Below are 57671 nucleotides of genomic sequence, written 5' to 3'. Positions count from 1 at the left end.
CCAGTCACTTACTGAGAGTTCAATCTTATCACCGAGCCCCGGAGTTTCTTGGTGTGAGAGCACGCGAACACCCAATACGTTGAGGTTAGCATCCATCCCCACGACTAGTTTTATATTGCCGCTATAACCATCAGGAGCGGTGGCCTCTATGGCGACTGCGTTTAGTTCATTGTTTAACGTTCCACGGTAAATTACCGTTTCGGTAGTTGCCAAGAGCGAGTCAGTTACTGATACGCAATCTAAGTAAAGTTCGTTGTCGTAGTGTGATGTCGGTACAACTTCTGTCAGGATACTGAGTAATTTCTTTTGTTCTTGTTGTGCAATACGAGACTCGGTGCCCAAGAAAGTGATACTGATCAGCAGAGTGGTCACTACTGCGAAAGCGGCCAACATGCCACCGTTTTTCATCAGTGTTTGTTTCATGACTCCGCCTTACTCTCTGGTTTAGTACCACGACCGTAGGTTCTAGGGCGAGTGTAGTAATCAATTAGCGGTACGGCCATATTCATGATTATGACGGCAAAAGCAACAGCATCTGGATAGCTTCCAAAGGTACGAATAATCACAATCCAGAACCCAATGGCAGCACCAAAAACTACACGCCCTTTTGGCGTAGTTGATGCCGATACCGGATCGGTAGCAATAAAGAAGGCGCCAAAAATCAGCGCACCGTTGAGTAAGTGGAACATTGGTGATGCATAGTAGTCGGCATCACTCATATGGAGAATAGATGCAAAAATCACCACAGAAAGCATCATACTCGCGGGAATATGCCATTGAATAACTCGTGTTTTAATAAGCACAAGGCCACCCAATAAGTAAGCGAGACTTATCCAACTCCATCCTGCGCCGGCTGATGCGAATAGGCCACCGTTAAGTATGGGGTATTCTAGTGTCTCGCTGTAAGTCACTCCTTGCGTTAAATTGGTTTTGAGCGTGTCTAGTGGCGTTGCGGTTGTTACACCATCAGCAATAGTTTGAAGTTGAGTAACATCGTATCCACTGGTGGTGAACCCGGTGAATATAATCGATATGGCGTCGAAAAATGACATTGGAAGTGTTGATATGCCGGTGGGCGGTAACCATGAGGTCATCGCCACGGGAAACGATATCAAAAGCACCACATAGCCAATCATAGCGGGATTGAAAAGGTTAAACCCTAGTCCGCCATAAAGCTGTTTGGCAACGACTACCGCAAAAAAGATACCTATTACCGTCATCCACCAAGGTAATGTTGGAGGAAGGCTAACGGCTAGGAGTAACGCGGTGAGTACGGCAGAGTAGTCGGTTAAGGTTCTCTCGATTGGCTTTTTGCGCATCCAGAGTACTACTCCTTCAAATACAAGGGCGGCTATCACGGCGATAAGTGCTTGGATGATAATGCCCCAGCCAAAGAAATAACACTGGGCTGCTACACCTGGTAGCATAGCGTAAATAACAAGTCTCATGACTTGCGGGGTATCTCGTTGAACCCGCTGGTGAGGTGAACTAGACAAGGTTAACTTCATTCTTGACTCTCTTTGTCTGCTGCAGCTTTTTTGGCTTTCGCTTTTGCTACAGCAGCGGCTATTCTGCGCTTCTTCTCTTCTGCTGGATCTAAGACTTCAGATTCCGTTGGCAGTGATGTCGTTGTTTCAACATCTGACTTTTCAGCAACTGCATTCCTTCGTGCTTTCGCTTTAGCCACAGCGGCAGCTATACGTGCCTGTTTTTCGTCTTGAGGCTCTATTGTATTTGCAGATGAATTATCTTCTTCAGATTTCGAATCGCTACTCTCGTTGCCAGCAGAAGCTTGCTGTTCGGCTTTCTTAGCTTTTGCTTTGGCAATAGCGGCGGCAATGCGGGCTTGCTTGTTGTCGGCGTCATTCGCTTGCGCTGATTCTTCTGAGGCTGCCTTTTTCGCTTTTGCTCTAGCTACAGCTGCCGCTATCTTGGCTTTTTTGTCTTCATCGCTGTTTGATGAATCTTGTGACTGTGCTGAGTTGCCTTGCGCTGCCTGTTCAGCAGCTTGAGCCAGAGCTGCTTTTTTAGCTTTAGCTCTTGCAACCGCAGCGGCAATTTTGGCCTTCTTGTCATCTGCCTTATCTTCTGCCCTATCTTCTGCGGCTGACTCTGTTGCGCACGCATTGGCTGACGGCGATTCTTGCGCAGCAGCTTTCTTAGCTTTAGCGCGAGCAATAGCTGCCGCGACTTTCGCTTTTTTGTCATCTATCGCTAATGATTCGCTGGTGGCTTCACTTGTATCTTGTGGCTGGTTTCCTGTCTCCAAAGCGGCTTTTTTCGCTTTGGCTCTTGCTAATGCGGCTGCCACTTTGTCTTTTGCTGTATTACTCCCTTGACCTGCTGCGCTATCTGATGGGGTAGATGCTGAAGGCGCTGCTTTAGCCGCTAAGCGTGCTTCTTTGGCTTTGCGATGCTTTTCTTCTCGTTCTTCTTTTTCACGCTGCAGGCGCTCTTTTCGCGCCTCAAAACGCAGCTTAGCTTTCTCTGCTTTGTCTTTTTCGTCTTTTTGTAAGCGAATCTCTGATTTCGCTTGGCGATAGTAATGCACTAAAGGAATTTCGCTGGGGCATACATAGGCACAAGCGCCACATTCGATACAGTCGAAGAGATCATACTCTTCGGTTTTGTCATATTCCTTCGCTTTGGCGTGCCAATAGAGTTGCTGTGGGAGTAAGTTCGCTGGGCATGCGTCAGAGCACGCACTGCATCGAATACAGGCCCGTTCGGCACTATTATCTCTAAGCTCATGAGTGCTTGGTACGAGCAAACAGTTTGTGGTTTTAACTACAGGTATTGCTGCATCGGCAAGGGTAAAGCCCATCATTGGACCGCCCATTACGATTTTAGGTGTTGCTTGTTTGTCGGCAAGGTAACCTGCAATGCCTAGTAGGTGATTCACTGGCGTACCAAGCAGTACCTGATAATTGCCTGGTCTTTCTAATGCTTCACCCGTCAGCGTGACAATACGGTCTATAAGTGGTTTACCGTGTAACACAGCATCAGCAACAGCGTAACAGGTTCCCACATTGAACATAGTCACACCAATATCAGAGGGTAGCCCTGAGCGTGGAACTTCTCTTCCCGTTATGACTTGGATGAGCTGTTTCTCGCCCCCTGCGGGGTACTTGGTTTCCACAGAAACAACACGATAATCCGGCTTGTCCTGACACGCGATGGTGAGTGCCTGGAGTGCTTCGGGTTTGTTATCCTCAACAGCAATAATAATTGCTTGAGGCTCGATAATATGGCTAAGTATGTCGAGTCCCTGACGAATTTGCCACGCGTGCTCTCGCATTAAGCGATCGTCAGAAGTGATGTAGGGTTCGCATTCCACACCATTGATGATTAAGAACTCAATAGGTTTACTTGGTGCTGCTTTGATGTGTGAAGGAAAGCCCGCACCACCCATACCTGAAATTCCCGCGTTGCACAGTACTTCTAGCAACTCGGTTTTATCTCGAGTGGTGTAATCCATCATAGGTGATAGTTCACACCAAGTATCTCGACCATCAGTATCAATAACGATACACATCTCAGTCAGACCACTCGGGTGGGCAACAACGTGGGGAATAATTGATGCTACATGGCCTGACGATGGGGCATGCACAGGTACTGCAAACGCTGCATTGGAGTGAGTGAGCGCTTGGCCTTTTTGGACATAGTCACCTACAGATACGCAAATAGCACCCTCGGTACCCACGTGTTGTTTTATAGGAACAATGAGTTGTTTGGGGAGCGGACATTTAGCGATAGCTGTGGTGTTGGATAGAGTTTTCTTATCATCAGGGTGAACGCCACCTGGAAACGAGTGTAGCTTGCCCGCATTGAGATCGTTAATGATGTTGTCAAAGCTTGGGTACTTCACTGCTAACTTACCATCTTAATCGGTATGTCGCCTTTTGGTGACGATGAAAAATTCCACTTCCAGGAAGACGTAGTTTCTTCGGCCGGAAGCATATCAATACAATCTACTGGGCAGGGATCTACGCATAGATCACAACCGGTACACTCATCTGTAATAACGGTATGCATATGTTTGGCTGCCCCCAGAATGGCATCAACTGGGCATGCCTGAATACATTTTGTACAACCTATGCACTCGTCTTCTCGAATATAAGCAACTTTCTTGACGTCTTCCTCGCCATGGGCTGCATCCAGAGGCTTTGCTTCCACCCCCATTAGATCCGCGAGTTTTTTAATTGTTGCCTCGCCACCTGGAGGGCACTTATTAATTTCATCGCCATTGGCGATGGATTCGGCATAGGGGCGACAACCAGGGAATCCACATTGTCCACACTGAGTTTGGGGGAGTATGTCGTCTATCTGTTCGACAAGTGGGTCTCCCTCTACTTTAAATCTGATACTCGCATAACCCAGCACTAAGCCAAAAACTAGCGCTAAAATTCCAAGAGCAATGGCAGCTAAACTTAACGTCATTAAAATTTCACCAATCCACTGAACCCCATGAAAGCTAACGACATTAAACCCGCAGTTATCATTGCAATTGATGCCCCTTTAAACACCTGTGGTACATCCGCAGCGGCAAGTCTCTCTCTCATGGCCGCAAACATTATTAACACCAAAGAAAAGCCCACTGCTGCACCAAAGCCGTAAATAAGGCTTTCAACAAAATTGTGTTGTTCAGTAAGGTTAAGCAATGCAACGCCAAGTACCGCACAGTTTGTTGTTATAAGCGGTAAGAAAATCCCTAGAAGGCGATAGAGTGTTGGACTCGTTTTGTGTACCACCATTTCTGTAAATTGCACCACCACTGCAATTACCAGAATAAAGGCTAGCGTTCTCAGGTAACCAATACCTAAAGGTTGGAGCAAATAGGTTTCTACGAGGTAACTACTTGCTGACGCAAGGGTAAGTACAAATGTGGTAGCCATAGACATACCCATGGCAGTTTCGAGTTTGCTAGAAACCCCCATAAAAGGGCACAAACCCAAGAATTTTACCAAGACAAAATTGTTGACTAATACGGTGCTGACAAGCAGCAATAAAAATTCAGTCATTGATGATAAATACGTCCAACCAGAATGAGTACAATGTCTATACGCAGCAGAAGCGATTTGAGCGCTCTATTATCGCTGTTTCGGCACAGATTAACAACTTGATTAAGTTAGCTTTATTTAACGTGAATTATGGGAAACTTTTGGGGGAGGGTACTAGGCTACTTGCTGTGTAAAAAGTGGCTCCCCCTCCCCGACTCGAACGGGGGACCTGCGGATTAACAGTCCGTCGCTCTAACCAACTGAGCTAAGGGGGAATCGACTACATTTTACGTTTGAAAAGTTGGCTCCCCCTCCCCGACTCGAACGGGGGACCTGCGGATTAACAGTCCGTCGCTCTAACCAACTGAGCTAAGGGGGACCTGCTTTTCAACGGAGGCGAATATTAAAGACGTACTGCTTTGCTGTCAACAACCTTAATGCATTTTTTGTGTTAACTGCACAAAAAATGACTTTTTGGGTGTTTCGTGCTCAATTCGTGTACAAAGCGTCAAAAAATACGCTTAAATCCTAAACAAGTGTCATAAGTACCCCAGAAAAGAGGCTTGAGCGCAAATGAAGCCTATGTCATTTACAATTTTGATGTGCCTATAGCTATATTTATAAAGGTAATAACAAAACGCTATAAAAAATGGTTTGATTACTGTTTTAATGTACAGTATTTAATAAATGTGTAACCTTATACGTTGTCCCATGGGGTTAGTTGTTACTCACCTAAATTATGCATGTATTGCCACAATGTCACGTAAAATCTGGGGTTGCGCTAGTTATCCACTAAATCTGTGGATAACTATGTTAATAGATGGGCTTATGAAGCCAAGAGAGTGTGATCATCTGTGTTGAGATCTTTCAATATTCTATGTTGAATGGATATTAATTATAATAAAAACAGTTGCTTATTTATTATTGAGGGATCTTGTTTACTGATCATAAAAGATCAGTTGGACAAAAAATATCTTGTGTGTTAATTCACCTGACATCGATGATTAGTTCAGCGATTACTCACAAACTCGTTATAAATATACATTTAGTTAACATTTTTGTGTAAGTCATTGAAGTCGATGTTTAAGCGTTGAACAGAGTAATGGTGTCTTATTTCCGACATTTCAGTGTCATTTAATTGTCACGGGAATTTTGTGATAACTCGAGCTTTTAAGATTGTCATTCTACGCAGAGAAAGACATGGAAAAGTTATGAATGGCACTAAAAAGGGAGTTAAGCCTTGTTTTAGTCTTTGGTATAAAAAGTTACTCCGTTTTTTATTAAGTACATTAATCACGCACTTATTACGTTTAATCGTTTTCACATGGTCTCAATTAACTGGCTAGCGTAGACTATGTACACTTATTACATAAAGGCGGAAACCTCCGTCTTTTTTGTTGCTAATTGCACTGTGAGGTTTTGTGAAAGCTGAGTCATCAAAAAGTTCGATATCTAACCTAACCGAAGGGGATATCCCATCCACGCTCAAACGCATGACCATCCCTATGGTGTTAGGCATGATTATGATGATGAGTTTCGGATTAGTAGACACATTTTTTGTGAGTTTGCTCGGCACCGATCCTCTTGCTGCGATTAGTTTCACTTTTCCAGTTACTTTCACAGTGATCAGCTTAAATATTGGTCTGGGCATCGGTACGTCTGCGATCATTGGTAAGCTTCAAGGTGCAGGAGAGGTTACTAAGTCGAAGTTGTATGCGACTGGTGCTTTGTCGTTGTCAGCGATATTCGTTGGTGCGTTAGCGCTCATCGGATTTTTTACGATTGAGCCTATCTTCTATTCGTTGAACGCGTCTGACTCGTTAATGCCATATATCAGTGACTACATGGAATTGTGGTATTTATCGAGTATTTTTCTCGCTATCCCAATGGTTGGTAACAGTGTACTCAGAGCCTGCGGTGATACCAAAACGCCTAGTATAATTATGGCCGTAGGTGGTGGTCTAAACGCGTTACTCGATCCTCTATTTATTTTCGGTTTTGGGCCAATTCCTGCCATGGGTATTCAAGGCGCAGCCTTGGCTACCTTGATTGCTTGGTTTATCGGGGCTGGCTGGATTTTATATATATTAGCGGTTCAGCGAGGACTTATTCTCCCTCGTGTTATTTCGCTCAAAGCACTTAAAGTGAGTTTTCGTCCTATTTTGAAAATAGGCTTACCAGCGGCTGGCGCTAATATGTTAACGCCAGTAGCTGGGGGAATCATGACGGCGGTTGTCGCTGGCTATGGTGCAGAAGCGGTAGCTGCTTGGGGTGTTGGTAATCGCATGGAGTCAATTGCTTGTATCGTTGTTTTGGCGTTGTCGATGACGTTGCCTCCTTTTATTAGTCAGAATATGGGGGCGAATCGTTTCGACCGCGTTGAACAAGGCTATTGGACTGCTGTTCGGTTTGTTATCGTTTGGCAACTTATTGTTTTTGTCATTATGTGGCTGTTATCTACTTGGATTGCTTTTGCGTTCGCCAAAGAACCTAAAGTCGCAGAGTTGATACAGTTGTTCTTAATGATCGTTCCCTTGGGTTATGGTTTACAAGGTGTCATTATCCTGACCAATTCTTCGATGAATGCTATGCATTTACCAATGCGTGCACTGTGGTTAAGTTTGGCGAGGTTATTTGCTTTCTATGTGCCGCTGAGCTACGTCGGAAGCCTCTATTGGAGCTTAGAAGGTTTGTATTGGGGAACGGTGTTGGCAAATATATTAATGGCTGTAGTGTCAATTACTGTGTTTAAACGCTCGATAGCAAAGTGCCATGAGTAAAACAGGAGAAATTTATGTCTAAGGGGTTTGTTCTTCATTCTGATTATAAGCCGTCTGGAGATCAGCCTAAGGCCATAGAGGGTCTCATCGATGGTCTAGAGAGCGGTTTAGCGACGCAAATTCTTCTCGGTGTAACAGGCTCTGGTAAAACCTTTACTATGGCTAATGTTATTGCGGATGTTCAGCGCCCTACGCTTATTTTAGCGCACAACAAAACACTCGCCGCACAGTTATATGGGGAGATGAAAGAATTCTTCCCTGAAAATGCGGTTGAGTACTTTGTTTCTTATTATGATTACTATCAACCAGAAGCGTATGTACCTAGTACTGACACTTTCATTGAAAAAGATGCGTCGATTAACGATCACATAGAACAAATGCGCTTGTCAGCGACTAAAGCGCTGATGGAGCGTCGCGACGTTATTATTGTAGCCAGTGTATCAGCCATTTATGGTTTGGGTGATCCTGAGTCGTACATGAAAATGCTCTTACATTTACGTCAGGGCGACACCATGGACCAACGTGACATACTGCGTCGATTGGCAGAACTTCAATATACGCGCAATGATATTGCCTTCGAACGCGGTACTTTCAGGGTACGTGGCGATGTTATCGATATTTTCCCTGCCGACTCTGAAAAACAAGCGGTGCGAGTGGAGCTATTTGATGATGAAATTGACAAAATTAGCTTATTCGATCCACTCACTGGTGCAGTTGATAAGTCTGTGGTGCGGACGACGGTTTTTCCAAAAACTCACTACGTAACGCCACGGGAAAAAATACTCAATGCGGTGGATGAGATAAAAGAAGAACTCGCTGAGCGTAAAAAGCAACTGCTAAGTATTAATAAATTAATCGAAGAACAACGCGTGTCCCAGCGCACACAGTTCGATATTGAGATGATGATGGAGCTTGGCTATTGCTCGGGTATTGAGAACTACTCTCGCTACCTTTCTGGTCGGGCTCCCGGCGAGCCACCGCCTACGTTGCTTGACTATTTTCCTGGCGACGGGTTGATGTTTATCGATGAGTCACACGTTACTGTGTCCCAAATTGGGGCTATGTACAAAGGTGACCGCTCAAGAAAGGAAACACTCGTTGAGTACGGTTTTAGGCTGCCTTCAGCGTTGGACAACCGTCCACTTAAGTTCGATGAGTTTGAGCATATTTCACCACAAACTGTATATGTCTCGGCAACACCGGGTAATTACGAGCTAGAAAAATGTCCAGACGATATTGTTGAGCAAGTCGTTAGACCCACAGGATTACTAGACCCAGAAATCGAAGTTCGCCCAGTGGCAACTCAGGTGGACGACGTCCTTTCTGAAATTCAAAAGCGTGTTGCTCTAGATGAGCGGGTCCTAATAACTACACTTACCAAAAGAATGGCTGAGGATTTGAGTGAATACCTCAATGAGCACGATGTGAAGGTGCGCTACTTGCACTCAGATATCGATACCGTAGAGCGTATCGAAATCATCAGAGACTTACGACTTGGTAAGTTTGATGTGCTTGTGGGCATCAACTTGTTGAGAGAAGGCTTGGATATGCCCGAAGTATCATTGGTAGCAATACTTGATGCGGATAAAGAAGGTTTTCTTCGCGCAGAACGTTCGCTAATTCAGACCATTGGTCGTGCAGCCCGTCACGTGAACGGTAAGGCAATCCTTTACGGAGATGTGATCACAAAATCCATGAAGAAGGCAATGGATGAAACAGCACGTCGTCGTGAAAAACAGATGGCATACAACAAAGCCAACAACATTGTTCCTATGCGCCTCAACAAACCGATCACTGATATCATGGATGTTGGAGACAGTAATCAGCATCCAGCATCAGGAAAGGTAAAACTACGTAAGGTTGCCGAGAAGAAAGTACAGCAATCAGCGGCGAGTGCGACAGAGTTAATGACGCAGATAGCTGAGTTAGAAAAGCAAATGTTTGAATATGCTAAAGAGCTAGAGTTCGAGAAAGCGGCGGCGCTCAGAGACGATATTGAAACGCTTAGAAAGCAAGTGGTTGCGCTGTCATAGGTGACAGTTTCATCAAAATTACTGATATCGCCCCGTTTACCCCTATAAATCCTCCTGTGCCCGTTGTAATCGCGGGCGCACTTGCCTATAGTGCTAGGTAGAGTATCCAGAACTATACCTAAAACAGGTGTCTCTATGCTAAATCGATTGCAAGAATCTGATATTAAACTACTTCGTGTTTTTTACGCTGTAGCGAGCTGTAATGGTTTTACCGCTGCAGAACCCGTGTTACGAATGCAACGCCCTAATATCAGCGCTGCCATTAAAAAATTGGAAGAGCGTCTTGATTTGGTTTTGTGTCATCGCGGTCGTGGTGGTTTCCAAATGACCAAAGAAGGCGAGGTGGTCTTTCAGGAAACCAAGCGTATCTTTAACGCCTTCGATAACTTCGTCTTTAATTTAAAGTCACTTCACGACGACTACTCAGGTCACATTACCATTGTGTTAATGGCTGGTTTGCCACTGTCTATGCACTTAGCAGTGAGTAAAGCCGTGAAGAGTACAATGAAAAAGTTTGATGATATTCATGTGAATATTCAAACCCGCTTGTACAATGAAGTGGAGCATGTAGCGCTATCTGGTGAGTGTCACTTGGTAGTATCAACGTACGACATGGTTAAACCCGAGTCTGTTACATTCCACCCTGTTGGCATTGCTTGTGAAGGACGCTTGTATTGTGCGCCAACCCACGCACTTGCAAAATATCGTGATACGGAACTACCTGATAACGTGAATATTGAAGATTATCCAGCAATCGGTATCTCTGGGTTATCTTCTGCTAATTACATTGAGGAAGAATCACGCCTCGCCATTCAAACATTCTCCGACTCATACGATGCCGCAATGTCAGCAATGATGACAGGTGAGTATATTGGTTTGTTACCTGATTACATGGCGAAAGAGCAAGGCGCCGCGCTTGGACTAGTGCCAATCGCAAAAGGAAGTTTATTTAACTTCAGCCATGATTTATTTGTTATGAATGGTAAAAATACACGACTAAATCCAGTGTTACGTCACTGTATTAAAGAGTTATCTTACTTCATCTCTGAGAGTCAAAAAGGTTAGTTGCGTTCATTGATATGGGCAGCGCTAGCTCATGCGCTGCCTCATTAGTGCCTTGATACCCTAAGCTTCATACTCCAAGGGATCGGTAGCTTGGTTGTCTCTGAATGCCTCTAATCGCTCTTCACATGCACCGCATTTTCCACAGGCCACAGGCCTTTCTCGGCCATTGTAGCAAGTCCACGTTTCGCCGTAGTCCAGATCCATGGCCAAACCCGCGGTTAGAATGTCAGTTTTACTCACATCTAAATAGGGCGTGACGATTTCTACTTGAGTGTAGTTTGCAATGCGACAAACGTCGTTCATTTTGTTGACGAACTCAGGACGACAATCTGGATATATAGCGTGATCCCCTGAATGAGCGCCGTAATAGACTTCATTGGCTTCGAGACTCACGGCATAACCCACTGCCATTGAAAGCAATATCATATTTCGGTTAGGGACCACGGTTTGCTTCATACTAGGTTCTTCGTAATGTCCCTCGGGAACGTCGATATCATCGGTGAGCGCAGAACCACCAATAAGGGTGTTGATCGCGCTTATGTCAACGACCTTGTGGGGTATGTTTAGCTTGTCACATACCTTTGCTGCGTAATCGAGTTCTTTTTTGTGACGTTGCCCATAATCAAAAGAAAGGGCATGAACTTGCTTGCCATCACGTAAGGCTTTGTGGAGCACAGTGTAAGAATCCATGCCTCCTGAATAAATAACAACAACCTTTTCTGACATAATTATTTAATTGATTTAGAAATTATCACAGAATTTTATGTGATCCTTGCTAAAATCCCAACCTACAATTGAATAAGAAACTGAAATTGGCACACTGAATGACATTAAAGATAAACGAAATGTTTGAAACCATCCAAGGGGAGGGCACCTATACGGGGGTTCCTTCGATATTTGTGCGCCTGCAAGGGTGCCCTGTAGGATGCTCTTGGTGTGACACTAAACATACGTGGGTGATTAATGAGGATTTGGCGGTTTCGCCGAAAAAAGTGATTACTAAATCTTCGGAAAGCGAGCACTTTTTCAATGTAGAGGAAAACGAACTGCTCGAACTTTTTAGCCAGCAAGGTTACAAAGCTACCCATGTGGTTATTACTGGCGGCGAGCCCTGTATTTATGACCTACGTCCTTTGACTGATTTACTCAAGACCCGAGGCTACACCTCTCAAATTGAGACCAGTGGCACTTTCGAGGTACTCTGTAATGACGACACTTGGGTGACAGTATCACCTAAGGTAAACATGAAAGGGGGCTATGAAGTTCGTGTAGATGCCCTTGAACGTGCCAATGAGATAAAGCATCCCGTTGCCATGGAAAAACACGTAGAAGAACTGGATGAATTACTCAACCAATTACCTTCGCTGGACGGTAAAACAGTGTGCTTGCAGCCTATCAGTCAACAAGATCGCGCAACTGCACTAGCAATAAAAACGTGCATTGACCGCAATTGGCGTCTTTCATTACAAACTCACAAATACATTGGCATAGAGTAGCGAGCGACTACGTTAGTAAAAGGAAAAGAGCTATGTTGAACATACATTGGTGTTTTCGAATGCTTGCTTTATGCGCTACATTCTTCGCCGTGTCAGCTTCGGGTGCGATGTGGACAGTGACCTATCCTAGACCACTAGATGATGCAGATAAAAGGTCAGAGTATCCCATAGCGTTACTTCAACTAGCGTTAGAAAAGACGGGGGTCAACTATGAGTTGAAGGCATCAGATCGCATTTTGTTGTCGGGAAAAGCCATCCGCCAATTGAGAGAAAATCGCGAGGTTAATGTTGTATGGAGTATGACTGACGCTCAGCGAGAGCGCGATCTTATCCCGATCCGTATTCCTATCGCAAAGGGGCTGATAGGATTACGCTTACTAGTCATCAATAAAGAACAGGAAGCCGATTTCGCAAGTATCACGAGTCGTCAACGATTGATGACTATGTCACCCCTGCAAGGTAATGAATGGCCTGATACTAAAATTTTGCAAGCCAATGGCTTTAATGTGCTCACTGTTCCTGATTTTCGCGAGGGGTACACGGTACTTGAACGCGAATCACAGGCCTTCTTTCCTCGCTCAGTGATTGAGGTGGTACCTGAATTAGCAGAGGGTCGCAGAAACAATAAATTTACTATTGCGCCAAATATTGCATTGTACTATCCGACGGCAATGTATTATTTCGTGAGTAAAAGTAACCCTACACTTGCGCGATTGATAGAAACAGGTTTACAGCGGGCGTTAGATGACGGTTCATTTGATGCTTTATTTAATGAATCATATGACACCATTATCGAAGATCTCGATATAGAGACGCGACAAATCTTTCGACTTGAAAATCCGCTACTGCCAGAGTTAACCCCGGTCTCTAACACAAACCTATGGTACTTGTCGGAAAGTCAGTAAGTACATACAAAAAAGGCACTGATAAATCAGTGCCTTTTTTATTGATAACACGAGTTACGATTCACCAGCGTGAACGTCTTTCATTGAACGACCTGATGGGTCAGCGTTGTTTTTGAAGCTCTCATCCCACTCTAAGGCTTCTACAGTACTACAAGCGATTGATTTACCGCCTGGAACACATTTTGCCGCGCTTTCTTGAGGGAAATAACCTTCAAACATTGTACGGTAGTAGTAACCTTCTTTGGTATCAGGAGTATTCACTGGATAGCGGAACTCAGCAGAAGCCAACTGTTGATCTGTCACTTGCTCTTCAACGAAGTCGCGAATTGAATCAATCCAAGAATATCCTACACCATCGCCAAATTGCTCTTTCTGGCGCCACAATACTTCTGCAGGAAGGGTATCACCGTTATCGAACGCTTTACGCAAGATCCATTTTTCCATTTTACCGTCGAGGCACATTTTGTCCTGAGGGTTTAGGCGCATAGCAACGTCAATAAAGTTTTTATCTAGGAAAGGTACGCGAGCCTCAACACCCCATGCAGAGGTCGCTTTATTGGCACGTGCACAATCGAACATGTGCAAACGGTCGAGTTTACGCACCGTTTCTTCATGGAACTCTTTGGCATTAGGTGCTTTGTGGAAGTACAAGTAACCGCCAAAGATTTCATCTGAACCTTCGCCCGATAGCACCATTTTGATACCCATGGCTTTGATTTTACGGGTCATAAGATACATCGGCGTTGCCGCGCGTATGGTTGTGGTATCGTAGGTTTCTAGATGGTAAATAACGTCTCGGATGGCATCTAGGCCTTCCTGAATAGTGAAATGAATTTCATGGTGCACGGTACCAATCATATCAGCTACTTTTTGCGCCGCTATTAGATCTGGCGCGCCTTTAAGGCCGACAGCAAAGCTGTGCAGGCGAGGCCACCATGCATCCGTTTTGTCTTCATCTTCCACACGCTTTGCAACGTATTGCGCTGCAACCGCAGACACTAATGATGAGTCCAAGCCACCGGACAGAAGCACTGCATAAGGTACGTCAGACATCATGTGTGACTTCACCGCTTTTTCGAAGGCTACGCGAAGCTCGTCAAGATCACTTGGATTTTCTTTAACGGCATCATACGACATCCAATCGCGCTGATAGTATTTAGTAAGCTTTCCGTCTTTGCTCCATAAATAGTGACCTGGAGGAAATTCACTAATGGTCTTACACACAGGCGCAAGAGCTTTCATCTCCGAGGATACATAGAAGTTTCCGTGCTCATCATAACCAGTATACAAAGGAATAATACCAATATGGTCACGTGCAATTAGGTAAGCATCTTGCTCTTCATCGTACAAAATGAAGGCAAACATACCTTCTAGCTCGTCGATAAAAGACACACCTTTTTGTTGGAACAATGGAAGAATGACCTCGCAATCAGAGCGAGTTTTAAACGGATAAGGTGTTTCTAAGTCTGCGGCGAGTTGTTTGTGATTATATATTTCGCCGTTCACTGCAAGTACTTGCTTGTCATCTTGACTGATTAACGGCTGCGCACCTGTATCTACGTCGACAATGGCCAGGCGTTCGTGACACAAAATGGTATTGTCATTATTCCAGATACCCGACCAATCTGGTCCGCGATGGCGCAATAATTTTGATAATTCTAGTGCTTGGGTTCTTAACTCTGATGCATCGGTCTTGATATCAAGGATGCCGAAAATACCACACATAAAACGGAGTCTCTCTGTTCACTTGTTGAAAAAGGGGCTTTTTCTGTCGGACCTCTTTTTTTTGAGGCGGCGAGGAATTGTTGTTGTTATTAGAAATTGACTCGCTCGCCATTGAATGTGCCAGTCTGAGTAGAAATTGCAAGTACATTCTAATGATAAATTGGAATTTGACGGTGCTATTGGTTATTTACCCTTCGCAGCCGTAACACGCCAAGGCGGATTTACGCGGTTTTCACCTGCCCAGTAAAGTTTTAATTTGTTTCCAGATGGATCGCAGAGTACCGCTTCTCGCCATAGATAGGGTTGGTCTACAGGGTCTTGTATAAACTGAATTCCCTTTTGTTTTAGTTGTAGCACTGTCTCGTCAAGCATTTCTACTTCGAAGTAGAGTGTCACACCATTATTAAAAAGTTTGTCTTCGAGAGCGAGTGAAAAGGTTGCTTCGCCATCGGCACAATAGAAGCGAGCGTAGTGGGGGGTATCAACAATCAACTCAAATCCGAGGGTTTGATAAAAAGCCACCACTACTTTCATATTGCGAACGGGAAGTGTTACTTGATTTAGTTTCATCGGTTTCATCCTTGTGAGTGCTTAGTTAGAGGATAAATCCGTGGGGATAGCTTCACTATGGTATTTTTTAGATAGCCTTGATGTGTTTCTTAAATTAAAAACGCCGAGGTGATTCTCGGCGTTGATTTTTTTCAGGGTTTCGGTGAATTTATTGGGCTCGTTGGAACTCGCTAGTAGGTTTCCAGTTAGGCCACTGCTCTGCGTTAGCAACATCAACACCCACTTCAAAGAACATTTGAGTGTCTTCTATAATTCCGCCTAAATCCCAGTCGTCACGATATTCGTCACATACTTGGTGATAGCAGCCGCGCACAATTACATTCATTCGCTTGCGGTAAGCTGCAGTTTCTTCATCGATGGGCTCACTACCACCTTGTGCATAAAGTGCGGGCACACCTTGTTTGGCAAAGCTAAAGTGATCTGAGCGATAGTAATAGCCCGCTTCAGGACGGTCTTCCTGTGTTAACGTACGACCCTGTCGGGTTGCTGCTACAGTGAGGTAATCTTCCATATCCGATTTACCCATACCCACTACAGCTACGTCTTTAGTGCGACCTAGTACGTTTAAAGCGTCCATATTGATATTGGCTACTGTGTTCTCAATAGGAATAACAGGGTTATCGGCGTAGTACTTACTGCCCAACAGCCCTTGTTCTTCTGCGGTAACAACGAGAAATGATACTGAGCGCTTGGGTGTTTGGTTAAGCGACCCAAAGGCGTGGGCCATCGCAATAATCGCTGAGGTACCAGTAGCATTGTCATGGGCGCCGTTATAGATTTGGTCGCCTTCTTTCGTTTCGTCTTTACCTAAATGATCCCAGTGTGCCGTATAGATAATGTGTTCATCTGGGAACTCACTGCCAGGTAACGTCGCTATTACGTTGTTACTTTCGGACTTTTCAAATGTGTTGTTAACCGTCACTGACGCGGTTATACCCATAGCTTTATGGTAGGGACCACTCAGTGCTGCTGCTTTTTCTTGGGCAAAATCTAGCCCAGCGTCAGAGAATACCTTCTGTGCGGCTTCCAAGGTGAGCCATCCTTCGACAGCAACACGGCTCGCACCTTGGTCTTTGCTCACAAGGCCATACTGAGGGCCACTCCAACTATTTGCGACGACTGACCAACCATAAGATGCAGGTGCTGTTTCGTGAACGATTATGGCGCCGGCAGCGCCTTGACGGCTTGCCTCTTCATACTTATAGCTCCAACGGCCATAATAGGTCATGGTCGTGCCTTGAAATTTACCGCTGTCTGGGTTTTCGAAACCAGGGTCGTTGACCAAGATGACAACGGTTTTACCTTCAACATCTAGGCCTTCGTAATCGTTCCAGTCATACTCAGGTGCGTTTACACCATAACCAACGAAAACGAGTTCAGAGTTTTCTAGGTTGATTTGGGCTTGTTCGCGCTTCGAAGAGGCAACCATATCTTCTTTATAAACAAAGGTGTTGTCTCCAATAGTCATGGTCATATCAGGGTCGGCAGTGATTTCCATCAAGGCTACTTTCTGTAAGAAGCTGTCGCCATTCCCCGGTTGAATACCGGCAGCTTTGAATTGTTCGATAAGAAACGCGAGCGTTTTTTCTTCTCCTACAGTGGTGGGTAAGCGGCCTTCAAATTCGTCTGAAGAGAGGGTCATTAATGGACCGCGAATATCTTCATCTGAAATACTTGCGTAGACTTCTTCGAAGTTTGAAGCGGGAGCGCTTGAGGTTTGTTCTGAGTCGTTAGGTGTACATGCACTAGCGCCGAAAAGTGACGCAACTAGCATGGGCAAAAACATTTTTTTCATTGTTAGTCTCTGTTTGCTCTACAATATCGCCCAGTATAGATAAAACCACTCGTTGAACCAATAAATAGTATGAAAGCCGCTGTAAACCTTCCTCGTTGGGAATCTCTCGTAATAACAGAACAAGCTTCAAAACCTGTTGTCGAACTACTTAATGATTATGATTTGTTGTCAGAGAAGGAATTCCCGAGTGCTGATTGCTTGAATGCTCTGTCGCGCAGTTTTGGGCAGCGTTGGAATGGTCCTATGTTTAAAGCGCAAGGACAGTTTCCTGAAAGCGAAGTGCGTTATTATGAGGAAATTATCGGACAGGATTTCGTGGTACCTACCCGAGAAGAGAGCTGGCATGACTTGTTCAACGCGCTTATTTGGATTCAGTTTCCCAAAACGAAGGCGTTGTTGAATAAACTTCATATCGAAGATATTCACGAATATGGTGTGCATCCCCGAACTCCAAGGCGCAATAAGATAACTCACTTTGACGAGTGTGGTGTTGTGTTGGCAATTGAGGAAGCAGATTTGGTTGACGGTAATGCCTTACTCGACGCACTGGCGAAACACCAATGGAAAACAGTCTTTATATCCAGTAGAGAAATTTTTAACTCGACGATTCATCCTTTTATTTTCGGTCATGCAAATTTAGAGATGATGCTTTCACCTTTCGAGGGACTAACGGGCAAGTGGTTGGCAGTGGTTGTACCCAATGGTTTTAATAGCTATTCAGATACTCTAAAACGTGAAGTTTTAGACAGTGCCCTAGTTAAGCGTATTACAGAACTCGATAACTTCAACCAAGCGGACATACTTAAACCACTCCCTCTTTTGGGGGTACCCGGTTGGTATGAAGCGCAAAATGCCGAGTTTTATGACAACGCGTCTTATTTCAGACCATTAGGTAAAAAAGGACAGTACACCAGTCAGCTTCCACTCACTAGGTTATGATTACAGCAATAATGTATGACTTATTGTTAACCTTGTTCCATTAAAAAAGCCGCTGAATTATCAGCGGCTTTCTCATAAAAAATGAGAGTACTACAGCAGTAGAATAATTAGCCAAATACCATAGATGACTGCACTTGGAGCAATAGCGATAGCTAACGATTTCTTCGTCGAAAAAGAAGTCCATTGGCTAATGCCTACCATCGTCAAATAGATAGACCAGACCATCTCTACTCTAAGCGCTTGGCAGAAAGCAAACCAACTAGACGCAACATCGATATTAAAAAGATAAGCAAGAGATGTTGGCGACACTGTGCTTTGTGGCAACTGATGGCTCTCAGCTAACAATATCAATACCACTGCAATAAGACATGAAATGATTGATGGCATGCTAATCCACCAAGTAAATCCATACCAATCTGTGAAGCCAAATACGTGGCTATCGTCGCTTCGAGTTGCCAAATTAAAGTAAACGGCGAAGATTGCATTGAATACCACCAACGCTATCAGTGTGCCCACAGTAGCCTGAACAATCAGTGAGGTGCGAGTGATAAAAGAACGCATGGCGTCTTCTTCAGCCGGACTCATGGCTTCTTGCGACGCGATCATGGTGTCGGCTAGCCAATCAATATCAACAAAGTTCGCGTATAGGTATTGTGGCAAAATGAGCGCCACTACCAGCAGAATGAAAGGTAGCCAAGACCAATTGTTGTTTTCACCGACAGCTTTAAATACGCCGTTCGGTTTAAAAAATATGTCGTTACATGCTTGTAAGGGGTTAGTTACCGAGTGCATCCGGTGCTCCATTCTAACGTTTTCATTATTTAATTTAGCAGGTTACTGGCTCGTAACTTCGAAGTACAGTATTTCTAATTAATGTATTTAGAGAATTTCGTAATAAAGTGTGTTCGATGAAGAGTAGGATTCAAAGTAGAGCGCTAATTGTGGATATAAATAGCGCTCTGCAGTGAGAAGAGTCTCAAAGATAAGTATAATTGAGGAGGGCTAGCACTATACTGCTGTATACGATGGATATAGGTATACCGAGTCTCATAAAGTGCGTAAACCGATAATTTGCGGCGTTGAATGCAAGAAGGTTAGTTTGATAACCAAAAGGTGATATGAAGCTAGCACTCGCTGCAAAAGCAACGGCCAACGCGAATGGCATGAGTGGCGCACCAATGATTTCGACTAGACCATATGCAAAAGGGAACATTAACGCAGCAGCAGCGTTGTTGGTGACAAATTCTGTAAGCAGCAATGTGGTCACATAAACCACGACTAAGGCGAAGAACCAATCGGTATTTGCCAAATAAGGCATTAACGATTGTGTGGTGTAAGAAATAACGCCCGAGCCTTCGAGTGCCGTAGCCAAACTCAACGCACCGACAATCACTACAATCAAATCAAGCGGAAGGTTGCGTTTTAATTCGCCGTGAGAAGTCACTTTAAATCCGATTAGCACTGCTGCAAGGAACAAAAGGCCCATCGCAAGAGAGAGCACGTTGGATGCAGCAAGACCTACAACAGAAAGAAATCCCCCCAGCGTTATCCATTCCTGTCTATTGCTCAGTGGACGACTAATTTTTTGCTCGGAAAGAATAAAAAAATTCTTAGAAAGATTCTGTCTCGTATGAAAGTCGGGACCCACGGCAAGTAGCAGAAAATCACCGGCTTGTAGTTTAATCTCACCCAGTTTACCGGATAACTGTTCTCCATCTCTGCGAATTGCAACTACAGCCGCGTCGAACAACGCTCTAAAGCCGAGACTTTTAATGGTCTGTCCAATAATTTGAGCGCGATTTGCCACTAACACTTCGGTAAGGTTTTCTCTGAGAATACCGTCGGTTTCCGCGAAAGTAGATAGCCCTTTGATATGGCTCAGGCTATCGAGCTTTTGGACATTTCCTGAAAAAATGAGCTTGTCGCCTTGGTTGATTACGAGGTCAGGTGACACTGGAGAAATGAGATGCCCATCACGGATCACCTCCAATAAAAACAACTCCGGTAGATTTCGAAGATGGTTGTTTTCCACCGTTTTACCAATAAGCTCGGAACCCTCACTGACCTCAGCTTCAACGGTATATTCTCGATAGTTGGCGTTCTTGCTCGCGATAACTGGAAGTAACGGCGATAGTAGGTACATCAATAGACCACATGCAAGACCTGCCACTAAGCCGTAAAGGGTGAAATCAAAGAAACTAAACCCAGGGTGTCCTTGCTCTTGTAGAAAACTATCTACTATTAAGTTGGTTGACGTTCCAATAAGTGTCACCGTTCCACCTAAAATCGCTGAATATGACAACGGTATGAGCAATTGTGATGCTGGGTGGTACTGGTTTTGTTTCACAGGGCCGATGAGGCTCGCAACAATTGCGGTGTTGTTTAGCAGTGCTGAAGACACAAAAGTCAAAGAGAACAATCGCCAAAAGCTTGCCGTGAAACTAGCGGTAATGAGCTTTCTTCCCAGTCGTTTTATGAGCGCAGTTTTGTCAATTGCACTGCTAACTAGCAGTAATAGAGTAAGGGTGATTAGACCTTTGTTGGTCAAATTGTGAAGTATGTCATCCAGTGTTAGTTGTTGAATAACTATTAGCACTAAAATGGCTGCTCCAAAAATACGAGCAGGCCGCTGATTGGTGAAAATCAGCGCAAAAATGGTGCTGAAGAAAACCCCCAGCACCATGAACTGGTTAATATCCATTTATTGTCCAGTTTTTACTACAGTTTACTGATATCTACAGCGTTCCAATGTGGGAAGTGTTTACGAACAAGTTCGTTGAACTCTAGTTCGAACGCTGAGAACTCAGGCGCTGCATGCTGGCTATCTTGCGCTAGAGCGTCAATGATCATGCCTGCACCAACGGTACCGTTAGTTAAGCGGTCGATTACAATGAAAGAGCCTGTAGGGCGATTGCGTTTGTATGGGTCACAGCTTACAGGTTGTGTAAACTTCACGTCAACAACGCCAATCTCGTTAAGGTTCAAATGCATTGCATCGGTTTCTTCCAGCGTATTCACATCGATTTGGTTATCAATGCTGGCAACAACACCCGGCGTTGACTTAGTCGCAAACTTAAACAAGTACTGCTTGTTTGGCATCAGAGGTTCTTCTGACATCCATACTAAGTGAGTCTTGAACTGTGTTGCTGTAAGCGGCAAGTTATCAGATTTAACAATCATGTCGCCACGAGAAATGTCGATTTCGTCTTCAAGCGTAAGGGTAACAGCTTGTGGAACGTGAGCACGCTCTTGGTCGCCTTCAAAGGTGACTACTTGCTTAACCTTAGACTTTTTACCAGAAGGAAGTGCGGTAATTTCATCACCTGGGGCAATTTGACCAGACACTACGGTACCTGCAAAACCACGGAAATCTAAGTTAGGGCGGTTAACATACTGAACAGGGAAACGGAAATCGTCTAAGTTGTCGTCGTCACCAATTTCAATGTTTTCCAACATTTTCATTAGTGGTTCACCGTCATACCAAGGCGTTTTTTCACTTTTAGACACAACGTTATCACCTTCAAGGGCTGAAAGTGGTACGAAGTGGATGTCTGGAATATCTAACTGTTCAGAGAACTTAATATAGTCTTCTTTGATTTGGTTATAAACCTCTTCAGAGTAGTCCATTAAGTCCATTTTGTTGATAGCAACGATAACGTGCTTGATACCAAGCAGCGATACTAGGAACGAGTGACGTTTTGTTTGTACTTTAACACCGCCACGAGCGTCAACTAGGATGATTGCTAAATCACACGTAGAGGCACCAGTTACCATGTTACGGGTGTACTGTTCGTGTCCTGGAGTATCTGCGATTATGAACTTACGCTTTTCGGTTGAGAAATAGCGGTAAGCTACGTCAATGGTGATACCTTGTTCACGCTCTGATTGAAGGCCGTCAACCAATAATGCAAGGTCGACTTTCTCACCGGTAGTACCCACTTTCTTACTATCTTTGGTAATAGCTGCAAGTTGATCTTCATAAATCATTTTTGAATCATGAAGCAAACGACCGATAAGTGTACTTTTACCGTCATCTACAGAGCCACAAGTTAAGAAGCGCAACATGTCTTTTTGTTCGTGTTGCTCTAGGTAAGACAGAATGTCCTGTTTCAATAATTCGTTTTCGTTGTTCATGTTATGCGCTCACAAGGAAAAAGGGGTTCAACACTGACTCTTTCTGGTTATAGGTAAGAGCCTCAGCGTTATCATTTAAAGGGTTAGCTGCATCGAGTACGGTGACGTCTGCACCTGCGGCGAGTGCTACGGCATGGGCCGCACCAGTATCCCATTCAGAAGTTGGACCTAAGCGTGGGTATAGGTGAGCTTCACCTTCTGCCACTAGACAAAGCTTAAGAGAACTTCCCATGGCAACGAGTTCTGATTCGCCACCTAGCTGTTCTAACAAGTTTTTGATTTCAGGGCTCTGGTGAGAGCGGCTACCAACCACTTTCCACACTTCACTACCATCATGTTTACGAGCAGTAATTGGTGTGAATTCACCGTCTACTTCGGTCCATGCACCTTCGTTTTCAACGCCAACGTACGACTTGTTAAGTGCCGGAGCGTATACGACACCCATGACAGGGCGTCCATTTTCTATAAGTGCAATATTGACAGTGAATTCACCATTTTTCTTGATGAATTCTTTAGTGCCATCTAACGGGTCTACTAGCCAGTATGAAGTCCATGTTTGACGCTCTTCCCATGGGATATCAGCAGATTCTTCTGACAAAATAGGAAGTTCAGATATAGCCTTTAGACCATCTACAATAACGTGATGAGCAGCAAGATCTGCTTCTGTTAAAGGGCTAGTATCTTGTTTTTCGTATATGGCGAAGTCTTTTTCGTAAATCACCATGATTTTATCGCCAGCTTCTTTAGCTATGCGCAGGATTGATTCTGCGAGTGTATTTGCTAATGCCATTACACAAGTCCTTTTTCTTTCATCAGCTCAAACAAACGCTCGGCAGTTTGCTCCGCCGGCTCTTCCTGATAAATCAGGTGAATTTCAGGTTGTTCCGGTGCTTCATAGGCAGAATCTATGCCAGTAAAGTCTTTGATTTCACCGCTACGCGCTTTTTTATATAAGCCCTTTGGATCTCTTTGCTCGCATACCTCTAATGGGGTATCAACAAATACCTCAATGAATTCGCCTTCTTCGAGCAGATTTCTACAGTAGTCTCGATCTGCTTTAAAGGGCGAGATAAACGCGGTAATCGCTATACAGCCAGAATCTACAAAGAGCTTAGCGACTTCACTGATGCGGCGAATATTTTCAACCCTGTCAGTGTCGCTAAAACCCAAGTCTCCACACAAACCATGACGAACATTATCACCGTCTAATAGGTAAGTATGTTTACCTTGTTCATGAAGCTTTTTTTCAAGCAAATTGGCTAGGGTTGACTTCCCTGAACCGCTCAATCCAGTGAGCCACAATACCCGTGGTGACTGGTTGAGTTGCTCGGCACGAGTCGCTTTGTTTACCTCATGCTTATGCCAAACAACATTATCGGTTGCCATTAGAAGTATCCTTCCATTTTCTTCTTCTCCATTGAACCAGCGCTGTCGTGGTCGATCACACGGCCTTGACGCTCCGATGTTTTGGTAAGAAGCATTTCTTGAATAACTTCAGGCAGTGTCGCTGCTGTTGATTCAACGGCACCCGTGAGTGGGTAACAACCCAAAGTACGGAAGCGCACTGAACGCATTTCTGGCTCTTCGCCTTCCTCAAGCGGCATACGCTCATCATCAACCATGATAAGAATACCGTCACGCTCAACTACAGGGCGAGGCTTAGAAAGGTATAGCGACGGAATTTCAATGTTTTCTAGGTAGATATATTGCCAGATATCAAGCTCAGTCCAGTTAGACATTGGAAATACACGAATGCTCTCACCTTTGTTAATTTGTGAGTTGTAGATATTCCAAAGCTCAGGACGTTGATTTTTTGGATCCCAACGATGGTTGTCATCGCGGAATGAGTAAACACGTTCTTTCGCACGAGATTTCTCTTCATCGCGACGAGCACCACCAAAAGCGGCGTCAAATTTGTATTTGTTTAGTGCTTGCTTAAGCGCAGACGTTTTCATGATGTCTGTGTGCTTAGCACTACCATGAGAGAAAGGACCTACGCCCGCTTCAACGCCTTCTTGATTAATATGAACAAGCAAATCAAAGCCGTGCTTTTTGGCTTGCTCGTCGCGGAATTTGATCATTTCACCAAATTTCCACGTGGTGTCCACGTGAAGTAACGGAAAAGGAATTTTACCAGGAGCAAACGCCTTGCGAGCAAGGTGAAGTAATACCGAAGAGTCCTTTCCAACAGAGTAAAGCATTACCGGGTTTTCAAATTCCGCGGCCACTTCTCGGAAGATCTGGATACTCTCGGCTTCGAGTTGTTTCAAATGCGTAATAGACGGGATACTTGCAGTCATTGTCGAGTCCGAATGTATGTTATATAAAAAAAAGTTATATGCGAATTATTTTTGTGCATAGAACAATAGCACACTTACTCACAAATGTAGTATGCGATTTTGCTATTTAAAATAGCTGTCTTATTCCAAGAAATATAAATGTAATGCTTTTGAAGCATAAGGGCTGAAAATATTGGCAGCAAGCGTGGTAAATACTAGCTTTTACATAACGACGAAAACTCGGAAAGGGCTTTCTTTATAGATACAATGTCAAATATCTCTGTGGCACTGACAAGCTCTTGTGCGAAGGTTCTAACGCTCTCGATGCCGTACTCGTCAGCTTTGAGAATCAGGTCGTTGGCAAATGTTGTGATTGCTCCAAGGTTGTTGCTTTGTTTCAGCGCCTCACATAGTGGTAAGTACTCATCGATGAGGATTTTTCTGAAAGGAGCCGTGACGTCTGTAAATGCCTCGTTATCCTCTTCGAGTATATCTTCCTCTTTATAGGGAAGATGTTTCTTCAATTCTTCGATGAGTTCTTGCTGTAAAATTGGCTTTCTCAGGTAACCGGAAAAGTTTTCCCGTCTTTGGCGTTCATAGTCATCTCGCATCACTGATGCGGTAAGCGCAACAATGGGGATATTTGGGCTACTCGATTTGATGATGTTCGCCGCTTGATAGCCATCCATCTCTGGCATACGAATGTCCATGATAATGATATCGAACTGGTGATCCTGCGTTTGTGCTACGGCTTCCAAACCGTTGCTCGCCTGTTTACACTCGAAATTTAATCCATTAAATATCTCTACCAGCAAGTCTCGGTTGTCTGCAACATCATCAACAATCAGCACCGACCCCGGCGTAAACGTTGTGGATTTTGCTGTTGTTGGTTCGTTGCCAGAGTTCGAGCGAGGCTCCTCGATGGACGCTATATCGACGCCGTGCAAATACACAGAAAAGCATGAACCTTTACCAAGCTCACTCGACACCGAAATTGTGCCGTCCATAAGTTCTGTCAGGCGCTTACTTATAGTTAGTCCGAGTCCAGTACCGCCATACTTGCGTACACTTTGACCTTCTTGCTGCTGAAAACTGTCGAATATCTGGGTAACTTTGTCCTCGTCAATACCGATACCAGTGTCTTTTACGTCAATACGTAAATCGACTTTACTGTGTATTTCGTCTTCATTGAGTGCAGTGGCTTGTAGGGTAACAATACCCTCATCCGTAAATTTTACCGCATTGCCTACTAGATTAAATAAAATTTGCCGTATCCGCGTTGAATCGAGTAGAAGGGCATGAGGTATCTTTTCATCAACTTGAAGCAAAAAGTCTAGCCCTTTACTGCGGACGTTCATGGTAAAAATGTTACTGATATCCTCAAAGATGTTGTGCGGGTTGCATACTTCTTTGTTAATCGATAGCTTACCCGCCTCTATTTTGGAAAGGTCGAGAATATCGTTAATCAGCATAAGCAGCGAGTTGCCAGCTGACTTGATGGTTTTGACAAACGAACGAAGTTTGTTGTCTTTGACTTGCTCGTGTAACAGTTCAGTGAAACCAATGATTGCATTCATCGGTGTGCGAATTTCGTGGCTCATATTAGCGAGAAATTCAGATTTAGCTTTGTTGGCACTTACTGCATTGTTCTTCGCTTCCTCTAGTGCCCGCTCCATGGCGATTCTTTCGTTGAGGTTTACCGCAATGTGTAGAAGCGCAGTTTCTCCGTGAAACCTAATTGGAATTATCGACAAGAGTCCGTCTATCTTTTCGCCAGCGAGTGTGGATATTTCAAGTTGCTGCTCATTGATGTCTATTTGTGTACCTGAGTAAATCAATGATGCATCCAGCGAAGTTATTTCATTCTCGTTTAGCTTGAGTGTGCTGATGGCATTGTGGTTAGCCATCAATAGTTTGTTGGTTTTCAAATCAACAACGTAAACAATCACAGGTATGTTGTTTATCACCACAGAGAGGTTTTTCTCGCTTTGGATGAGTGACTGTTCTGTTTCGCTTCTCAGTGCTATTTCAAGTTGTAATCTTCGATTCCAAATAAAAACAAAAGAGATGATTAATATGGCGATTAATGTGATGAAAAAGATAAGTTTGTAATCTGTTTTTACGATCGGTTCTGAGTTGCCCCAATGGTCGAGTATGTCTTGTTTTGTCGCTGTGGGAATGTTGTCTAAAACGCGATTTAACAGAGGGATCAAAGGTGCGTGTTCAGGCTGCACAGCGAAGCTAATCGCAAGGTTGTAATCTGTCTTTCCAACCACTCGTAGGCCAGAGTAACCGTTCTCTGCAATATGATAGTTAACTTGTGCCAAAGAACCTATGAATATATCCGTTTTGCCCGACGATAAATCATCTAAGCCTTGCTCCGGTGTATCAACGAAATAAAAGTGCTTGTTGGGATACTGAAGCGTTAAGTTTTTGGTACTTGGATAGTCGCTCAGTAGCGTAATGCGTTTACTTAATACTTGGCTAATATTCTCGATGTATTTGTTTTCATTCTGCGTAACAAACACAATAGGTGTATTGATATAACTGTCAGTGAAGACTAACTTACCAAAGGGTTTGTAATCGGGGAAGGCCGCGACCATGTCCACATTTCCACCGATAACTTGTCGTTCACTTTCTTGCCAACTGTCGGTTGGTATATAGGAAAATTCTACGTTTAATGCTTCCGAAAAAATATCCAGATAATCCTGAATAATACCCACATGGTTATTGTTTTCATCCAAGCCCTCGAAAGGCATCCATAATGGGTCGCCTACAATAGTGAATGAGGTATTTCGGTTAAGCCATTCTTTTTCTGCTTCGGACAAGGTAATACTCTGCGAGCTTTGTCCGTCACGCTTATTTATGAGCCACCTGTCCATGATACTTTGCATATCGGTATTTTCTAAGTGGACTAAAGCCTTGTTGAGAATACCCACCAAAGGCTCGTAGTCGTCTCTGACCGCAATATGGAGATTGTTGACTGGTGAGTTTGGAATGGTTTTGAACGCTTCAACATTGGTAACGTTGTTTTGCGTTAATAGATAGTTTATGACCGCATGAGAGTCATAGAGGAAATCAGCTCTACCTTCAGAAACATAAGCAATGGCTTGTTCGGGTGACTCAACATAAACAGTATTGATGTTAGGGATTAGAGCGCCTATTTCTTCTTCTCGGGCACTATTTATAATGATTGCTAGTGTTTTACCGGATAGATCCTCAATCGTATCAGCGTCGATATCTGATCGGATAAAGAAGTAATTTAGTGCACTTACGTACGGGTTAGTGAAGAGTAAGTATTCTTCTCTGTCTTCTGTTTTAAAAGCGGCTACGAGAAGATCCTTTTCTTTGTCTTTGACCTCTTGCAGTGACTTTTCCCATACGTCAGTCGTAAAGTGAAATTTGGCACCAGTTAATAGGGATATTCTCTCGAGAAGATCGTGCCCCAGTCCATCATGAAGACCTTGCTCATTTCTAAACTCAAAGGGAGCCCATGCATAGTCACCCGCCACATTAATTACTGGGTGTTGTTTTAGCCATGCTTTTTCGTCGTCAGTCAACGCAAGTAAATTACCTTGCTCGCTATTAGTTTTAGGTGCAGAAGTCCCCGAGGTTTGAAACCACTTGTTGTAGATGGCTCGTCGCTCGGCTTCGCTGATGGCATCGAGCCCCTTTTTAATAATACTTGCAAGTAGAGGATGAGCTTTGGACGTTGCAAAATGAATGGGGTTTTTGCCCAGATGCCGGGTAGACTTAAACGGCTTTATGGTACTGATACCCTCAATTTCCAGTGTGTAGATAAGCGCACCATAGGTATCAAATAAAATGTCGGCTTCTCGCTCAAGTACCATATCAATCGCGTCACCAAAGGTTTCAGCGTCTACCAAAATGATATCTGGAAAGTGAGCTTCGATAATTTCTCGATGGGCATACCCTTTGGGCATTGCTAGGCGCTTACCATCTAGATCTTCAAAAGTGTTGGCGCTAACGTCTTGATGAATAAAAAAGTAGTCGAGCGCCTCGAAGTAAGGGGGAGAGAAGTGTAGATAAGTTTTTCGCTCGTCGGTGATATACACCGCAGGTAGAACATCGAGTCTACCTTGTTGAATACGTTGTAAATTATTGTCCCAAGTATCGGTAATAACCTCATACTCTAAACCAGTATATTTTGACACTAGGCTTAAATAGTCATTGGCTATACCACTGTATTGTCCTTGTTCATCCACAAAGTTGAAGGGCGTCCAGTCAAGACTCCCTCCTACGCGAATTTTTGTATGAGACGCTAACCATTCCTGTTCCTCCTTGGTCAACTCAATGAGAGGAGTTGCATTCAGGGAACTCGACAACAAATAACATACCAGCAGCGTTAAAAAAAGCCTGATATTCATGCTAAGGATTTAATATTTTGAGAAATTCCGGTAAATGATCGATAAATATACCTACGAGTGTAGGGTCAAAATGAGTTCCGCTGTGCGCTTTGATGTAATCTACAGCGTCGTCAACGGGCCACGCTTCCTTGTACTGGCGTTTGTGTGTGAGTGCGTCAAAGACATCAGCTAGGGCAACAATTCTGCCAAATATATGAATTTCTTCACCTTTCAAGCCTCTCGGATAGCCGCTACCGTCCCATTTTTCATGATGCTCGCGGGCTATAATCGACGCTGCTGTCGTCAGTCTTCGTTTTGAATGGTTCAACATTTCGAAACCCCGGTGAGCATGCTGTCGCATTTCACTCATTTCAGCAGGAGACAGTTTGCCAGGTTTGTGCAAGATGTCCTTTGAAATGGTGATTTTACCGATGTCATGCATGGGGGAGGCTAAGAATATGGTATTAACGTCTTCCTCTGAAAGCGAGGGAACATAACTGGCCAATAGACGACTCGTTTCGGCAACTCTTCTGATATGTTGACCCGTCTCGTCAGACGTAGATTCCATTATCTCGAGAAGCACATAAATCATTTCGATCTGTGCATTTTCGACCTCGTTGGCTAGACGAATCGCTTGGAGTCGGGCTTTTTTCTCAATGGTTTCTGCCCGTTGCTTGAGCGCTTGACGAGAGAGCGCCAGCTCAACATGGGTTCGTACTCGAGACAGCAATTCATTGGCGTGAAACGGCTTAACAATATAATCGACGCCGCCAACTTCAAATCCTTCTGCGATGGAGTCTGCGTCGGCTTTAGCCGTTAAAAAAATAACAGGAGTTTCTTTGGTAGTGGGTGTGGATTTTATTGCTCGACACACGTCAAACCCGTTAATTTTGGGCATCATAATGTCGAGTAAGATAAGATCGAATGACTCGGCGTTGATCAGGTTTAATGCCTCTTGCCCGTCTGTTGCAAACGAGAAGCTATAACTTTCCTCTTTGAGAATATTCATTGCCACCTGAATGTTCTCAGACACATCATCGACAATTAATATTCTGATATCACTACCACTTTTCACACTGCGTTCCCTATTCGACGGTAGTTAACCGCAAACTTCGCTGATGCATTAAGCATACGTCGTTTTGCTCAGATATCAAGCAGCCTCTGTCGCAAAAAGGTTAAATTGTAGACAGTAAAGATTAGGCAAGTGGGTCAGGAGTCGAAATCTCAGTTCGACTCCCTTAAGTGTTTGTTATTTATTGTTGAATACTGCTGTAAAGGTATCGTGAAGGGCGGCAGATTCACTGTCTGGTGGACTTAGCTTGCTGAGTAGTATTATCGTGACACTCGATAATACAAACCCTGGAACAATTTCGTACATCCAACCACTCAGTGATTGGCCATTAATGGTGATTGGCAAATATATCCATAGTAAAACGGTAGAGGCACCAACAATAATCCCTCCTAATGCGGCGATACGGCTCATGTCGCGCTTAAACAGACTAAACAGCACCAGTGGTCCAAATGCTGCACCGAAGCCAGCCCAAGCATTACTGACTAGAGATAAGATTGAACTGTCTCTATCGTGAGCTAAATACACCGCTAAGATAGCGACTAATACAACACTGCCACGGCCTGCAATAACTAGCTCTTTATCTGTCGCATTTCTGTTGATGAAAGCCTGATAAAAATCGCTCGTTAATGAACTTGATGTCACGAGTAATTGAGACGAAATCGTACTCATGATTGCCGCGAGAATAGCGGCAAGTAAAAATCCACCAATAAATGGATTGAATAACACTTGAGACAAGTGAAGGTATATGGTCTCGGGATCTATGGTCGCACCTTGGGCAGTAACATAAGCTAGCCCAAACAAGCCAGTTGTAAGTGCACCAATAAGTGATATGACCATCCACCCCATACCAATGTTACGAGCGGTTGGGATATCCTGAACCTTTCTAATAGCCATAAAGCGCACAATGATATGAGGTTGACCAAAGTATCCCAATCCCCAAGACATAAGTGAAATTATGCCAATAAAGCTCAATGAGGCTCCGGTACTCGCATCAACAAACCCGTGTAAAAGGTTAGGGTTAATTTGATTTATAGCAGTAAAAGCATTGTCTAAACCGCCGAGTTCACTCACTACGACTGCTGGCACGAGAATCAACGACACAAACATAATGCAGCCCTGAACAAAGTCAGTCATGCTTACAGCCATGAAGCCGCCAATTAAGGTGTAGCTCACTACAACACCCGCGGTGATATACAATCCTAACTCGTAGTTGAGTGAGAAAGATGTTTCAAACAGTTTACCTCCGGCGACAACTCCCGAAGACGTATAAAGCGTAAAGAAGATAACAATCACAACGGATGCAATGATGCGCAATGAGCGACTTTTATCGTTGAATCGATTTTCAAAGTAATCGGGTAGGGTAATAGAGTTGTTTGCGACTTCTGTATACACCCTAAGCCGCGGTGCAACCAGAAGATAGTTTGCTAATGCACCCAAGGTCAGACCAATTGCAATCCATGCGGCTGAAATACCTGATAAGTACATCGCACCGGGAAGCCCCATTAGCATCCAACCACTCATGTCCGATGCACCTGCAGACAATGCTGTTACTGATGGACTCAGTTGTCTTCCGCCCAACATGAAGCCTTCAACGTTAGTGTTTGTTTGCCTGTAGGCAAATACGCCGATACCTAGCATAGCTATAAAATAAAGCGCTAGAGAAATGAGTGTACCTGTCGCCATTGCGTTTCCTTGTTATTTTTTATTACATGCTAACAGGATTACGTGTGACTCTCTAACTACAGGCAAAAAAAAGCGGCCACTACAGGCCGCAAACGGAGGAGAGTGTGGCTTACGCCGAAAATTGCATTCGTTCAGAAATAAGTTGTTTTACTTCTGAGAGATCCGACGCTTTGTCACCCACAACCAATACATTTGCTCGTTGCATTCTCATGCTTTCGCCACGATAAAGGGTATCGCTAAATGAATCTGGAATATCTACATCATTTCGCTGAGGAACAATAAATACCGACATTTTTCCTTCGGGCGTGTCCATAATTAAATGAAGACTCCTTACCATGTTCAAGTGACAATAATTGGCCACTTGAACATCACCGATCATGCCAGTGAATTCAGCACCGAAACTCGCTAGTTTGGCGTTAACTTGCGCTAAGTCTACTGGCAGTGGCGAATGTGCTTGTTCTGTCTGCGCATACTGCATGTGTGCAAGCGCGTGTACATCCAAGCTCACTGGTTTGTTTACCCAACTCATCACACCTACGCCCATAACGAATGCTACTGAAGCAGCAAGGCCGATGTACCATGGTGTTTTATGTTTATGGCGTGCCAGATCATTAGCAGACTGTTGCCATATTAACTTGTGTGCTAAATCGTCAGGAACTGACACGTTTAGCACTTGTTTCAACTGGTTGTCGAGCGCCTTCTGTTCATTCCAAAACGCTCTCAATTTTTCATTGTTTTTTGCCGCTTCAATAACATCACTGTCAGTCGTGTTTGGATCTGCATAGATACGGCGTCGAAATTCTAATTCATCCATTGTGGCGACCTCTAATTTCATTTTGTTGCGATAGCGCCTCTTTTAATTGGTTTCTCGCGCGGAAAAGCCTTGTCATAACCGTGTTCTTGTTCAAATTAAGTTGTTGTGCAATCTCTTCACCACTAAAACCCATAATGAGTTGCAATACCAAGGGTTCTCTGTATTCCACACTGAGTTGTCCTAGAAGACGATGTAGGTCTCTGTCTTGTACATCCCCCTCAGCAACTTGTGTGTCATCGTGAAGTGATACGTCGTCAATATCTACGGTTTCAAGCTGTTTACGTTCAAAACGGCGAGCGTTTTCCCGACGTAAAATGGTTATCAACCAGGGCTTGGCTGCATTTTCGTCTTTCAACGCGTCGAGTGAACGCCATGCGCGCAAGAAGGTTTCTTGCACTATATCCTCAGCGATGGCTTTGTCTTTGACTAGCCAATATGCATATCGGTAGATGTCGGCATGAAACGCGTGAACTAACGCTTCGTATCTTTTTTGTTTTGCTTTCATGTCAGATAAGACCCGATCAGAGCCAGATCTATTTCGCGCAAACATAAAAAATCCAAAAAATTTGTATAAAATTTCTATCTCATCGCTAACGTATTGAACATTAACGATGATTTTAGAAGTTTTAAAATGCTATTTATGTAGTGAAAGCTTAACTCATCCCATCAATTTTACGTAGGATTGTTTATTCAACATTAGTTGGGGTACAACTGTGATAGCCGACTTCCCTTGTTTGATTTCGTTTGTTCAAGCCATTGCTTGCGCGCTTGTTTCAAGGTAGACAGCAGTTGAGAGGAAGAGGACAACTTACCATTGCCATACTTGCTGCCCATGAATTCGTCGAACAATGGTTGCACCTCGCTAGTCTCGGCAAATGCCGCAAAGCGCAGAGGTCCTGTAGACTGAGGCGAAAAGTGCCTCAACCAATCGGTAGCTGCCTGCGAGGCCCGCTGAGCATTATTTTGCTTGATGCAGGTTATTAGGTATTTGAACGACTCTGACTCACTGAGTTGATGCTCAGTTGACGGAGCTTTTGCCGAAGTACTTACAACATGCGGTTTATTGCGTTTAATAACCACTATCAACACGACCAAGGTAGCAACCCAGAGCAGTAGTGCGCCAATAGCAACATAAATCCAGAACAACGGTGCACCTGTCTCGCCAGTCTTTTCGACTTGAGTGGGCGACGGAGCTGCAGGGTCGACGTTATTAGGTAGCGTCGTACTCGGTACCGTCGTTTCAGTTAGCGATTGTGCTTGCGCAGGGCTCACCGAAACTGTGCGTGGCGGGAGCGAAGCGTATTCAGTCTTACCCGTTGCAGTATTGAACCAAGGAACGGTGATTTCTGGAAGTACGAAACTGCCTTCCTGTGTGGGAATAATCGCCAGACTCGATTGTCGTTGGGCAATCAGCGTGTTGTCTCTCTCCACACTTGCTGTATTTGACTGGTCTGGATAAAGCTTAAAGTGCGGTGGATAAAAGCTCGGGATTTCAGGCAGCACTGCCTCTGTTATGCCTACAGCGGTAAGCGTTATTGCACGGGTGATGGGTTCGCCAACAATAAAGTTCTCGCCTTGCGGCCATTCTTCATCAATGCGTACAAGCTCTGAAGGCAACCAATCATAGTCTATCCCTTGAGGAATAGGTTTGATATTCACGGTAATGTCCGGACCGACACGACTAATTTCTTCCGTTTGGTTAAATAAGCCGAAACGCTGGTTAGTGTTTGCAGCTAAAACTTCCCCGCCAAATACCGGGCCGCGGATAATAAATTCGCCGGAGGCTTGAGGGATAACTGCAAAGTTTCTCTCAATAATCTGATATCGCTGACCATTGATGATATCCGTGTATTGTTTATCCTCTCCAATCTGCGCGATTTCTGCATTTGGCATCTCCGGGGCTTGTAAGCTTCCGCGCTCAATGTTACTCGCCAAGTGCAGTTTAACGGTGTATAGCAACTGCTGGTTCAAATAGGCTTCAGTGTGGTTGACTTCGGTGGTGACGTAATACTTCCTTGCCTGACCTTGATTGTTATCTACTGGAACTACACGGACGCGAATAGGTTGGGTTTGCTTACCTTCGATGGTAAACGCGGGGATAACAAAGGTTCCTTCTTTTCTTGGGAAAAGCGTTGTTGTCCACGTTGTAGTTTGACTGGTAGAAAAATTGACTATTGAGGTTTGGCTACTTACTTTTGTTCTTCCAACGACAAAATCTTGCATTAGGGGGCTGCTGTCGAAAGCATTATTATTCGCGTCTCCACGGGCCACAATTGTGAGGCGTATTGCTTCGTCAACCATGACTGGGTTAGCACTAATGCTCGCTTCAACCGAATCTACATCCGCACGTACTACTTGGGAAACTAGTAGACTGAAAACAAACAATATAGAGGTAAGATTTCTTGTCATTTACCACTCACTCCGGTTGGCTGGCATGCGCTGACGCTGTCTTTTTTGTGCTTCAAGTTGCATTTTTCTTTTTAGTAGAAATGCTGGGTCGTCGGGTACGCGGCGCATTAGATTTTCCATACGCTGCTGTTGTTCTCTTTGCTCATCAGTGAGTTCTTCAGGTGATGCTTGTGCTGAAGCGGGTTGCTCTTCAACGTTGTCTTCATTGTCCTCTTCATTCTGTGATTGAGCTTGTTCTTGCTCTTGTTCCGATTCGCCTTGTTGAGAATCTTCTTCGCTCTGGGAAGGTTGAGATTGCTCAGACTGCTCGTTGTTTTGGTTTTGCTCGCTGTCATTCTGAGATTCAGACTCTGGCTGCTGAACTTGACTGTTGTCGCTCTGGGAGTCGTTATTTTCTGACGACTGTTCTTGTTGAGAATCACTATTAGATTCATCGCTTTGATTATTGTCAGAGTCCTGATTTTGTTGCTCACTGTTTTCGCCAGAGTCTTGATTTTGATTATCTTGTTCTGACTGTAATTGCTCCAGTAAGGCTTTGTTAGCAGCAGCATCCTGATGATTGTTATCTAACTCGAGCACTTCTTGGTAACGTTCAATCGCCTCCTCAAACTGCCCGAGTTGTGCAAGCGCGTTACCTTGGTTGTAGAGTCCATCGATTGTATCTAGTTGCGAGTAGGCGTTTAGCGCTGCTTCATAGTCTCCCGCTCTGTAATGTGCACTTCCTTGCCATGCAGGGTCATCAAAGGTACTTGCAGCGGTGGAGTAGTTTTCAGCGTCGTAGTTCTCTAACCCTTCTTGATCCCGATTGAGAAAGGGCTTCTTCCACATCGAAACCACCGGGCTAGATGCCACTTGCTCTGCGTTATTGTTGGCAGAGACCTGCGCATGCGCGTGAGGAATTCCGCCACCAATAAAGCTAAATAAAATTGAAGCGTTAACCACAAAAGCTAGGCTAAACACCAAGCCTTTGCGAAATCCATAGGCGACAATGGGTAACAAGATGAGCAGTAAATAAGGCCCAACCTCTTCCCAAGCGTCACCTTGATTGTTGTCTTCTGTCTCGTTTTGTTCGTTTTCTCTATCCAAAAGTGATGACCGCAGAAGCGAGTTAATATCGCTGTCATCAGGGGTGAGCGTAGAAAATTGACCGCTACCTGAGCTAGCGATACCTCTCAGACGAGATGGGTTCATTGTAGGTACAACGATTGCGCCCGTATTACTCTTGAGTAGTTCACCGTTAACTTGTCTGATAGGTGCGCCTTCGGCAGTGCCAACGGCGAGAAGGTTTACAGTAAATGGCAGTCCTGTGACATACTCTTGAAGCTCACTCTGCTGCTCAATTTCGATGCCATCAGTAATCCAATATATGTTTCCTTTTTGATAACCAGCATTAGTGAGTAAGGTAGCCGCGCTTTCTATGCCAAGTAAAGGATCACTACCTGGTACTGGCATTATTTCCGGCGACAGGCTAGGGAGCAGCGTTGTTATATTGCTTGCGTCTTGAGTGAGCGGGCTAATGACAAAAGAGTCGCCTGCATAGGCCACCAATCCCATTTCACCCTCACCAATCGCATTCACAAGATCAATGGCTTTGTATTTTGCTCGAGTCAGACGGTCGGGAGTCACGTCAGTTGCGCGCATAGACAGTGACATATCAATAACCACCACATGCCCTTGCTTAATTTGGTACACAGGCTGAGGTAGTCTTTCCCATGTTGGACCCGCGAGTGCGAAGGTAGTCACTACCCATGCGAAGGCCAATAGCCCAAAAGGAGGTTTACTGTTGCTCTCCAGTTTTCCTTTTACCATATGTTGATACAAGTGTGGCGGAATCACCGATTGCCAGCCGGAAAATGTCCGACCGCTAACTTTCAACCACACGTAGGCAATGGCAACAGGTATCAATGCCCAAAACCATTCAGGGCGAAGAAAGTGAAAGTTGTTGATTAGCGTATCTATCACTGTTTCGATCCTTGTTGAATACCGGATCTAGTGGATTTTGTGTAGCCTTTAAACATCATGACGAGCAATTTTGAAAATACCAGAAGCAAAGACAGTGCAAGTGCCAATGCGAGTGGGTAATAAAATAGGGATGAAAGTGGTCGCATTTTTTGTGTTTCGCCCTCAATGGGCTCAAGCGCATCGAGAGTGCTATAAATCTGTTCTAACTCACTGACATCTCGGGCGCGGAAATATCTGCCTCCAGTAGATTCGGCAATATCTCTGAGCATGTCTTCATCAAGCTCTTGTGAGGGATTGATTTGTCGGCTCCCAAAGAAACTGCGAACCAACATTTGGTCTGCACCGACCCCTATAGTGTAAACGGTAATATCTTTACTCATAGCAAGTTCTTTGGCTTGCTCTGGCGTGATATTGCCTGCGGTATTTTGACCGTCCGTAAGCAAAATCAGCACATTGTTTGAGTCTTCTTTTTCGCTGAACCGTTTTGTCGCCAAACCAATGGCGTCGCCAATCGCTGTTTGTTCACCTACTAACCCGATTACAGCTTCATTCAGCAGTGTGGATACGGTATTTCTATCGTAAGTCAGTGGCGCTTGAACATAGGCGGTGTCTGCAAACAAAATAAGACCAAGTCGATCACCGACGCGACGCTGAATAAACTCATAAAGTACTGCTTTTGTCATGGTGAGACGATTAACCTGACGACCTCTAAGCTCCATGTCATCAATTTTCATACTGCCAGATAAATCCACCGCGAGAATCATTTCTCTCCCTTCATTGGGGATACTGATGGGCTCGCCCAGCCATTGAGGTCTTGCCGCAGCCAACACTAAAAGACACCAGATAATAGTCGGCACGACGCTTTTTAGCAGTGTTTTACTCGGGAGTGTCGATGGAGTCGAAACAGAAGGGCGCAGCACAGGGACACGCAGCGAGGCCATATTTGCAACGTTTTTACTCGGTAAAATCAGTCTAATGATAATAGGGAGTGGAAGCGCAAAAAACACCCACCACCAGGCGAACTCAAGCATACTGCCCCCTTACTTTATTACCGCTCGTATTGGGCTTAATGTCTTTCAAATCGGCACTTTTAATCCACACCAAGGCACTTTGATGACATTGAGCAAAGTGGGACTGGTTAGGTGCTGGAATATACAATTGTTCCTGCAGCGTAGTTAAGCCGGGTGTCACTTCAGATGATGTTGCAACATCGAGTCGAGAAGTTAAAAACTCGACCCAAGGTTTACCACTGAGTTTTGCTATATCCTCTGTTTGAAAATAACTCATAGCTGTGCGCTTTAAACCGGTGTTTATCAGCATCGGCCAATTCGTTTCTGCGCCTGTTATTTCTGCTAGGTAGGTGAGAGCTTCTCTTCTGGCTTTGTTAAATCTATAACGTCTCATTAGCCACCATACAGTGACTACTATTACAAGAATCACAATGCCGCCAAGGCACCACCATCCCCAATCGAGCGGCCAGCTATTTACTCCATCGGGTACGTGGATATCTTTTAGCTGATCAAGAGGGTTACTGGGTGCAGGTGAGGTTGCTTGCATTACACCTTCTCCCTCTGAATGCCCTGCAGCTGGCTGTCGAGTGGTATGCCAGCGGATAGGTGATATCTCAGCAAACCGCACTTTTTGAGTTGACTTTCGATATTGTCGTTTTGTGTCGCACGCCATTGCTCGTAATCGGCTTGCTCTTTAGAGTCGCCCAACACCCAAGGCTGTTGTTCTGTGCCGTCAGACACATTCACATATTGCACTTGGGAAGAAGATGGCAAGCTGTGCTCCATGGGATCGTTCACTATAATGGCTCTGACTTCACAGTGTCTCGACATCTGACCCAAGTGTTGCAACGCCATATTGCTGAGGTGTTGAAAATCTGACACGAGATATACGAGACTACCGGGCCTAGCTAGACGCCTTGCTCTTGCACAGCTGTCTGCAAATATTTCTCTACTGAGAGCTTCGTTATGAATGTCTGAAGTGTTTGACTGATGAACATCCGTCATTGCGTGGCACAAGTTAAGTACTGCGCGCTTTCTCGACACGGGTTTGCACTCTTTGTGCTTTTCTTGGCTGAAAATTAGTGCACCAACCTTGTCACCTCGATCCGCGGCGGACCAACTAAGTAGTGCACTCACATGAGCCGCTTGTACTGATTTAGTCAGCAATTGGGTTCCAAAATGCATCGATGGAAGAAAATCACAAAAAATAAAAACAGGTCGCTCCCGTTCTTCTCGGTAAACCTTTGTGTGAGTTTTTCCCGTTCGTGCAGTGACTCGCCAGTCAATAGCCCGAATGTCATCGCCAGGCTGATAATGCCTCGCTTCATCGAACTCCATGCCCCGACCTTTGTGTCGAGTCAAGTAACTACCCGCAAGGCGCGCTTGTGGCGTCCGTTTTGGTGTGAGGTCCATTAACTTGGCGAGTTGCTGATACCGCAGTAGTTCAGCACTATTCAGATTAACACCGTCAGAATGGAGTAACTCAAGTTGTTCGCTAACAGATTGCATAGAGTTACGGAACAGCTACCACTGAAACAATTTTATTCAACGCGTCATCAACAGTGACGCCTTCAGCTTCAGCCTGATAAGACAGGATAATTCTGTGGCGAAGTACGTTATGTACCACGGCTTGAATATCGTCTGGGCCTACAAAGTCTCGGCCGCTTAACCAAGCGTGAGCGCGAGCACAACGATCTAAACTAATAGTAGCGCGAGGGCTTGTACCCATTGCTATCCAGACACCAAGTTGTGCGTCAAATTTTTCTGGTTGTCGAGTTGCCATAATTAGCTGCACCAGGTAGTGCTCAAGCTCTGGTGCCATGTGCAGACTCAACGCGTCTTTACGAGCTGCAAAAATATCCTCTTGGGACAGCTGAGGCGGTTCAACTTTTTCAGTATTTAATGCTTCGCCACGGGTGAGTTGAAGAATCGCAAGTTCAGTATCAGCCCCCGGATAGTCGATAGAAACATGCATCAAGAAGCGGTCTAACTGCGCTTCTGGCAGGGGATAAGTACCTTCTTGCTCCAGCGGGTTTTGCGTTGCCATTACCAAGAACAGTTCGGGAAGTTTGTACGTTTTACTGCCCACAGTTATCTGATGTTCAGCCATTGCCTCTAACAAGGCCGATTGCACTTTAGCGGGAGCACGGTTTATTTCATCAGCCAACACAAGGTTGTGGAATAAGGGACCTTTTTGGAAAACAAACTCTCCAGTTTCGGGGCGATAAATATCTGTACCTGTTAAATCTGCTGGTAATAAATCAGGTGTAAATTGCACGCGATGGAAATCACCTGTGATTCCATCGGCAAGTGCGTTAATGGCACGAGTTTTTGCTAGCCCAGGAGGACCTTCAACCAATAAGTGACCATCAGCAAGGAGCGCAATCAATAAACTCTTTGTGAGTTCGTGTTGACCGATGATCTGAGTATCTAGGTATTGATGCAATTGTTGAAACTGCTCAGCTGCCATAGTGGAGATATCCTGTTTATTTTTGTTATTCCGTCGACGGACGTTTACTAGCTCAACGATTTAGGCGTGAGAATAATCCGCTCTATTGTTAATAACAAGCGGGGATGTGTATCAAAGTACAACGCGCCTACGAAAAGAAGCTAGGTTCAATAAAGACTACAAATCACATATAGGGTTCCATTCTGTCATCTTCAAGTCGTTAAAATTACGTATTTTATCGACAGAATAAGAATCTTAGCGTTTTTGGTGGCGTTACTCGGTATGCAGAGCGGTGATATTGATGATTATTTGCTATTTTGTTCATTGTTTGTAAAAATCTATCTTATTACAGGTCAGACCACTTTGTGTTGGTCTCAAAATCAGGTGCATTATGGCTACAAAACAATCTGTTACTACCCGTGAGGGTGATCGCATCGCTATTGTTGCAGGATTACGTACTCCGTTCGCGAAAATGGCAACAAATTTTCACGGCGTGCCTGCCGTAGACTTAGGTAAGATGGTCGTTAACGAGCTTCTTGTTAGAAATGGCGTACAAAAAGAGTGGGTAGACCAACTCGTTTACGGCCAAGTAGTACAGATGCCTGAAGCGCCAAATATTGCCCGTGAAATTGTTCTTGGAACGGGGATGAATGTGCACACTGATGCATACAGCGTGTCGCGAGCATGCGCAACTAGCTTCCAATCCGCGGTAAACGTTGCAGAGAGTATGATGGCCGGTGTCGTTCAGGTGGGTGTTGCTGGCGGCGCAGATTCTACGTCAGTATCGCCAATCGGTGTATCAAAAAAGCTTGCTCGCGCGTTGGTTGATTTGCAAAAAACCAAAACACTGGGTCAGAAGTGGAATGTACTGAAAAAGCTTGGTTTAAAAGATTTACTTCCAGTACCTCCAGCGGTAGCAGAGTACTCGACAGGTTTGTCGATGGGACAAACTGCTGAGCAAATGGCAAAGTCTCATGGTATCACCCGAGAAGAGCAAGATGCGCTAGCTCATCGCTCACATACCCTTGCGGCTGAAAGTTGGGAATCTGGTAAGTTGTCTGAAGAGGTAATGACGGCCTACCCAGAACCGTACAAAATTGCACTAGAAAGAGACAACAACGTACGTTTTGATTCAAAATTAGAGGGTTACGCAAAGCTTCGTCCAGTATTTGACAAAAAATACGGCTCGGTTACCGCAGCTAACGCAACACCTCTGACCGACGGTGCGTCTGCAGTGTTAATGATGACTGAGAGTAGAGCGAAAGAGCTCGGATATAAGCCTCTGGGTTACATCAAAAGTTATGCATTCTCAGCCATTGATGTGTGGGAAGACATGCTCATGGGGCCGTCTTATGCAACACCAATTGCGCTGGATCGCGCCGGAATGTCACTAAACGACCTTACATTAATAGAAATGCACGAGGCGTTTGCTGCGCAAACATTGTCAAACGTTAAGATGTTTGCCAGTGATAAATTTGCCAAAGAAAAGCTCGGTCGTGATAAGGCGATTGGTGAAATAGATATGGATAAGTTTAACGTGATGGGAAGCTCAATTGCTTATGGTCACCCATTTGCTGCTACTGGTACACGTATGATCACTCAAATGCTTCACGAACTTAATCGACGTGGCGGCGGAACTGGCCTTCTTACTGCATGTGCTGCGGGTGGCTTGGGCGCTGCGATGATCGTAGAAACGGAATAAATGAGCCAGGATAAAAAGATGACTACTGAAATAGAAACAAAAAGCGCATTTACCCTGACTAAACAAGACAATAGTGTTGCTATACTTTCAATGGATGTTCCAGGTGAAAGCATGAACACATTGAAAGCTGAGTTTGGTGATGAAATTTCCTCTATGCTTGACGATATCGAGGGCGACTCATCAATCAAAGGGGTAGTTCTCACTAGCGGTAAACCCAGTTCGTTTGTTGCTGGTGCCGACATTTCAATGTTGGCTGCATGTAAAACCGCCGAAGACGCGACAACCATAGCTGCGGGCGGCCAAGCTATTTTCGATCGCATCGAAAATATGAAAGCAACCTTTGTAGCAGCTATACATGGCCCAGCACTGGGTGGCGGTTTGGAATTAGCACTCGCATGCCACTACCGCGTTTGTACCGATTCGTCTAGCACACAGCTAGGGCTTCCAGAAGTTCAGTTGGGCTTGTTACCAGGGAGCGGTGGTACTCAGCGTTTGCCAAGACTCATTGGCATTCAGCAAGCGATGAAAATGATGCTCACGGGTGCTCCAGCGCGTGCAAAGCAAGCGAAGAAGTACGGCATTGTTGATGACGTAGTTCCGTTGAGTGTGCTTGTGAAAGTTGCCGAAAAGTTTGCGCTAAAAGCCAAACCTAAGCGTCAAGCGCCTCAAAAAGGATTGGTTAACAAGGTTCTCGAAACAACAGGACCAGGACGCAACCTTCTTTTCAAGAAAGCGCGTGAAGCAACTTTTGCTAAAACCAAAGGAAACTATCCGTCTCCAGGTATGATCATTGACGTGATTGAAACGGGTATGTCGAAAGGTGTTAAAGCAGGTTTGAAAGCAGAGGCGGAAGCCTTTGGTAAGCTTGTAATGACCCCGGAATCATTCCAGTTACGTCAGATCTTTTTTGCTACTACAGAAATGAAAAAAGAGACCGGTGTCGAGGGTGTAGAGCCAGTCAAAGCCAATAAAGTTGGTGTTCTTGGTGGTGGTTTAATGGGTGGTGGTATTGCCTTTGTTACTGCGACTAAGGCTAAAGTCCCTGTACGAATAAAAGATGTTCGCCCAGAGGGAATTTCTAATGCCATTAAGTACAGCTACGACATTCTAAATAAGAAAGTGAAAAAGCGCTTTATGCGTACCAGTGAAATGCAAAAACAGCTAGCACTACTCACCGGTACCCTGGATTATCGCGGTTTCCAGGATGCAGATATTGTTGTAGAGGCTGTGTTTGAAGACCTTGGATTGAAACAGCGTATGGTTGCAGACGTTGAAGAAAACTGTCAATCATCGACGATTTTTGCGTCAAACACGTCTTCGATTCCAATTACCCAAATCGCAGAAAAAGCAGCTCGCCCAGAAAATGTAATCGGGCTTCACTATTTCTCGCCGGTTGACAAAATGCCATTGGCAGAAGTTATCGCTCACGAGAAGACTTCTGATGAGGTTATTTCTTCAACCGTTGAATTTGCCAAGAAGCAGGGTAAAACGCCAGTCGTAGTGAAAGACGGCGCAGGCTTTTATGTTAATCGTATACTAGCGCCTTACATGAACGAGGCTGCAAACTTGATTCTTGCGGGTGAACCCATTGATCATATCGATAAAGCCTTAGTTAAATTTGGCTTCCCTGTGGGGCCTGTGAAGCTTCTTGATGAAGTGGGTATTGATGTAGGCACAAAAATTATTCCTTTCTTGGTAGAAGCTTTTGGAGAGCGTTTCACAGCACCTTCTGCTTTTGACAAAGTATTAGCAGACGATCGTAAAGGGAAGAAAAACGGTAAAGGGTTCTACTCTTACGAAGGTAAGAAGCCCGGAAAAGAAGTCGATGAGTCTATATACACATTACTTGGATTGGCACCTTCATCTTCACTCAGTGAAAAGGACGTGGCTGAACGTTGTGTATATATGATGCTAAATGAAGCCGCTCGCTGTTTAGATGAAGGCGTCATTAGAAGTGCAAGAGATGGTGATATTGGTGCTATCTTCGGCATCGGCTTCCCACCTTTCCTTGGAGGTCCTTTCCGTTATATGGATACCGTGGGTATCGATACGGTGGTTAGCAAGCTTAAACAGTATGAATCTGAAGTAGGTGATAAATATGCCCCTGCATCAGTACTAGTTTCTATGGCTGAATCTGGAAAAACATTTTACTAAAATGTTACTAAAATATTAAAAACCGGGCTTAGCCCGGTTTTTTTGTGTCTAATGGCTATTATTGCTGGTTTATTGACCGTTTTTAGGTACAATTCACGTCGATTAATATTTGAACTGTCAATACATTGGCGTTCTTACTCAATAACTTACCGCGTTGTATAGGTATTCATTATGTTAGTTGCATTTGTCGTGCTAAATCTTGTGTGCTGTATGTTCTTCTTCGTTGAAGCGATAAAGTGGGCTATGCCTGCGAAAAGGTGGGCAATGATTGGATTACTAATGGGTCCTACGGTACTGCCATTGTTCAGTATCGCTAGGCATATACAGTGGCGCAAAGCGGTAGGGTTCAACAACCTCTATATCGCCGCATAAGCAGTTACAGAAAGTCCTCAGGTATAAAAAAAGAGAGCAAGTGCTCTCTTTTTTTGAATATCGCCATCTAATGTTTAGAAGCCAATACCGTAACCGTTACCAGTTCTTGGACGGTAGTTCTCAACCTGCGTCGTAGCTTCTTTTTGAGTTTCTGGAGCTTTGTTAGCACCTTCTTGCTTATCAGCAGCAACAGGTGTAGCAGTCGAGAGTACTAGAGCAACAGCATATTCTTTTAACATTATAATTTTCCTCTGATTTTTGAACAAACAAACAAAGCCAACCTTCATGTTGAATATTGGCATCGAGGATAATGCTAAGACCGTGCCAGTCTTTTAAGTTATTGTTTTATATGTTTTTATTGTGGTTTTGAGGAGTTTTTGGCGGCAATTTTTAGCCTTTTGACTATATAGCCTTTAGTTTAACCGTGAAACGCCAAAAAATAGTCATATATTTGAATGACCTAACAAGTTATGGAGTTGTTGATTCTCTGTTAGCAGCTTTTCAAATCGCTCTGCATTCAATGGGCGACTGTATAAAAATCCTTGAAGCATCTCGCAATCGTAACGTCGTAAAATGTTCAATTGTTTCTCATCTTCAACACCTTCAGCAACAACCTTCAGTCCGAGGTTGTGGGCTATATTGATGATTGCCGCAGCCATGTGTCGGTCTACGCTACTGTTTGCAATGTCATCGATAAAGGCTTTGTCAATCTTAAGCGTATTAAGCGGGAAGCGCTTCAAGTAGGCTAGGGAAGAATACCCTGTACCGAAGTCATCTAGGGCTAGGTGGATGCCGCGCTCGCGCAAACGACCCATCATCTCAAGGCCGTTTTCTGGGTTCTCCATCAAAGTACCTTCGGTGATTTCACATTCGAGATGCAGGGGAGATAATCCAACTTCGTTTAGGATTCGATTAATCCTATCATCCAGATCAGGCAATTCGAACTGTTTGGCTGATATGTTCACTGCAACGCGACCACTGAACAAGCCGCTGTTAACCCAACGTTTAGTGTCGGCACATGCTTTTCTGAGTACTTGTTCACCAATTTCTATGATTTGACCAGTTTGCTCCGCTAGCGGAATAAATTGCCCGGGACTTACTATACCTTTTTGTGGATGTTCAAAACGAACCAATGCTTCCATACTGACTAACTTGCCAGATGCGATGTCTACCTTTGGTTGATAGTACACGGTGAATAAATCGTCTTTTATACCCTGCCTAATGAGGTTTTCGATCTGCAACTGACGAACGGCATTTTGATTCATCTCACCACTGAAGAACTGATAGCTGTTACCGCCATTGTTCTTTGCGAAATACATCGCTGTATCGGCGTTTTTGAGCATTTCTTGCGGCGTTGTACCATCGTCGGGGTAGAAGGCAATACCTATACTCGCGCCCAGTACAAACTCTTGTTTGTTGATAATGAAAGGACGCTCTAGGGTATCTAAAAGACCTTGAGCATAGTGAGTTACCGTGTGAACATCAGCATTCTCTTCAATGAGTACACTAAATTCATCACCGCCTAGACGGTAACATGTGGCTGTTCGCCCTGTGATTCGTTGTAAGCGCTTGGCGATTTGTTTAATAAGAATATCGCCCGTTTGGTGGCCTAACGAGTCATTGATCTTCTTAAAGTTGTCCATGTCCAAACACAGGAGGGCGTGTGAGGCCGATTTTCTAACTAAATTTTGATGGCTAGCTTGGAAGAATGAACGGTTGGGTAGTTCGGTAAGTGGGTCTGTATTGGCCAACTTGAGTAGTTCTTTCTCGGTATTCTTACGCGAAGTAATATCTGAGAAAACGCCTACAAAATGAGTAATTTTACCATCGTCATCATGCACGGCATCGATATTGAGTTCTATTTCAAAACGCTCACCATTTAAACGGACAGATTCAACTTCACCAAACCAGTTACCTTTGGCTTTAAGCGTCTTCTTAATTTCTTCGGTAAATGCATCTGGATATAGATGAAAGTGCATGTAAGTGGCTAGTGCTTGCTCTCGTGTTTCGCCTGTATAGCTGCAATAAGCATTGTTAACCGAGATAAACTTGAAATGGGTGTTAGCGATAAACACACCTTCTGAAATATTTTCGATTGAGCGTTTAAACAAGTTAAGTTGCTCTTCCGCTTCTTTGAGGTGATGAATGTTTTTTAGCGTTCCTGTCATTCGTACAGGCTGTTGATTGTGATCGCGCTCTACAACTTTTCCTCGATCGAGCACCCAAATCCACTGGTTCTTGAAGGTTTTGGCTCTATACGCTAGCTCGTAGAATTCGTTCTTACCTTCTAAGTGGGCTTTAAGCGCTTTTTGCACACGAGGTAAATCATTGGGGTGGATATTAGCGTCATAAGCCCCTGTAGTTCGGATGTCGTCTTGCGGAAAATCTAACGTTCCCCAAGTATTTGCACGGTAAACTTGCCCTCGATATACGTCCCAATCCCATAGTTCGTCGCCAGAGCTCCAAAGTGTGAGCTTTAATCGTTCTTCAGATTCTCGAATCGCTAACTGATTTGCCTTTCGGATTTGATACTGACGAACTGTGAATGCAAGAGCGACAGTTACCAGCAACGCATAAAATACTAGAGCAACACTATGTAACCAAGGAGGGCGATTGACATTGATTGCAAGCACTCGACTGTCTGACCATTCTTTACCAGCTTCGCGAGCTTGTACTTCAAACGTGTAACTGCCAAAGCTAACATTATTGAACTGAGCTGTTCTGTTAGTACCTATATAAATCCAATCATTATCTAACCCAATCAATCTGTACCTGTAAGTTACATTATCAGTGTAGTGTGGGTTTAACAGGCCAAATGAAATACTGAAGCGAGACTCGAAGTATTCAAGCGTTTTTTCATCGATATAAGTTACAGGAGTACTGTATACAAAGTTCTCTTCTAATGCGCCCTGCGTAGTAGTCAAAGACTTTCTACTCTGAGATGGAGTGCCAAATATACTAAATTCTATGAGTTCTGGGGCAAGTGTAACAGCGTCGTTATTGTCAGAGTCATTGATACTTGATTGCGCAATTGCATTAAAGCCTTTATTACCGGCAAAAAAGACTTCGTTTTCTTTAGTGATAAGTACTGCGCTTTCCCCTAACGAATTGAATTCTAACTGTTGATTACTAATCGAAAGCGTCTTCTCCAAGCTCGGAAGCGATATTTGGTGTATTCCGCCATTGTCTGCGTACCAAATATTTTTGTCGATTCCTATCGAGGAGTAAATGTATCCAAAATTGTCACTTTTAACCTGCTTATTCTCAATATCAAATGTAGTCTTGTTCATCTGAACAACACCGTCCGAACGAGTGGTCACCCAATAAGCATCGCTTGTTTCGTAAACACTATAGGGCATAGAGTTCAATCCTTGATCTGAACCCACATGCGCGATCACTTGAGATGTATTCACGTCGAAAATAGAGAGGCCATCGTTTTTACGAAGCCACAACCTATTTTCTTCGTCAGAATAAATGGGTAGAGCGATCTCGTGATCGCCTTGCAAGTCATATACGTCAACGGAATCCTCGGCACCGATAAGGTTCTCATTGACGGCATTTAACCCTGTATCTCCTAGCCATACCCATGTCTTACCATTGCCTTGGTGGATGTAATCAATAAACTCACCTTTAAAGTAGTGGTGAACTAAGTTTAGTACTCCACCCGTCTTTCTATACACGAGCAAACCATCAGAACTAGCAACCCAAAAGTTGTCTTTGCTGTCTATAGCTAAGTCCCAATATGTTAGGTGAGTTGGTAAGGTAGGTCGTTGCTCGAGGTAACTGATATTTCCCGTCGATTTCTCAAACAAACCAACGCCTTCTTGTTGAGCGGCGAAATAAATATTCCCATCACTACTTTGACTAATTCCCCAAATAGTTGCGAAAGATGATTCTCCCTCAGTGATGCTTTCACTGGAATAATATCTCACAGTTGAAAAGTCTTTATGGTGACGGAGAGCACCTTGAACAGAACCCAGCCAAACCGACCCGTTCCTGTCGTGAAGAATACTGGGAAAAACGTTTTGATAGACCTCTGATACACTTGAGTTCGTATTGGAAATGTGCGTTATGTGGTCTTTTGTAAGTTGGGTCGGAGAGGCGATGGAATCAGTGATGATGTAGAGGCCATTGTTCGTTCCGAGCCATACATTTCCATCCACTTCTTCCAAAGAAAACACGTCTACTGATGAACTGGAATTGAGGAACTCACCGTTAATGTGCGCTATTTCAGCGCCTTGCGCTGATAAAATATATATACCTTGGTCTGTAGCAAGCCAGTAATTACCCTTTATAACCTTGGTAGCATGAAATGAAGATACGGGAAGTGATATACCCCAAAAGTTCACGTCAGTTAGTGATGTTACCTTATTATCAGTTTTGTTGATGATTGCTCCGCCGAGGGTTTTGGAACCCACCCATGTTCTAGAGGTTTCATCGAATATGTGCTTAACAAATGTGTTTGAGTCAAAAACCCTTATCTTCTGAACAACGGTATTTTCATCAAGAGAATACCGATACACAAATTTGTCATCGGCGAATAGTACGTCACCATTAACGGCTTCGTTTACCGCTGAGATAGCATTAGACTTTATAATTGAATTATTAGTATCAATAATTTCGAAGTCGTCACTCTCAGGACGATATCGTGCTATTCCAGCGTTAGTCGCGGCCCATAGGTCACCATTAGAATGCACTAACAACTTAAAGACAAAACCACTGGGAAGTGAGTTGGGATTAGTATCTGAGGGATGGTATTGCTTAACTTCGTAACCTGAGTATCGGTTGAGGCCGTTCATTGTCGCCAGCCATATGTAACCGTTGTGGTCTTCTACGATGTCTAAAACAGTGGTGCTCGACAAGCCATCCTCATTACTGAGTTTGGTAAATTGAAGATCAGCTATTTCGATGGCGCTGGCTTGAGAGGGAAAAATTCCAATCAAAGTAAGCCAGACAACAAAAAAAGAACAAGCTTGGGTTAAGCGCACCTAAACACCTTTGGCAATGTTTGCCTTATCATTATATTTCGACGATTGGGCTATATCCTTACAACCGGAGTTACAAATATGCCCAATTAAGCAAGGCTCTACAAGGACTTTTTATGTAACTGAGCATGTTGGCTTAATTGTTAAACAAACCGCACCGAAAATTGCGCTTTAGTAGTACGGAGTATTCTCTTTAAACGCTGAAATATTAGTAATTAAGTTTTCTGGTGCGTCGCCTAAGCCTTGATGTTTTCCCTTTGCGTAAAGGACAAGTTCACCACAGTGTGAGCGATCAGCCAAAGCATTGGCGTAGTCTTGAATATCTTCAAACGACAAAGTTTCTATGCAGTGGGCGACCTGCGTGTTGCGGTCAAAGGTAAAATCTTGCGTGCCTAAACTTACCCACAAACGTTGTGATTTCATGGAGAAGGAAAGATCTTGTTCTTTTAACTGTTTTAGCAGGTTGTGTTGGATTGTTGACCAGTAATAACGATAAAAGCTTATTTCGTTGAGTTGGTCGAGTAAAAAAGACGTCATAGCGTCTAGGATATCTTTGGGACCGTGTGTTGGGCTCTGTACGTAGAACGCCATTCCGGGGTGTTGGTTATGCGGTACATAACCTGTCCCTGCAATATAGCCGAGTTGTTGTTCTGTTCGAAGCGCGTTAAAAAATGGCGCGGCTAGCATTTGTTCCAACACCATGCAAAGTGCAGTGTCTTTTAGTGAGTTACTTGGTGCCTGCAGGTAAAGCACTACGGCTGCATCGTCATGTTCACATATCACTTCATGATACAGAGATTTGCCTATCGGTAATTTAGCTACAGAACGATGAAGTGTGGGGATATTTGCACCTTGGTAAATAGGTAAGGTGTCATTATAAAAGGATTCTGCTTGATCAAAGGTCCAGTTTCCGTGCATGAAACTCTCGACAAAGTACTCTTGAAAGGCATTTTCTTGGGCCTTTAGCATGTCCTCGTAGGATACTTCTTCAACAGCATCAATCAGCTCGATAGGTGCCTGCGTACTTCGTTGTATAAGAACGCTCAAGCGAGAGAATAGTCGGTTGGTAGGTTTGTTCATCAAAGTATTGTGCAGACTCTGCAGTTGCAGTTGTTTGTGATGTTCAAACACATCCTTTGGCACGTGATAATGCTGAACGACTTCTAACAATTGTTTTGCCAGCAACGTTTGTTGGTCGGTAAATCCTCGTGTATGAAGGGTAAAACCCGCTTGGTGTCCATAAAGTCGGTAGTGAAGACCTGCAATTTCAGCGCGATAATACTTAGATTGCAAATGGTCGTTTATTGCGCTTAACCATATACGTTTTGCGGCAACATCGGCTCTAGTTGCAGAAAAAGCGTTGCTATCAAAAGAGAGGTAAATGTCGCCTTTTGGACTTTCAAAAGTATTATCTTGGGCAAACCAAAAACGACTAAACTCTGACGAATGTATCGCCGATGGCAGACAGTACTTATCTTCAATTGGTACTCGGGCGTAGTTATCACCCAGATACGGGTTATTGGGTGGAAGCGCTAAGTAGCTGCATGATGGTGGAGACAAAAGTTTGTCTAGCAGCGCACTATCGAGTGCCTCTACGCTGTATCGCGCTTGATAAAATGCACAAGCCTTGTTTGTTGGAACCTGGTCGGCAATGATCTTCAGACGCAAGTTTTGCGGTGTAAAATACGAAAGCGCTTTTTCAAGTACTTGTTTATCGTAAGTTGCCACAATCGTTCTAAGCGTAGCAACTTCTTCTGGTGAATACATAAACATGTGTTGGGCAAAGTCGCTGACCAATGACAACGGTTTTACACTGTCTTCATATTTAATGGCCAGTGTATTTAACTTGGCTTTTTCATTGAACCGCCAAACATCATTAACCGCATCTTTAATCAGTTCAATATAGCTAAACAGTGCAATCAGAATTTCTTCTTTGTGGTCTAAACCTGATTGGGTTAATTGAAAGCTAACATTGAAGTCCTTAAAGTCATCACCTTCAATACCAGAACCTGCTATGAGATTCAGGGCCCAATTTTTTGACTTGAGATATGCCAGAAGGCTTCCTTCACCCTCATCACCCAAAAGATGGCTGATGTAATTGAGTGGCTGAACTTTGTAATCGTTGTGTAGCCCTGGTAGTGCAAAAGTGACAATCATACGACGGGCCGATTGCAGAGGCTGAATGTTTATCTGCACCCCTAAATTATCGGGAGTGTACAAAGAGGGCCAGTCAGTATTTGCTTGCTGACCTTTGTCGAAACTACCAAAACACTGAGCAACGAGTGTTTGAATTTGGTCAAAGGGTACGGGCGTCGAGATACACAACGCCATGTTAACTCCGCAATAATAAGTGGAGTGAAGTAACTTTAATTTATCCCGAATGGCACTTGTGGTGTGTTCACCAAACGTAGATGCGTTACCTACAGAGAACTTTGAAAAAGGATGCTCTGGGTTACACGTTTCTTTGTGTATTTGATACAAGCGACGTAAATCATCTTTAAGTTTAAACTTGAACTCGGCATCAATTGACTGAATTTCATTGGCAATAGCCTCTTTATTTAGCAAAGGTTGCCTGATCATGTCCGCGAACGCAGGTAAGGTACGAATGATTGCATCACCGTGACATTGATAGTGATAATTCGCGTATTCGGTGCCAGTCCAGGCGTTAATCGACCCACCGTGCTTTTCAATAAAAGCGTTGATTTCGTTGGGTTTAGAAAGATGACGACTGCCCATAAACAACATGTGTTCGAGTAGATGGGCCAATCCATGACAATCTTTAGGGTCATAAAAATGACCAGCTCTTACAGACAACGATACAAAAGAGCTAGTGGATTGCGGATTACTATGAACTAAAACACGAAGTCCATTTGGTAATGTCAGGTATTGGGCATTTTCAAAATCAAAGGAGGTAGTCAATACATTCTCAGTTAAGCAATATTTATATTTTTATTTAATTTGCCTTAAGGAAAGTACTACACCATAAGCAATACTAAAGTTTATACTCAATTTTTAAGGATAGTGCTAGGCGATATAAACGCTCTCTGCTATCGTTACCTTAAGTTATTCATAGTATGCGCAATGTCATGTCAGGTCAAAGTAGCAGCGACGACATTTACTTTTTTATCATGCGTCATGGTGAAGCAGAAGCACCAAGACTCGATGATAAAGGTAGACAACTTACCACGGTTGGCAAAGCTCAAACCGCAGATGCATCAAACTGGCTCATCAAGCATTATTGTGAAGATCACAAAATAGATTATGCGTTAATCAGTCCTTATCAACGCACCCGCCAGACGTTCGACGTTTTAAGCACCTTTGTAACGTCAAATAAAACCGAGATTAGCGAAGATATTACGCCAAATGGCAATGCAGAAGATGTTCATCATTACCTCTATGCCAAAGCCCATCGAGCGATAAACAGTGCTTCACCAATGAAAAAAGTATTGGTGGTGAGTCATATGCCGCTGGTGAGTTATTTGGTAGATGCACTGTGCGGATCTTTTACTACCTGCCTATTCGCCACAGCCTCTATTGCGGTTGTGAAATATAATTTGACTGAGCAAAAAGGCGTTCTGGAAACCCATTACCAAGGCTAGGCCCAGAGCGTTATTCCTAGTAGCGTTGTTGAAATTAGTCTGCAAAACCGAATTTATACCTACAGAAGTTTTTTTCCTGACCGATAACCCTAATGAGAGCGTCAAGTTTAATTCACTGTAGGGCGGGAAATGGCCACAAAATCAATTCCTGAACTCCTCAAGCGATCGTTGCAATCCCATATGGAAGAATCGGATCTGCACGATGATGAGGAGATGAGGCATATTATATCTAAGCTAACTACCTTGTCGGATAAGGTAGCTGATGCTAAAGCGCGCGCATTAGCGAGACGTGCAGAAAAAGCGTCTCGCGAGGCGTAGACATTTAGTCAGATGAAGATGACTTGGGTTCTATGTAGTACTCGGGCATGATCCTCACCGTTTTTATCATGTTCTCCGAGATATCAACAATCTCCAACGGATAGCCGGCAAGTCGTACACTGATCTTGTGCTCTGGAATTTCTTCCAAGTATTCGAGTAGCAAACCATTCAAGGTTTTTGGCCCCTCAGTTGGGAAACTCCAATCCATCTCTTTATTTAAATCTCGAATATTAGCGCTGCCATCTACCAGAACAGAGCCGTCTTGCTGGGTATTGGCTTCTTTGCTGTGGTCGGGCAAGGTTGTAGTGGTGAAATCACCAATAATTTCTTCAAGAATATCTTCAAGCGTCACTAAACCCATGATATCGCCGTATTCATCGACCACCAATGCGATACGTTCTTTTTCGGTTTGAAACTTATACATGAGAGTATGCAGCGGCGTGGATTCTGGTGTGAAGTAAATTTCTCTAACTGCTCTCAAAAGTGTTGCTTTGGTGAACTGGTCTTTCGACAACAAACGCAAAGCATCACGCAAATGCACAAAGCCTACGGCATCATCAATACTGTCGCGATACAAAAGCACCCGGGTGTGCTGTGCGTGAGTGAGTTGCTTTTGAATGATTTTCCAGTCGTCATTGATATCTATAGCAACAATGTCTGACCGGGTCACCATAATATCTTCGGCGGTTACGCTCTCTAAATCGAGAATACCTACCAACATATCTTGGTGTTTTTTCGGGATCATGGTGCCAGATTCGTATACTACCGTTCGGAGTTCTTCTCGGCTTAGTGAGTCGCCGTCACCATCGGTAGGGCTGATGCGGAGCAAAGACAAAATGCCGTTCGTAATCGCATTAATGAACACCACGAATGGGTACAAGATGGTCATTAGCGGCAATAAGATCAAAGAGCTCGGAAACGCTACTTTTTCAGGGTAGAGCGCCGCTAGTGTTTTAGGTGTAACCTCTGCAAATATAAGGAGTACAAACGTTAAACCAAAAGTTACTGCAAAGAAGCCCCAGTAATCACCAAACAAGCGAATACAGATAACAGTAGCGATGGATGAGGCTGCAATGTTGACTAGATTGTTGCCAATGAGTATCAAGCCAATAAGACGATCTGGTCTGTCAAGAAGCCGCTGAACACGCTTAGCAGAACGGTTCCCTTGGCTATTCAAATGCTTAAGACGATATCGATTTATCGACATCATCCCAGTTTCAGAACTAGAGAAATACGCAGAAAGTAATATGAGTACGCCAAGTGCGATAAATAGCGTACTCGTTGATATGTCGTCCAACGAAGGTTTTCCTTTAATACTTGGACTTCAACTTTAGTTTTTTGACGCTAGTGTTTCAAGAGAAAATTACGTGACATCGTCAGTTAACCACTCTCTTGAAGGTTGGGTTACAGAAGTATCTCGCGTACTAACTTGCTGCCAAAATAGGCTAGTGACAAAAACATTACGCCGACAATAGTTAGCACAATGACTTGTTTGCCGCGCCAACCTTTTAGCTTTTGTCCGATTAACAAGGTGGAAAACACGCCCAACGCAATCAAGGATAATACAGTTTTATGCGCGTGAGAGGTGCTTAACATATCATCTAAAAACACAAAACCAGAACCCAGAGAGATGAGAAGAAGTAGGGTGCCAACCACTAGGAGTTTAAACAAAATGCTTTCTACGGCCATTAATGGCGGGAGTGATGAATGCAGTAAAACACCTGCTTTTTCTTTGAGCTTGTAGGTAATGTATGACATTTGAATTGCGTAAAGAAATGCCATTACCAAAATACAATAGGCAAGCAGCGACAAGGTAATGTGAACCACAAGCCCTGGTAGTAATTGTATGTCCATCACATTCGACGCAGGAACTAGCCACGCCACTGCCACAGTAAACGCAGAGAAAACAAAAACAACAGGTAGTAAGATGATATTTGGCATAATGGTAGCGAATGCCACCATCGCTGTGCATATAATCCAGGCGACGAGTGAGAGGACATTGGTTACACTCATATCTTGGCCGGGAGCAACCCAAATGGTTTCTAGTAAAAAGCCTAAATGCGCTAAAATGGAAACGCTAGCAAGGATAAATCCTAGCTTTTTATTTGGCCCTTCTGAGTGGACGAATTTTCCTATTAAGACTGCTGCGGCGAGGAAATAAAGTACTATCGCACACACAGCAAAAAGCGTACTCATAATAAATCCTATTTGCATTCGCCTAATGTCGCTAAGTTCGTATTGATACTTGAACAACAGTTCATTTTCAATGTTTTCTTTGTATTACAGCGTGATTTTAAGAATACATGTCTACACGGGGTTAGGTGAACAATAGTTTTTACGTTACAATGCGCGCAGAATATATCCTCGAATTAAACTGAAGTTTCACGCTATGTTTGAAAATCTATCCGAACGCTTAGGCCAAACGCTCAGAAATGTGAGCGGGAAAGGGCGACTTACTGACGACAATATTAAAGATACGCTACGGGAAGTGCGTATGGCCCTTCTTGAGGCCGACGTTGCTTTGCCAGTGGTGAAAGCCTTTGTTGCGCAAGTAAAAGAGCGTGCTGTAGGAACAGAGGTTACTAAAAGCCTGAAGCCGGGCCAAGTATTCATCAAGATTGTTCAATCAGAACTAGAAGCTGTAATGGGCGCTGCAAATGAGCGTTTAGACCTCGCAGCTGCGCCTCCAGCCGTTGTGCTTATGGCGGGTCTACAAGGTGCTGGTAAAACCACCTCTGTAGGTAAATTGGCAAAATACCTTACCGAGCGTGAAAAGAAGAAAGTCTTGGTAGTTAGTGCTGATATCTATCGCCCAGCGGCGATTAAGCAGTTAGAAACCCTTGCTACTGATGTGGGGGTAGGTTTCCACCCGTCTACAATCTTGCAAAAGCCTATTGATATCGTAGAAAGCGCTATCGATGCCGCTAAGAAACAGTTCTACGATGTACTTCTTGTGGATACCGCCGGTCGTCTTCATGTTGATAGTGACATGATGGATGAAATCAAAGATCTACACGCCGCGGTTAAACCTGTTGAGACACTCTTCGTAGTTGATGCTATGACAGGTCAAGATGCCGCAAATACGGCAAAGGCCTTCAATGACGCCCTTCCACTCACCGGTGTTATCCTGACCAAAGCTGATGGTGATGCGCGAGGCGGTGCGGCCCTCTCTGTTCGTCATATTACTGGTAAGCCAATTAAGTTTATCGGTATGGGTGAGAAGCTCGATGCACTAGAGCCATTCCACCCTGAGCGTATTGCTTCTCGTATACTTGGTATGGGCGACGTACTGAGCTTAATTGAAGAAGTTGAGCGTAAGGTTGATAAAAAGAAAGCCGAAAAGTTAGCCAAGAAAGTTCAAAAAGGTAAAGGTTTTGACCTGCAAGACTTTAAAGACCAGCTTGAACAAATGAAAAACATGGGCGGCATGATGGGTATGATGGACAAGCTACCAGGTATGGGTGGCATGTCGGAAAAAATCAAAGAGCAGGCCAATGATAAGCAGTTCAATCAAATGGAAGCTATCATCAACTCGATGACGCCAGCAGAGCGCGCGCGACCTGACATCATTAAAGGATCTCGTAAGCGTCGTATTGCAGCGGGTTCAGGTACACAAATTCAAGACGTTAATCGTTTGCTCAAGCAGTTCACGCAGATGCAGAAAATGATGAAGAAGATGTCTGGCGGCGGCATGAAGAAAATGATGCGTCAGATGAAAGGCATGATGCCTCCGGGCGGGCCAGGTGGTTTTGGTGGTCCCGGTGGTCCAGGCGGCTTTGGTGGTGGCGGTGGTATGTTCCCACCACGCTAGTTGAAAATTTTTCGTTTTATTGAGGGAAAGCACGTTGCTTTCCCTTGTTGATTGGCCTTAATGCCCATTAAATCATTTTCCAGCTTCCGTCATTTTGCAAACATGCGGTACCGTGTGCTTGCTCAGTTTCACCACCAATAGTGACAGTTTGCTGAAACTCTCGACAGGTTTGGCCAGCGTCATTTAATCCTTGTTTTGTCGTCACCACTGAACCTGAACTGGTTGAGGTTTCCCATACAATTG

Annotated in this window: 44 protein-coding genes and 2 tRNA genes (2 of these 46 cut by a window edge); 12 read left to right on the top strand and 34 right to left on the bottom strand. The window is 44.1% G+C overall.

What is annotated here, in order from left to right; all coding sequences use genetic code 11:
• From rsxG to EYS00_RS03955, 7 genes are all read right to left on the bottom strand, one after another.
• Positions 1-423 carry the 5' portion of an electron transport complex subunit RsxG gene (gene rsxG / locus EYS00_RS03985; RefSeq protein ID WP_130635270.1) on the bottom strand. 249 nt of this gene lie to the left of the window's left edge, so 423 of the gene's 672 nt are visible here — the first part of the coding sequence; its start codon is at positions 421-423; its stop codon lies off the left edge, out of view.
• Positions 420-1508 carry an electron transport complex subunit RsxD gene (rsxD, locus tag EYS00_RS03980; protein ID WP_130635269.1) on the bottom strand — a complete coding sequence of 363 codons (1089 nt, stop codon included), beginning with the start codon at positions 1506-1508 and terminating at the stop codon, positions 420-422. The genes rsxG and rsxD overlap by 4 nt, the downstream gene beginning before the upstream one ends.
• Positions 1505-3868, bottom strand: a complete 2364-nt coding sequence (gene rsxC / locus EYS00_RS03975) for an electron transport complex subunit RsxC (protein ID WP_130635268.1) — start codon at positions 3866-3868, stop codon at positions 1505-1507. Before rsxC ends, rsxD begins: the two co-directional genes overlap by 4 nt.
• A gap of 2 nt (positions 3869-3870) precedes the next feature.
• Positions 3871-4440 carry an electron transport complex subunit RsxB gene (gene rsxB / locus EYS00_RS03970; protein ID WP_130635267.1) on the bottom strand — a complete coding sequence of 190 codons (570 nt, stop codon included), beginning with the start codon at positions 4438-4440 and terminating at the stop codon, positions 3871-3873.
• Complete coding sequence (gene rsxA, locus EYS00_RS03965) at positions 4440-5021, bottom strand: electron transport complex subunit RsxA (protein WP_130635266.1); 582 nt, start codon at positions 5019-5021, stop codon at positions 4440-4442. Before rsxA ends, rsxB begins: the two co-directional genes overlap by 1 nt.
• Before the next feature lie 177 nt (positions 5022-5198).
• A tRNA-Asn gene (locus EYS00_RS03960) sits at positions 5199-5275 on the bottom strand.
• 27 nt (positions 5276-5302) lie between these two features.
• A tRNA-Asn gene (locus tag EYS00_RS03955) sits at positions 5303-5379 on the bottom strand.
• A gap of 1042 nt (positions 5380-6421) precedes the next feature.
• Between EYS00_RS03955 and EYS00_RS03950 the strand changes: the two genes are divergently transcribed.
• The 3 genes from EYS00_RS03950 (at position 6422) to EYS00_RS03940 (ending at position 10878) form a co-directional block, all read left to right on the top strand.
• Positions 6422-7780 carry an MATE family efflux transporter gene (locus EYS00_RS03950; protein WP_373995554.1) on the top strand — a complete coding sequence of 453 codons (1359 nt, stop codon included), beginning with the start codon at positions 6422-6424 and terminating at the stop codon, positions 7778-7780.
• Between the two features lie 14 nt (positions 7781-7794).
• Positions 7795-9813, top strand: coding sequence for an excinuclease ABC subunit UvrB (gene uvrB, locus EYS00_RS03945; protein WP_130635265.1), 2019 nt, complete (start codon positions 7795-7797; stop codon positions 9811-9813).
• 135 nt (positions 9814-9948) lie between these two features.
• Positions 9949-10878 (top strand): LysR family transcriptional regulator, encoded by a 930-nt coding sequence (locus EYS00_RS03940; protein ID WP_130635264.1) that lies wholly within the window; start codon positions 9949-9951, stop codon positions 10876-10878.
• Positions 10879-10938: 60 nt separating this feature from the next.
• Here the strand turns inward: EYS00_RS03940 and queC are convergent, their stop codons facing one another.
• The gene (queC, locus tag EYS00_RS03935) at positions 10939-11604 is read right to left on the bottom strand and encodes a 7-cyano-7-deazaguanine synthase QueC (RefSeq protein ID WP_130635263.1); all 666 of its coding nucleotides are present in this window, start codon (positions 11602-11604) and stop codon (positions 10939-10941) included.
• 98 nt (positions 11605-11702) lie between these two features.
• Between queC and queE the strand changes: the two genes are divergently transcribed.
• Both queE and EYS00_RS03925 read left to right on the top strand, forming a co-directional pair.
• Positions 11703-12374, top strand: a complete 672-nt coding sequence (gene queE, locus EYS00_RS03930) for a 7-carboxy-7-deazaguanine synthase QueE (RefSeq protein ID WP_130635262.1) — start codon at positions 11703-11705, stop codon at positions 12372-12374.
• 32 nt (positions 12375-12406) lie between these two features.
• Positions 12407-13279 (top strand): amino acid ABC transporter substrate-binding protein, encoded by an 873-nt coding sequence (locus tag EYS00_RS03925; protein ID WP_242618642.1) that lies wholly within the window; start codon positions 12407-12409, stop codon positions 13277-13279.
• A gap of 54 nt (positions 13280-13333) precedes the next feature.
• Here EYS00_RS03925 and asnB read toward each other — a convergent pair whose 3' ends face one another.
• The 3 genes from asnB to EYS00_RS03910 all read right to left on the bottom strand — a co-directional run bounded on the left by asnB (position 13334) and on the right by EYS00_RS03910 (position 17369).
• Positions 13334-15004 carry an asparagine synthase B gene (gene asnB, locus EYS00_RS03920; protein ID WP_130635261.1) on the bottom strand — a complete coding sequence of 557 codons (1671 nt, stop codon included), beginning with the start codon at positions 15002-15004 and terminating at the stop codon, positions 13334-13336.
• A gap of 183 nt (positions 15005-15187) precedes the next feature.
• Positions 15188-15574, bottom strand: coding sequence for a VOC family protein (locus tag EYS00_RS03915; RefSeq protein WP_130635260.1), 387 nt, complete (start codon positions 15572-15574; stop codon positions 15188-15190).
• A gap of 148 nt (positions 15575-15722) precedes the next feature.
• Complete coding sequence (locus tag EYS00_RS03910) at positions 15723-17369, bottom strand: M28 family metallopeptidase (protein ID WP_130635259.1); 1647 nt, start codon at positions 17367-17369, stop codon at positions 15723-15725.
• Between the two features lie 69 nt (positions 17370-17438).
• On the opposite strand from EYS00_RS03910, the gene EYS00_RS03905 reads away from it, so the two are divergent.
• On the top strand, positions 17439-18308 hold the full coding sequence (locus EYS00_RS03905; RefSeq protein ID WP_130635258.1) for a DUF3025 domain-containing protein: 870 nt from the start codon (positions 17439-17441) through the stop codon (positions 18306-18308).
• A 90-nt stretch (positions 18309-18398) separates the two neighbouring features.
• Here EYS00_RS03905 and EYS00_RS03900 read toward each other — a convergent pair whose 3' ends face one another.
• The 17 genes from EYS00_RS03900 to EYS00_RS03820 all read right to left on the bottom strand — a co-directional run bounded on the left by EYS00_RS03900 (position 18399) and on the right by EYS00_RS03820 (position 40508).
• Complete coding sequence (locus EYS00_RS03900; protein ID WP_130635257.1) at positions 18399-19100, bottom strand: YIP1 family protein; 702 nt, start codon at positions 19098-19100, stop codon at positions 18399-18401.
• Between the two features lie 184 nt (positions 19101-19284).
• Entirely contained in the window at positions 19285-21009 is a 1725-nt protein-coding gene (locus tag EYS00_RS03895) for an SLC13 family permease (protein ID WP_130635256.1), read from the bottom strand.
• A gap of 17 nt (positions 21010-21026) precedes the next feature.
• The gene (gene cysN, locus EYS00_RS03890) at positions 21027-22442 is read right to left on the bottom strand and encodes a sulfate adenylyltransferase subunit CysN (RefSeq protein ID WP_130635255.1); all 1416 of its coding nucleotides are present in this window, start codon (positions 22440-22442) and stop codon (positions 21027-21029) included.
• Between the two features lies 1 nt (position 22443).
• Positions 22444-23232 carry a 3'(2'),5'-bisphosphate nucleotidase CysQ gene (gene cysQ / locus EYS00_RS03885; RefSeq protein ID WP_130635254.1) on the bottom strand — a complete coding sequence of 263 codons (789 nt, stop codon included), beginning with the start codon at positions 23230-23232 and terminating at the stop codon, positions 22444-22446.
• Positions 23232-23828 carry an adenylyl-sulfate kinase gene (gene cysC / locus EYS00_RS03880; protein ID WP_130635253.1) on the bottom strand — a complete coding sequence of 199 codons (597 nt, stop codon included), beginning with the start codon at positions 23826-23828 and terminating at the stop codon, positions 23232-23234. Before cysC ends, cysQ begins: the two co-directional genes overlap by 1 nt.
• Positions 23828-24760: a sulfate adenylyltransferase subunit CysD gene (cysD, locus tag EYS00_RS03875; RefSeq protein WP_258313007.1), complete on the bottom strand. Its 933-nt coding sequence runs from the start codon at positions 24758-24760 to the stop codon at positions 23828-23830. The genes cysC and cysD overlap by 1 nt, the downstream gene beginning before the upstream one ends.
• A gap of 176 nt (positions 24761-24936) precedes the next feature.
• Entirely contained in the window at positions 24937-29067 is a 4131-nt protein-coding gene (locus EYS00_RS03870) for a transporter substrate-binding domain-containing protein (RefSeq protein ID WP_165399299.1), read from the bottom strand.
• 43 nt (positions 29068-29110) lie between these two features.
• Complete coding sequence (locus EYS00_RS03865; protein ID WP_242618641.1) at positions 29111-30163, bottom strand: HD domain-containing phosphohydrolase; 1053 nt, start codon at positions 30161-30163, stop codon at positions 29111-29113.
• Between the two features lie 174 nt (positions 30164-30337).
• The gene (gene putP, locus EYS00_RS03860; RefSeq protein WP_130635250.1) at positions 30338-31843 is read right to left on the bottom strand and encodes a sodium/proline symporter PutP; all 1506 of its coding nucleotides are present in this window, start codon (positions 31841-31843) and stop codon (positions 30338-30340) included.
• A 109-nt stretch (positions 31844-31952) separates the two neighbouring features.
• The gene (locus EYS00_RS03855) at positions 31953-32657 is read right to left on the bottom strand and encodes a DUF3379 family protein (protein WP_130635249.1); all 705 of its coding nucleotides are present in this window, start codon (positions 32655-32657) and stop codon (positions 31953-31955) included.
• Positions 32650-33207 carry a sigma-70 family RNA polymerase sigma factor gene (locus EYS00_RS03850; protein WP_130635248.1) on the bottom strand — a complete coding sequence of 186 codons (558 nt, stop codon included), beginning with the start codon at positions 33205-33207 and terminating at the stop codon, positions 32650-32652. Before EYS00_RS03850 ends, EYS00_RS03855 begins: the two co-directional genes overlap by 8 nt.
• A 146-nt stretch (positions 33208-33353) precedes the next feature.
• Positions 33354-35066 carry a BatD family protein gene (locus EYS00_RS03845; RefSeq protein ID WP_130635247.1) on the bottom strand — a complete coding sequence of 571 codons (1713 nt, stop codon included), beginning with the start codon at positions 35064-35066 and terminating at the stop codon, positions 33354-33356.
• The gene (locus EYS00_RS03840) at positions 35067-37028 is read right to left on the bottom strand and encodes a VWA domain-containing protein (protein ID WP_165399298.1); all 1962 of its coding nucleotides are present in this window, start codon (positions 37026-37028) and stop codon (positions 35067-35069) included.
• Complete coding sequence (locus tag EYS00_RS03835; RefSeq protein ID WP_130635246.1) at positions 37025-38059, bottom strand: VWA domain-containing protein; 1035 nt, start codon at positions 38057-38059, stop codon at positions 37025-37027. Before EYS00_RS03835 ends, EYS00_RS03840 begins: the two co-directional genes overlap by 4 nt.
• Positions 38052-38585: a DUF4381 domain-containing protein gene (locus EYS00_RS03830; protein ID WP_165399297.1), complete on the bottom strand. Its 534-nt coding sequence runs from the start codon at positions 38583-38585 to the stop codon at positions 38052-38054. The genes EYS00_RS03835 and EYS00_RS03830 overlap by 8 nt, the downstream gene beginning before the upstream one ends.
• Positions 38585-39547 (bottom strand): DUF58 domain-containing protein, encoded by a 963-nt coding sequence (locus EYS00_RS03825; protein WP_130635244.1) that lies wholly within the window; start codon positions 39545-39547, stop codon positions 38585-38587. Before EYS00_RS03825 ends, EYS00_RS03830 begins: the two co-directional genes overlap by 1 nt.
• A 4-nt stretch (positions 39548-39551) precedes the next feature.
• Positions 39552-40508 carry a MoxR family ATPase gene (locus EYS00_RS03820; RefSeq protein WP_130635243.1) on the bottom strand — a complete coding sequence of 319 codons (957 nt, stop codon included), beginning with the start codon at positions 40506-40508 and terminating at the stop codon, positions 39552-39554.
• A 370-nt stretch (positions 40509-40878) separates the two neighbouring features.
• Between EYS00_RS03820 and fadI the strand changes: the two genes are divergently transcribed.
• The 3 genes from fadI to EYS00_RS03805 all read left to right on the top strand — a co-directional run bounded on the left by fadI (position 40879) and on the right by EYS00_RS03805 (position 44715).
• The gene (gene fadI, locus EYS00_RS03815) at positions 40879-42189 is read left to right on the top strand and encodes an acetyl-CoA C-acyltransferase FadI (protein ID WP_130635242.1); all 1311 of its coding nucleotides are present in this window, start codon (positions 40879-40881) and stop codon (positions 42187-42189) included.
• A gap of 18 nt (positions 42190-42207) precedes the next feature.
• Positions 42208-44343 carry a fatty acid oxidation complex subunit alpha FadJ gene (gene fadJ / locus EYS00_RS03810; protein WP_130635241.1) on the top strand — a complete coding sequence of 712 codons (2136 nt, stop codon included), beginning with the start codon at positions 42208-42210 and terminating at the stop codon, positions 44341-44343.
• A 171-nt stretch (positions 44344-44514) separates the two neighbouring features.
• The gene (locus EYS00_RS03805; protein ID WP_130635240.1) at positions 44515-44715 is read left to right on the top strand and encodes a hypothetical protein; all 201 of its coding nucleotides are present in this window, start codon (positions 44515-44517) and stop codon (positions 44713-44715) included.
• 74 nt (positions 44716-44789) lie between these two features.
• Here the strand turns inward: EYS00_RS03805 and EYS00_RS20490 are convergent, their stop codons facing one another.
• The 3 genes from EYS00_RS20490 to EYS00_RS03795 all read right to left on the bottom strand — a co-directional run bounded on the left by EYS00_RS20490 (position 44790) and on the right by EYS00_RS03795 (position 52619).
• Positions 44790-44954 (bottom strand): hypothetical protein, encoded by a 165-nt coding sequence (locus EYS00_RS20490; RefSeq protein ID WP_165399296.1) that lies wholly within the window; start codon positions 44952-44954, stop codon positions 44790-44792.
• A gap of 204 nt (positions 44955-45158) precedes the next feature.
• Positions 45159-49703: an EAL domain-containing protein gene (locus EYS00_RS03800; RefSeq protein WP_130635239.1), complete on the bottom strand. Its 4545-nt coding sequence runs from the start codon at positions 49701-49703 to the stop codon at positions 45159-45161.
• Between the two features lie 168 nt (positions 49704-49871).
• Entirely contained in the window at positions 49872-52619 is a 2748-nt protein-coding gene (locus EYS00_RS03795; RefSeq protein WP_130635238.1) for an insulinase family protein, read from the bottom strand.
• Positions 52620-52774: 155 nt separating this feature from the next.
• Here EYS00_RS03795 and sixA point away from each other — a divergent pair, with 155 nt between their 5' ends.
• Together sixA and EYS00_RS03785 are read left to right on the top strand one after the other, a co-directional pair.
• Positions 52775-53299 (top strand): phosphohistidine phosphatase SixA, encoded by a 525-nt coding sequence (gene sixA / locus EYS00_RS03790; protein ID WP_130635237.1) that lies wholly within the window; start codon positions 52775-52777, stop codon positions 53297-53299.
• Between the two features lie 129 nt (positions 53300-53428).
• The gene (locus tag EYS00_RS03785; RefSeq protein ID WP_130635236.1) at positions 53429-53617 is read left to right on the top strand and encodes a hypothetical protein; all 189 of its coding nucleotides are present in this window, start codon (positions 53429-53431) and stop codon (positions 53615-53617) included.
• Between the two features lie 4 nt (positions 53618-53621).
• Here the strand turns inward: EYS00_RS03785 and EYS00_RS03780 are convergent, their stop codons facing one another.
• The gene (locus EYS00_RS03780) at positions 53622-54914 is read right to left on the bottom strand and encodes an HlyC/CorC family transporter (protein ID WP_130635235.1); all 1293 of its coding nucleotides are present in this window, start codon (positions 54912-54914) and stop codon (positions 53622-53624) included.
• Positions 54915-55021: 107 nt separating this feature from the next.
• Positions 55022-55813, bottom strand: a complete 792-nt coding sequence (locus EYS00_RS03775) for an inner membrane protein YpjD (RefSeq protein WP_130635234.1) — start codon at positions 55811-55813, stop codon at positions 55022-55024.
• Positions 55814-56006: 193 nt separating this feature from the next.
• On the opposite strand from EYS00_RS03775, the gene ffh reads away from it, so the two are divergent.
• Positions 56007-57428, top strand: coding sequence for a signal recognition particle protein (ffh, locus tag EYS00_RS03770; protein WP_130635233.1), 1422 nt, complete (start codon positions 56007-56009; stop codon positions 57426-57428).
• A gap of 67 nt (positions 57429-57495) precedes the next feature.
• Here the strand turns inward: ffh and EYS00_RS03765 are convergent, their stop codons facing one another.
• Positions 57496-57671 carry the 3' portion of an RT0821/Lpp0805 family surface protein gene (locus tag EYS00_RS03765; RefSeq protein ID WP_207301679.1) on the bottom strand. It continues 412 nt past the right edge of the window, so the window shows 176 of its 588 coding nt (coding positions 413-588); its start codon lies off the right edge, out of view; its stop codon occupies positions 57496-57498.

The sequence above is a fragment of the Alteromonas sp. KUL49 genome, from assembly GCF_006538345.1.
Taxonomy (GTDB): domain Bacteria; phylum Pseudomonadota; class Gammaproteobacteria; order Enterobacterales; family Alteromonadaceae; genus Alteromonas.
Note: the sequence above shows the minus strand (reverse complement) of the source record. Positions and strands in the feature narration are given on the sequence as shown.

Coding starts and splice junctions, on each gene's coding strand:
- asnB (WP_130635261.1), bottom strand. CDS start 15,004: ATGTGTGGTATTTTCGGCATCCTTGATATCAAGACCGATGCATCAGAG.
- cysQ (WP_130635254.1), bottom strand. CDS start 23,232: ATGGCATTAGCAAATACACTCGCAGAATCAATCCTGCGCATAGCTAAA.
- EYS00_RS03845 (WP_130635247.1), bottom strand. CDS start 35,066: ATGACAAGAAATCTTACCTCTATATTGTTTGTTTTCAGTCTACTAGTT.
- EYS00_RS03820 (WP_130635243.1), bottom strand. CDS start 40,508: ATGGCAGCTGAGCAGTTTCAACAATTGCATCAATACCTAGATACTCAG.
- EYS00_RS03900 (WP_130635257.1), bottom strand. CDS start 19,100: ATGCACTCGGTAACTAACCCCTTACAAGCATGTAACGACATATTTTTT.
- fadJ (WP_130635241.1), top strand. CDS start 42,208: ATGACTACTGAAATAGAAACAAAAAGCGCATTTACCCTGACTAAACAA.
- cysN (WP_130635255.1), bottom strand. CDS start 22,442: ATGAACAACGAAAACGAATTATTGAAACAGGACATTCTGTCTTACCTA.
- fadI (WP_130635242.1), top strand. CDS start 40,879: ATGGCTACAAAACAATCTGTTACTACCCGTGAGGGTGATCGCATCGCT.
- EYS00_RS03905 (WP_130635258.1), top strand. CDS start 17,439: ATGAAAGCCGCTGTAAACCTTCCTCGTTGGGAATCTCTCGTAATAACA.
- sixA (WP_130635237.1), top strand. CDS start 52,775: ATGCGCAATGTCATGTCAGGTCAAAGTAGCAGCGACGACATTTACTTT.
- EYS00_RS03850 (WP_130635248.1), bottom strand. CDS start 33,207: ATGTTTGCGCGAAATAGATCTGGCTCTGATCGGGTCTTATCTGACATG.
- EYS00_RS03805 (WP_130635240.1), top strand. CDS start 44,515: ATGTTAGTTGCATTTGTCGTGCTAAATCTTGTGTGCTGTATGTTCTTC.
- rsxB (WP_130635267.1), bottom strand. CDS start 4,440: ATGACGTTAAGTTTAGCTGCCATTGCTCTTGGAATTTTAGCGCTAGTT.
- EYS00_RS03910 (WP_130635259.1), bottom strand. CDS start 17,369: ATGAAAAAAATGTTTTTGCCCATGCTAGTTGCGTCACTTTTCGGCGCT.
- rsxD (WP_130635269.1), bottom strand. CDS start 1,508: ATGAAGTTAACCTTGTCTAGTTCACCTCACCAGCGGGTTCAACGAGAT.
- uvrB (WP_130635265.1), top strand. CDS start 7,795: ATGTCTAAGGGGTTTGTTCTTCATTCTGATTATAAGCCGTCTGGAGAT.
- EYS00_RS03825 (WP_130635244.1), bottom strand. CDS start 39,547: ATGCAATCTGTTAGCGAACAACTTGAGTTACTCCATTCTGACGGTGTT.
- EYS00_RS03855 (WP_130635249.1), bottom strand. CDS start 32,657: ATGGATGAATTAGAATTTCGACGCCGTATCTATGCAGATCCAAACACG.
- EYS00_RS03785 (WP_130635236.1), top strand. CDS start 53,429: ATGGCCACAAAATCAATTCCTGAACTCCTCAAGCGATCGTTGCAATCC.
- EYS00_RS03775 (WP_130635234.1), bottom strand. CDS start 55,813: ATGAGTACGCTTTTTGCTGTGTGTGCGATAGTACTTTATTTCCTCGCC.
- ffh (WP_130635233.1), top strand. CDS start 56,007: ATGTTTGAAAATCTATCCGAACGCTTAGGCCAAACGCTCAGAAATGTG.
- EYS00_RS03915 (WP_130635260.1), bottom strand. CDS start 15,574: ATGAAACTAAATCAAGTAACACTTCCCGTTCGCAATATGAAAGTAGTG.
- rsxA (WP_130635266.1), bottom strand. CDS start 5,021: ATGACTGAATTTTTATTGCTGCTTGTCAGCACCGTATTAGTCAACAAT.
- queE (WP_130635262.1), top strand. CDS start 11,703: ATGACATTAAAGATAAACGAAATGTTTGAAACCATCCAAGGGGAGGGC.
- EYS00_RS03925 (WP_242618642.1), top strand. CDS start 12,407: ATGTTGAACATACATTGGTGTTTTCGAATGCTTGCTTTATGCGCTACA.
- cysC (WP_130635253.1), bottom strand. CDS start 23,828: ATGGCAACCGATAATGTTGTTTGGCATAAGCATGAGGTAAACAAAGCG.
- queC (WP_130635263.1), bottom strand. CDS start 11,604: ATGTCAGAAAAGGTTGTTGTTATTTATTCAGGAGGCATGGATTCTTAC.
- EYS00_RS03940 (WP_130635264.1), top strand. CDS start 9,949: ATGCTAAATCGATTGCAAGAATCTGATATTAAACTACTTCGTGTTTTT.
- EYS00_RS03895 (WP_130635256.1), bottom strand. CDS start 21,009: ATGGATATTAACCAGTTCATGGTGCTGGGGGTTTTCTTCAGCACCATT.
- EYS00_RS03835 (WP_130635246.1), bottom strand. CDS start 38,059: ATGCTTGAGTTCGCCTGGTGGTGGGTGTTTTTTGCGCTTCCACTCCCT.
- EYS00_RS03830 (WP_165399297.1), bottom strand. CDS start 38,585: ATGCAAGCAACCTCACCTGCACCCAGTAACCCTCTTGATCAGCTAAAA.
- EYS00_RS20490 (WP_165399296.1), bottom strand. CDS start 44,954: ATGTTAAAAGAATATGCTGTTGCTCTAGTACTCTCGACTGCTACACCT.
- putP (WP_130635250.1), bottom strand. CDS start 31,843: ATGGCGACAGGTACACTCATTTCTCTAGCGCTTTATTTTATAGCTATG.